Here is a 57671-nt window from a genome sequence, read left to right as displayed (position 1 = left end):
TCGTGGCGGCCTGAAGATGTCCATGAATGTCTTGTGTTACATTTTAGTTTTTCGGCTACTTTTAAAATTTCTAAAAATGTTGATGTATTCATATGAATTTCCCCCTGTCAAATTTCTTTATAATAGTATAACAAATAAAATTTGATATGACTATGACCATTAACTAGAAGAAGTTATTTATTTTTAAATTTATAAAAGTAAAAATAAATGTGGTTATTGTAACAAAGTTCTACATTATTTATAATAATTTTAGAATTAAATAATAAAGATATCTATTTGATATAAGATATTTATTAAATAAGAAGATAGCTAACATATTGAGTTAATATAGGATATTTATTTAATACAAGATAGCTAATATATTTATTCGATATAAGATACCAAAGATATCGATTTAATAAGAGACAGAATAAAATTTAAAAATGGACAGTATAAAAAGGAGGAAATTATGTCATATATCGAGATAATAGACGAGTATAAGAGGTACCAGGTGGGGGACAGTGTGGTTGCTGCTAACAATGGTGTTAGTTTTTCAATAGAAAAGGGGGAATTTGTTATAATTCTTGGACCGAGTGGAGCAGGAAAGACAACTGTGCTTAATATTCTTGGTGGGATGGACAATTGTGATGAGGGCCAAATTATAATTGATGGCGTTGATATTGCTAAGTTTAATAAAAAACAGCTTACGAATTATAGACGTTATGATGTGGGATTTGTTTTTCAATTTTATAATTTAGTTCAAAATTTGACGGCGAAGGAAAATGTGGAGCTTGCAACTCAGATTTCAAAAGATGCTCTTGATGTTGATGAAACGCTTGAGCTTGTTGGGCTTGGGCACAGAAAAAACAACTTCCCATCACAACTTTCTGGTGGTGAACAGCAGAGGGTTTCGATAGCGAGGGCAATTGCGAAAAATCCAAAGTTACTTTTATGTGATGAGCCGACGGGTGCGCTTGATTATAAAACTGGGAAACAGGTTTTAAAAACGTTACAAGACACGTGTAAAAGAACACAGACAACAGTAATTGTAATAACTCACAATTCGGCTCTTGCTCCAATGGCGGATAGGGTTATCCACATAAGGGATGCAAAGGTTAAGGAAATTAATATAAATGAAAATCCAGTATCAGTTGATGATATAGATTGGTAGGATGTGATATGGCAAAAAATAAGACTTATAATAAATCAATCAAAAGGGAAATTGCATCTTCAAAGGCGAGATTTATCTCAATAATGGCGATAATTTTTTTAGGAGTTGCTTTTTATGCAGGGATTAAATCGAGTGGGCCTGATCTTGAAAAAACAATAAATGATTATTTTAATGAGAGAGGGCTTATGGACAGTAAGATTGTTTCGAGTCTTGGTCTTAATGAAAATGATTTAAAATTGTTAGAAGATAACGATAAAATAAGCGACTATTATGCTACAAAAAGCGTGGATGTAAATATGACAAACACGAAAAATGTTGTCAAATTTATGGAGTACAAACAAAATTCGACTATGAATAAGTTAGAAGTTGTTGAAGGAAGAATGCCTAAAAATAGTGGTGAAATTGCACTTGATGAGCAGGCATTGAAAGACAACCCTAATTTAAAAATTGGCGATACTTATAAAGTAGAATCGGACGAAGATACGGAAGCATATTTTAAAAAGAAATCTTTTAAAATAGTAGGTTTTGTGCAAAGTCCAATGTATATAGACTACCTTTCGAGGGGTACAACGACTGTCGGAAAGGGAAGTATAGACTATTTCGCGGTGATAAATAGCAAAGACTTAGACCTAGACACATATACAGAAATCTATGTGAGATTTGCAAATACGGCCAAGTTAGGTGCGTATAGTGATGAGTATAAAGAGACAATGGAGAAAAATACAAAATACCTTGAGGATTTATATTCAAAAAGGCAAGTTGAGCGAATTGAAGAAGTGAAAGCTGATGCTAAAAAATCTATGGAAGATGAAATGCAAAAACAGATGGAGCAGATGATGAAATCATCTGGACAAGGAGTTTTAAATCAGCAAAGTGGTGAAGTAGCAAATCAGCCAAATAGCAAGATTATAAATCAGCAAAGTAGTGAAGTTGTAAATCAACAAAATAGTAATGTTAATCAAGGTGGTAGTCAGCTTTCAGGAGGAAATTTATCTTATCAAGGGGCAGGAATGGCGACTAATCAGTCGGCGATTATTGATGAGAAGATAAGTGAGTTGGATAAGCAGCTTGCGGGAAGTAAGTACTATTATTTTGATAGGGAAGACAACTCGGGTTATTCGACTTATAAGGGATCGATTGAGAGTTTGGACAAGATTGCGTCTGTGTTTCCTGTGTTCTTCTTCTTGGTTGCGGCGTTGATTTGTTTGACGACTATGACGAGAATGGTGGAGGAAAATCGTACGGAGATAGGTACGTTGAAGGCACTTGGGTATAGAGATTATGAGATAGCTAAAAAGTTTATCGTGTATGCAACGTCAGCAACCCTGGCGGGAAGTGCGCTTGGAATTGCTGTTGGGTGCGGGATACTTCCGCAGATAATAAGCCAAGCCTACGGCTCTGCGTTTATGCTACCAAAAGTCAAACTACAGCTATATCCATCATATATAATACAGTCGGTGTTATGCTCGCTAGTTTGTACAGTAGGAGCGTCGATATTTGTATTAAAACAAGAACTTCACGAACAACCATCAGCGTTGATGAGGGTTAAGGCTCCAAAAGTAGGGAAAAAAATCTTGCTTGAGAGAATAACTCCAATTTGGAAAAGATTAAACTTCAACCAAAAGGTAACTTGCAGAAATCTTTTCAGATATAAACAAAGAATGTTGATGACGATTATAGGAATAGCTGGGTGTACAGCTATATTAATAGCAGGGTTGGGACTTCAATATTCAAACGACAATGTAAGCGACATACAGTTTGGCAAGATAATAAAATACGATGCACTTGTAGTATTTGGTGAAGATTCGACACAAGAAGACGACAAGGAATACGAAGATAATTTAAAAAACTTGCCTGAATACAAAAGCAGCTTAAATGTATATCAAGACTCAGTTACGTTTAATAAAAAGACAATAAGCAAGCAAACGGCGACTATGTATGTACCAGAAAAACCGAAAGAATTATCTAAGTATATGGGATTATACAACAGGGAGACTGGTGAAAAGTATGAGTTAAGCGACGATGGGGCTATTATAAATGAAAAATTAGCGAAACTTTTAGATGCAAAAGTTGGCGACGAGATAGTTATGAGGGATTCTGAAAATAATCCATATAAAATAAAAGTCGATCATATTACGGAGAATTATTCAGGACACTATGTATATTTATCACCGACATATTACAACAAGGTATTCGGACAAAAAGCGAGCTATAACGCGCAACTTTTAAACTTTAAAGACAATGTAGATGACGAGGATAAAGTAGCCGAAAAAATAATGAACAACAACAAAGTCACAAATGTGACATTAGCATCTAAGATAAGAAGCATGAGTGAATCAGCGGATTTAGGGCTAGTTATGTTAGTTATTATAGGTGCATCGGGAAGTTTAGCATTTGTCGTTTTATACAATCTTATAAATATAAATATATCTGAGCGTATAAGAGAGATTTCGACAATAAAAGTGCTAGGTTTCTACGACAATGAAGTCGACATGTATATATTCAGAGAGAACATAATCCTAACTCTTTTAGGAATTCTTGCAGGCTCTGTATTAGGTCGATTCTTATATTTATTCCTAGTCAGCACGTCAGAACTCGACAATATGATGCTGATACCAGTAGTTCATATGGTGACTTATGTAATAGCGGGGATCATCACAATGATTTTCGCCGTATGTGTTATGTTTATGATGCATATAAGATTGAAAAACATAAATATGATAGATGCATTAAAATCAGTCGAATAGAAGAGAGCAGAATAAAAGTAAGCAAAAGTAGGTGTATATAAAAATACCCCTACTTTTTTTAATTATAAGGAAATTATATATTATCTGGTTTGTGGATAATGTATAATTTCCAACCTATTAACTAAAGCAACGGACACAGTCGTTAGCGCCATGAACGAAGTGAATTTTAAGCAACGGACGCAGTCGTTGGCGCAATGAGCGAAGTGAATTTTTTTATTTTACAGGTGGGCGCGATATAAGCAAAGCCAGGTTCAAAAAATTTTCAAATTTATTTGATTATTTTTCGAACAATTTTAATGTATAATTATAGTATGGGCAGTTTTAGTTCGAGCATAAATATAGTCTAATTTAATTAAAAAAGATAGATTATTTATAAAAAGGGGGAAGATAAAATGAATGTTATAGGTCAAGTTGTTGAGCACAAATCTCTTGGGGAGGGGAAAATTTGTGATCATAAAATCAGAGAGAGAGAGTCATATATTATCGTTGATTTCTCTGGTGACCAAAAAGAATTCCAATTCCCAGATATTTTTAAAAACATTATTAGAGCGAAGGACGAAAAATTCAAGGCTTATGTGGCTGATTTGGTACAAAAAAAGGAAGATATAGATAGAAAAGAGGCAATCATCAGACAAAGAGAGATTGAAAAAGAACAGAAAAATCTTATTAGGGATGAGCCGATAATTAGAAAGACAAAAGTAGGAAAGAGAGCGAAAAAGGAAGGTAAGAAAATAACTTCTACAAAGGAAAAGGGCAAGCATAACAAGAGTGATAAAGGGCATAATATAGCATTTAAGTGCAATTATTGTGATGGTGGTAAGTCCAGCGAACAAGTTGGATTTAGTGGGATATGTAGTAACAGAACGATTGCTCAAAATATCGATAGGGGCAGGGGCGAATGGTGCAAATTCCAAGACTGCGCATGTCGACATTATTACGACAATATGATTGATAGAGATAAGTTGGAGCAAATTTATGAAGATGAGGGTATTTGCTATGAAAGTGATTTGTTGAAAAATTGGACTGCATATGCAGGCGCTACCCTCGATGAAAAAAGGGAGTCAGTTCCAAGAAGAATAGTCGGAGCGAAGGAAAATCACCTTGCAATCTTAACAACTGTAAATCCAGACATGGCAGAAGACAAGCGATATATATTTGCGGTGTTTTTGATTGATGAGGTGTTTGCGGGCGACCCTGAAAATAACGAAGAAGGATACGTTATGTCGGCTCCAAAATCGAGATATAGAATAAAACTTTCAGAAGGTGAAGCGAAAAAAATGCTCTTTTGGAATTATTACAGCAACAGCGGAAAAAAGGAAAACACAAGATGGGGAACTGGCTTGTTTAGATATATGACAGACCAAATGGCAGTACAAGTTTTGAGAGATATTGCAGACATGAAAAAGGGTACAAAGTACGAAAAATCTGCAGATGACCTTCTAAAATATTTTTGCAGCATAAACAATATCGACTTAACAAGTATCGGCCCCGAAGTAGGCGCATTAAAACAAAGTGAGTAATAAAAAGTTAGTAATTAAGAAGCAAGTAATGAAATAGAAGTTAGTAATAAAAAGCGAGTAATCAAATCGAAGTCAGTAATATAAATTTGGCAGTATTATCATATAGTTTCCCTAAAAAATAAAGGACAATCTATGACATTTAAAAATAATCATTTAATATCATACACGACCTGCAATAGCAACGACTGTAACCGCATTTATAGGAGCTAATTCGATTATAAATAACAAATGATTTAAATTTTAGATATATAGTTTGATTAAGCAGTGCTTGTGCGCTGCTTAATTTAATTGTGATGAGGGGAAGTTTTTCTTGATGAGGGCGAATGAGTCGATAGAGCATATTTTTTCGGAATTATATTCAATAAAAGAAAACAGAAAACCTGGGTATTTAAAGATAAAAGTATTGGAATTACTACTTTTTTTGAGTGATTTAAAAGGAGAAGATGCGTTTAATGAGATGGAGTATTTAAATCGAAACAGGGTGTATAAGATGAGAAAAATCCACGATTTTATATACATATAAATATGTTGGATATGATGAAAACACAGGATTTTATCAATTTGAAACAGCTGACAAAGATGCAGGCGAATTCACTTACTTCTGCTTAGCACCCGACACACCACAATCAACTTATCATATTGAGTTTCGCTATGGCAGTGATTTAGACGAATTATGCAAATATGACCAAGGTAAATATGCTTATTGGATGGCATCAGGAATACCAGTGGATGCAGATGAACAAATGGCAAAAGATGCAATCAATCTATTCTGCACAGAAAATTTATCAAACTCTGAAAAATAATATTAATATTTAAATAATGTTTCGGTACTGGAATATTGTGGTATACTACAATTAAAGACCAAAATGGGAGGGGTATAACATGATAGAAATAATAAAACCAGAAGAAATATTAGCAGAGTTAGAAAGAATAACTCAAAAGGATCTAGAATGTATATATATCACAACAAATGCATTCGATATATATTTAAATGATGCGAGTTCGCTAAAGATGGACACAAACAAGGGGATAACTGGTATATATTTCAACACAAATGTGAACATGGAAAAATTCAAAGTAGATTCTATTGAAAAATTAGTACATGCAACAGAAGCATTTGACATGTTTACTGAGTATTATGATGAAGATGACGAATACGACTATTACAGAATTGACTTCAAAGACAGCGAAGTAAAAATATTCTTTAATAATGAACTATAAAACGAAAGGCTAGGTAGCAATACCTGGTCTTTTTATATTAAAAAACTATATGTTGGAATAAAATACAAATGAATATAAAAAACGTTATAATATAAATAGGCATAATTACGATATACTAAAAATAATTTTTATGGGGTTGTATAGAGTAGTTATTGATAAGAGATAAAATGGGAAAAGGGAATATTAAAGGAGAAATTTAGCATTATGGAACAATTAAACAACAATGTGATAGGGGAGTTTTTTGAAAAATTAGGAATACTAGAGGAAAATGATAGAGATGAATTTTTCAAGAAAATAGATGAAAAGCATAAGGTGAATTTAACACAAGATTTGGATTTGGCAGTAGCTCTTAGAAAAGATAAAGGAAACGGAAAAATATACACGGTAAAAAATAAAGATTTAGAAACAACTATGGATTTTGCCGGATATTACTATGATTTATATAGACAATTTTTTGCATGGTTTATAGATTTTAAAAATTCATATGATAAAAACCTAGATGGAAAGAAAATACTTGATTTAGGATGTGACAATGGTATAACTACTTGTTTTATTGCAAATCTTTATCCAAATTCAGAAATAATTGGTGTGGATAAGTGTAAAAAGGGAATTAAATGTGCAGAGGAAATAGCTCAAAAACTAGGGGTTGAGAATGTAAAGTTTGAAGCAGTTGATGCAAAAAAAGTGGACAAATTCTTTAAAGAAGAAAAATTTGATTTAGTTATATCTAATAGATCAATGCTTGAAATTACTAATTTACCTAAATTAAAAAGCTTTTGGAGCATAGATGAGGTTGAAAATTCAATAGTTGTTGCAAATAGTGTACTTAAATTCTTCAAAAGCGTAGAAAAGGTAATGACACATGATGCAAAACTTATAACATTCGAGAGATTAGATGGTCTTGAAGAGATATTAAACTTTATAAAATCTATGCATGCATCAGGATTATATGCAGATACAGATGCTATGTGTAAAATCCAATTTAACGAACTTAATGATGTTGAACAAATGCCACTTATAGTATTTGATAAAACTGAAAGAGATGAAATAGGATTTTATGATGCTATTGAAATATATAATAAACTTCCAATTTTAAATAAACAAAAAGACATAGAAGACGAATTTGCAATAGAACTACAATTTAAAGCACTTGGCGAAAAAGAATTAGTATATGGTACACAAATAGACTATAAAACTGGAGTAGGTAGTGAGAGAAGAGAAGTTTGGAAAGTTGGAGATAAATATGTAACTTACAAATACAGTAATGTTGGCCGTAGAGAATTAGTAACAGAAGGAATAGAAAAAGATAAAGCTATAAATGAAATCAGAGCAATGTCTAACTTTATCGGAAGAATTGGTCATAAGGTTACAGAATATCATAGTATAGAAGAGAGAGAAAAACTTGTAAAATAGATAAAAACTCCCATGTTGATTTAAATTTCGATGTGGGAGTTTTTAATATATTTGATTTATTTTAGATTTTAGATGATTGCAATATTATACGCATTTTGCGAAGTTAATATAAAGTCTATTACATAAGCCTGTGAAACTGTCAATATATAATTAAAATGGATTGAAAATAGATTCTGATAGCTAACTTAGTGATTAATAATATATAATATAATTAAGTTCGCAATTGTTATATATTACGAATGAAATGAAGGGGGGAATTAGTATGTTGAAAATTTCATTATTTATGTCATGTGCATTATTATTCGTATCATGTATGTTTTTTCTTCTTAAAGATAAAGCATCCATATTAATCACTGGATATTATTTCATATCAAAAAATGAAAGAGAATTATATGATGAATTTAAACTAAGTAAAGATTATGGAATAATAATGTTAAAATTAGCTTTAATACTTTTAGTAGGAGCAATTGGCTATGTTCTAATATCTAAATTAGTTTTATGGATATCGATTGTTATTTGGATTGTATACTTTGTGAAATTTACTGTTACTTTTAGATTTGATAAGTATAAAATTAATACTAATAATTAATTTTATTAGTATTAAACAATATTAATATATTGCGAATCACTTACAACAAATTAAACAAGCATGCCTTAGTATCTGTTGACATTACTAAGACATGCTTATTTTTTTTATTATCATACAGATTTTATTATAATTTTCTTATGCTTCTGCATCACATAATTCATGGTTAGGGGCATCATTTGTTTCTTCTTTTTTAAATAATGTTCTCGACAAGAAGAATAAATAAACACCACATATTACGATTTGAACAATTGTAGATGATGGAGTTGCAAGACCAACTCTAAATAAAGAAACTGGTTCAATTTTACTCATAACATAAGCAACAGGTATTCTCACGAAGAACGCACCGACTATACCTTGAATCATTACGATTGTTGTTTTTCCACATCCATTTAAGAAACCAATCATGCAGAATAAAAATGCAGTAAAGAAGCAGTCTATTGCATATGATTTTAGATAATCCCAAGCAGCAAGAATAACTTCATGATCAGTAGAGAATATCGAAGAAAGCATATCTCCTTTGAAAAATGCCAAGAAGAACATGCAAACACCACAGCATAATGAAGTTCCAATTGCATAAATAAGTGCTTTTTTTGCTCTGTCGTATTTTTGTGCTCCGTAGTTTTGTGCCACAAATGCCGAAACACCTTGTGAGAATGACGATGGAACAAGCATTATAAACGCCGCTAGTTTTTGGGCAACACCCATACCAGCTGATGGAACAACACCCATAGAATTACCAATCATTACGATTACTAAGAATGATATTTGAACAAGTAGTTCTTGTAGAGCTATCGGTGCACCGAATTTTATTATTTGTGAAGTTAGCCCTTTGTGGAATTTTATGCTTTTTAGCGAAAACTCAAAAGGCAATCCTCTTTTTGCGATTATTACTAGCGATAAAATAACGCTGACAGCTTGTGCAAGAACAGTTGCAAACGCAGCCCCAGTAGATGCCATATTAAAATAACCGACAAATACTAAATCGCCTACAATATTTACAATACATGCTATTAAAACAGTCATAAGTGGAGTTTTTGCATCTCCAAGCCCTCTAAAAATACCGCCGATTACGTTGTATGCAACTATAAAAATAGACCCAGCACAACAAATTCTGATATAAGTTGAAGTGCTATCAAATGCCTCTTTTGGTGCATTCATAAATGACGCAACGCCTGGCGCAAATGTAACGAAAACAATAGTTAAGATGATTGCTATTACTGCAAATATTGAGATACCGCTGCCGACAACATCACCAGCGTCCTTTTTCTTTCCTTGACCTAGTTTTTGACCTATTAATATAGTTATTCCCATTGCAAGCCCTGTAACTGTAAGAGTTATAACTTGCATAAATTGACTCCCAGTCGAAACAGCAGAAACATCCGCCGCATGACCAAATCTACCAACTACAAGTAAATCCACCGCACCATACATAGTCTGCAAAAATAATGCCGCTAATATAGGGATGATGAATGTTACTAGAGGTGAGAAAATTTTTCCCTGTGTAAAATCTTTAACCTTTGACATATATGTGCCTTCCTTTCCAAATTTTAATATAGTTATTTTCATTGATTTATATAAGGTTTATATCAATATAGATAGATTTATATCAATATAAATCAATTTATATATATAGACTTATATTGATAATCTTTAATTTAAAATAACAGTGCTATTCAATATTTGATCTAATTTTACCCAACATATTTAAAAGACTGTTTATCTCGTCTTGCTCCATATTTTCTAATAATTTACCTTCAACAGAATCTATAGCAGATGAGATTTTCCTTGATATTTCAACAGCCTTTTCTGTTAAAACAAGTTTTTTCAAACGGGCATCACCAGCTACTGGCACCCTCTTTATAAGATCGTGTTTTTCCATATTATTAAGCATAAGACTTACCGAAGAACGCTTTAAATCAAACTCAAGCTCCAAGTCCTTTTGGAATATGTCTTTGTCTTTATTGTCAGTTATAAAATCTATTACATATGCCTGAGATACTGTGATATTGTCATCAATCACGTTTAAAACAGCAGCGTCCACCTTTCTCGATATTATACGACTAAGCTTATTTATATGTAGTCCTATTGGAAATTGTGATTTCATATTTGCCTCCTAGAAAAAATGTTTTGTACAAAACTATTTATCTATAATTGTTTTGCACAAAACAATATTACAACGATAATTCAAAAATATCAATAAATAAGTATCTCAATAAATAAGTATCTCAATAAATAAGTATATTGATATAGATATTAATATACAACTTAAACCAAGAATATAAATCACCAAAAAATATTGGTAAAATAAATATATAGTGATAAACTTACAACAGAGAAAATAAATAATATTTGGAGGAAATTATGAACAAAAGGGAATTTAATTGGGCAATATTAGGAACAGGGGTAGTTGCAAATGAAATGGCAAATGCTTTGAAAAAAGCGGGCAAATCAATATATGCAGTCGGCAACAGAACGCATAGTAAGGCAGTTGATTTTGCAGAAAAATACGGAGTACAAAAGGTATACGACGATTTTCACGAGATGTTTTCTGATAAAAATGTGGACATAATCTATATAACAACACCACACAACACACATATAGACTTTATGATGGAGGCGATCTCTAACGGCAAACATATACTTTGCGAGAAATCAATAACATTAAATAGCGACGAGTTAAACAAAGCGATCGAACTTGCAGAGAAAAACAACGTCGTGTTAGCAGAGGCAATGACGATTTACCACATGCCTTTATATAAAAAGTTAAAAGAAATAGTAGAGCGTGGCGACTTAGGTGAAGTGCGAATGATTCAGATGAACTTCGGAAGTTATAAAGAGTACAATATGAAAAATAGATTCTTCAATATGAACCTAGCAGGTGGAGCACTTCTCGATATAGGAGTTTATGCTATTTCATTTGTGAGATGGTTTATGTCATCAAAACCAAACCAAGTGCTAAGCCAGGTGAAATACGCACCAACAGGAGTAGACGAACAAGCAGGAATCCTTCTTATGAACGATGAGCAAGAGATGGCGACAATATCACTTACACTTCATTCAAAACAACCAAAACGAGGGATGATATCTTGTGACAAAGGTTATATCGAAATTATGGAATACCCAAGAGCACAAAAAGCAGTCATAACTTATACAGAAACAGGCGCAAGAGAAGAAATCGAAGTCGGCAAACACGAAGATGCACTGTTTTACGAAATGCAAGACATGGAAAAAGCAGTAATGGGCGATAGAGAAGTCGCTCACCTTGACTATACGAAAGATGTTATGGAGATAATGACTGGGATAAGAAGAGAGTGGGGACTTGTTTATCCTGAGGAGAGAAGATAAATACATAGTACGTATATAATAATATAATGCTGAAATTTTATAAAAATCCACCAATACTCATATCAATTAGATATGAGTATTTTGCTATACAAAATAAAATTAAAAAATAATATTAGCAAGCATATGATAAAATAAATAATACAATACACTGCAGAAAACTATTTCAACTAGCCAAATAGGTTGACGAATTTATATAAGACAAGAAAGGTGGACAAAGATGTCAAATAATATAAAAATAAAAAATACTGACTTAGTATTAAGTAAAATAGGATTTGGAACAGTAAACGCTGGACTTGCATGGGATAATGAAGATGCGTTTGAAATATTAGAAAGATATATTAACCTAGGTGGAAATGTTATAGACTGTGCAAGAATTTACTCTGATTGGGTTGAACCAGAGATAGGTCGTGCAGAAAGAGTTATAGGTGATTGGATAAAGCATAGAGGTAGAAGAGATGATTTAGTTATAATGACTAAAGGTGGACATCCTAAAATGGATACTATGAATATAAGTAGAATGAGTAAAGAGGATATGGAGTATGACTTAAACTTAAGCTTAAAAGCATTAGGTATAGATTGTATAGACATATATTTTTATCATAGAGATGACTTAAGCCAACCTGTAAGTGACTTAATAGGGGTTATGGAATCTTTTGTTAAACAAGGTAAAATAAGATATTATGGATGTTCAAACTGGACAACTGAAAGGATGATAGAAGCAGATAATTATTGCAAGGAAAAGGGATATAGAGGATTTGTGGCTAATCAAATGTTATTTAATATTGCATCTGACAATATGAAACCATTCCCTGATGAAACTATGGTAACTATGGATAAAGAAATGATAAAGTATCATAAAAACTCTAATAATCTAGCTATGCCATACTTCGGATTATGCAGTGGGTTTTTCCAAAAGCTTGAAACTAAAGGAAAAGAGGCTGTTATAGATAGCCCTTACTTTACTGAAGGTAACCTTAAAAGAGGAGAAAAGATAAAAGCTTTAGAAGAAAAATATAACTGCACAACATCTCAAATTAGTAGAGTAGTTTTCCCGGAACCACTTGGCCCAAGAATAGCAACAAGTTCATTGTCACGAAGATTTAAGCTTACATAATTAAGAGCTGTTTGAACTAAATCTCCAGTTAGCCGTATTTCTTTTTATAGAAACTATGAGGATAAAGATAGTGTAATCAAAGAGTATATGCACTTAACAGTAAATGAATGGCATGAAAATCATTGTAAAATGATGAGCGATTATAGTGAGGATGATATTATTGGAGATATATTTGCCTATCTCACAGAATACAAGGATTTCTATTTACTATTAAAAGATAGGGGGATTTTGTATTTTCTTAAAGATATTATTATGGAGCTTTTAGGACCTAAGGAGGAGTATACAAATCTTGATGCCTATACGGTAGCTTTTATTGCTAATGGTATTTATGGGTGGATTGAAGAATGGTTTTTGAGAGGAATGCAGGAATCAGGGGAAGAAATGACAAAGTTACTAAAAAGTAGAAACCTGTAAAAAAGTAACATGAAAAAATTATCATTTGTAAAAAAGTATTTGGAAAAATATTGTTTTTGTTTTAACAATATGATAGTATACTAGCATAAATATATAAATAAAAAATTAATGATGGGGTGAAAAAATGTTATATCCAATAATGACAGAAACTAGACAAGTTATTGACTTAAATGGTATATGGAACTTTAAATTAGACAAAGGTACTGGATTTGAAGAAAAATGGAATGAATCTGGACTTAAAGATGCTATAAGAATGGCTGTTCCATCTTCTTACAATGATTTAGTAGAAAGTGCAGAATTTAGAGACCATGTAGGATGGGTATGGTATGAAAGAGAATTTATAATAAATAAGAATATGTTAGATGAAAGAGTAGTTCTTAGATTTGGATCAGCTACTCATCATGCTAAAGTATACGTTAATGGAAAATTATTAGTTGAGCATAAAGGTGGCTTTACACCATTTGAAGCTGAATTAAATGATGTTGTTGCTGTTGGGAAAAACAGAGTAACTGTTGCAGTAAACAATATATTAGATGAAAGTACATTACCAGTTGGTATGATACACGAAACTAAATTACCAGATGGTTCAACAAAAATCACAAATCCTGTTAACTTTGACTTCTTCAACTATGCAGGAATTCACAGACCAGTAAAAATATATACTACTCCTAAAACTTTTGTAAAAGACGTTACTGTAGTAACTGATTTTGAAAATACTTTAGGAAAAGTAAATTATGAAGTAGAAGTTAATGGAGATGCAAACGTTGTTGTAAGCATAATAGACGAAGATAACAACGTAGTAGCTAGAGGCGAAGGAGCAAAAGGTAATTTACAAATAGAAGATGTTAAGTTATGGGAGCCAATGAATGCTTACTTATATAACTTAAAAGTAGATTTAGTAAATAATGATGAAATAATAGATACATATGAACAACCTTTTGGGGTTAGAACTGTAAAAGTAGCAGATGGACAATTTTTAATAAACAATAAACCATTCTACTTCAAAGGATTTGGAAAACACGAAGACTCTCACATACACGGAAGAGGATTCGACGAAGCATTAAATGTTAAAGATTTCAACTTAATGAAATGGATAGGAGCAAACTCATTTAGAACAGCTCACTACCCTTATTCAGAAGAAATAATGAGACTAGCAGATAGAGAAGGTATAGTTGTTATAGACGAAACTCCTGCTGTTGGTGTACATTTAAACTTCATGGCTACAATGATGGCTGGTGGAGAAAAAAGAGATACATGGAAAGAAATCCAAACTTTTGAACATCACCAAGATATAATAAGAGAATTAGTAGCAAGAGATAAAAACCACCCTTGTGTAGTAATGTGGTCTGTTGCAAATGAGCCAGCATCAGATGAAAAAGGTGCAGATGGATATTTCAAACCACTTATAGAATTAACAAGAGAATTAGACCCACAAAAAAGACCTGTAACAGTAGTTACTTACTTAAAATCTACACCAGATAGATGTCAAATAGCAGAGTTAGTAGATGTACTTTGCTTAAACAGATACTACGGATGGTATGCTCAAGGTGGAGATTTAGAAGCTGCAAAAATGTACCTAAATGCAGAACTTGAAGGATGGAATAAAAGATGCCCAGGTAAACCAGTAATGTTTACTGAATATGGTGCAGATACAGTTTGTGGAATGCGCGACACTACTTCAGTTATGTTCACAGAAGAATACCAAGTAGAGTACTTAGAAGCTAACCATGAAGTAGTTGATAAATTCCCTAACTTCATAGGAGAACAAGTATGGAACTTTGCTGATTTTGCAACAAGCCAAGGTATAATACGTGTTCAAGGAAACAAAAAGGGAGTATTTACAAGAGATAGAAAACCTAAAATGGCAGCACACTATCTACGCAATAGATGGCATAACATACCTGACTTTGGGTACAAAACTAAATAGTAGATTTTGCTTTAAAAGTATTAATTGAATATAAAAAAGCACACATATAAGTAAACGGTAAATTTTAAATTTGCCGTTTATTTTTTATTATTAAAATTCTAAACAACAAATCAAAATATAGTGTAATATTAAATTATAGAAGTATTAGATAAATAGTGACATCAAGAGCAAAAACATTTAGAATATATATGGAATTAAAAAAGCAGAAATCGAATAATTATAATTTATAGGAAATACAAGGGGGATAGCAATGATAAGACAAATAGTAAAAGATGTATTATTTCTAGAACAAAAATCAGAGCCAGCAACAAAAGAAGATAAATCAATAGTAACTGATTTAATCGATACACTAAAAGCAAATCTTGACAGTTGTGTAGGGCTTGCGGCAAATATGATAGGGTTCAAAAAGACAATACTAGTTTTTGCTGTAGGAGGAAATATAATAGTCCCTATGGTAAACCCTGTTATACTAAAAAAAGAAAAACCTTACAAAGCAGAAGAAAGCTGTCTGTCTTTAGAAGGAGCAAGACCAACAACTAGATACGAAACAATAGAAGTAAAATATCTAGATGCAAATTTCAAAGAAAAAACACAAGTATTTAACGGATTCGTAGCCCAAATAATCCAACACGAAATGGACCACTTTGAGGGTATAATAATCTAACAAAAAGGAGTAGGTATAAAATATATCTACTCCTTTTTTAAAGCAACGGAATCTCCGATTCGTTGGCGATATGAGCATAGCGAATTTTAAGCAACATAATCTTTGATTCGTTGGCGACATGAACGAAGTGAATGCATAATAAACCCAAAATTGCAAAAACTCTAACTAGAGGTGAAAGCATGAGACATAATCGAAAAATAAAAGAACCGATAATAGCAATTACAAAAGGAATGACAGAGGGTCATTCGCTTGAAAAGGCGCTTGATATGTTGCCTGTGGATAAAATTATAAAAAAGGGCGACAAGGTAATAATCACACCAAATGGAGTGAAAGATAAAAAGCCGAAAGATGGGGTTGTATCAGGACCAAAGACGCTTAAAAAATTAATACAATATGTAAAACAAAGAGAGCCATCAGAAATATACATAGCATTTGGATCTGGAGGAACTGATAGCATGAAGGTCTTACAAACTGCGGGATTTGACAAAATAATAGAAGAAGAAAACGTAAAGTTTGTAGATATGAACTACGGTCCTTTCTTTGATATAGAGCTAGACGGACCGATTTTAAAATCGACACCTTTAAACAAAGTAATTGAAGATGCAGATGTTATAATTTCATTTACTCAACTTAAATACCACGAAGAGGCGACAATCACAGCGAGCATCAAAAACATCTGTCTTGGGTATCCTCCTGCTAGTGTGCATGGATTTCCGAAAAAGAACACAGGAATCCACGAAGACTTGCATGGATTTATACGCAGTTTTGCAAAACAAGTTCCAATTGATTTATCTATAATAAGTATGGACAAGGCTATGATAGGAACTGGGCCAATTTTCGGAAAGGCAGTAGACACACCAGGGCTTATAATCGCAGGCACAGACCCAGTTGCAGCAGACTGTATCGGTGCGAGATTGCTTGGATTTTTGCCACAAGCCGTAAATTATCTATACATGCTTTATAAAGATAATCTTGGAGAGGCCGAGCCACAAAAGATGACTATAAAGGGGCTTGATGTTAAAGAGGCAGAACAGCTATTCAGCAAATGTGCATATGGCGACAAAAAGAGCATCTTAGACCAAAAATATGTAAAAGACTTACACGACGAGAACAAAAAATAAGCTGAAAAATATAAAAAATCTTGTAACTTTTTGTAACTTGAGTAACTTATATTATTATGATAAATTGAAGATAATTTAAAATATAAGGAGAAGGCGCATGAAAAAATTTATAAGTATTTTTATGGCGACAATAATGCTACTTTCATTAGTAGGGTGTAGTTCAAATAAAACTAAATCAGATCCAGGTTTATCAGAGGACTTAACAAAAATCGTAGAAAAAATCTACGAAACGGCTAATTTCGACGACAAAGAGATGAATGATTATCTAAAAGGATATGAAAATATTACATTAGATAAATCAAATGCAGATATGTACTTAGGAGATAGCAACATAGACTTCAAAGAAGGTATATGTTCAGAGCCAAGCATGAATGCAATCGCTTATGAATTAGTATTACTTAGATTAGACGATAATGCAGATGTCGAAGCTGTGAAAAAACAAATAAAAGAAAATGCAAATCCAAGAAAATGGATATGTGTTGAAGCTGAAGAAGTAGTAGTAGAAAACGTAGGAAACGTAGTACTATTTTTAATGGCGGATAAAGAAGAAGCGACTCCAATAAAAGAAGCTTTCTTAAACTTAGCAAATTCAAAATAGAAAAAAGATAGCCTGAGAAGAAATTTTTCAGGCTATTATTATATAAATTTGGAGGTTAAAAGTGTTATTTTCGAGTGTAAGTTTTTTATATTATTTCTTGCCAATTACTTTGATTTTATATTTTGTATCTAAAGACAAATATAAAAATATTATCTTATTATTGGCGAGTTTATTTTTCTATTTTTATGGAGAGCCAAAATACACAGTGTTGATGTTGATATCGGCGTTTAGTGCGTATATTCACGGTATTTTAATAGAGAAATTTAGAGAAAAAGGATATTCAAAATTATTTTTAGTAAGCGGTTTAGTAGTGAGTTTGGGTATTTTAATTGTATTTAAATATATGGATTTTATAATAAAAAACATAAATTACATCTCAAATTCAAATATAAAACTATTGAGACTTGTGTTGCCGATTGGAATTAGTTTTTACACTTTCCAAGGGCTTAGTTATATTGTGGATGTGTATAAAAAAGATGCTAAAGTATGTAGAAGTTTTGTAGATTTTGCGACTTATGTATGTCTATTCCCACAACTTATCGCAGGGCCTATTGTGAGATATACTACGATAGAAGATGAGCTAAAAAACAGAACACATTCATTTGATAAATTTGCATACGGTGTAAATCGATTTGTGGTTGGTCTTGCTAAAAAGATTATCTTGGCAAACAACTTAGGAATGATAGTCGACATTATGACTAAGAGTAATGAAAAAAGCGTCCTGTCTTATTGGATGGTGGCGATTTTCTTTTCTCTACAGATTTACTACGATTTTTCGGGATATAGCGACATGGCAATCGGGCTTGGGAGGATGTTTGGGTTTGACTTTTTAGAAAACTTCAACTATCCATTTATATCAAAGAGCATAAAAGAATTTTGGAGAAGATGGCATATTTCGCTTTCTAGCTTTTTTAGAGATTATGTATATATTCCTCTAGGTGGAAACAGAGTGAGCAGGGGAAGATGGATTTTTAACTTACTTATAGTGTGGAGTTTGACAGGGCTTTGGCATGGAGATAGCTGGAACTTTATTTTGTGGGGGCTTTATTTTGCTCTACTTCTTATAATAGAAAATCTGTTTTTACAAAATATATTGAGCAAACTCCCAGCATTAATTCAACATATATATGCAAAATTCTTTATCATAATAAGTTTTGTTATTTTTAATAATGAAAATATAAAAGATTTGTGGTCAAGTCTTTACAATATGTTTAATTTTAGGGGGTTAGATTTATACAATGATTTTTCTACTTATTATCTAAAAAGCTACACAGTACTTTTGATAGTAAGTGTGATAGGTGCGACGCCTATTTTGAAAAATATTATTCAAAAGGTAAACAAAAATGTCACAGGGCAAAAAGTAGTCTCTACAATAAATCCAATATTAAACATAGTTTTATTAGTTGTTGTGACAGCATATTTAATAGACGGTTCGTTTAATCCGTTTTTATATTTTAGGTTCTAGGAGGGATTAAGATGAACACAAAAATAAAAAACATAGTTATAAGCTGTAGTTTTGGAATTTTCTTAGTTTTATTTATGATAGTAAATATTTTTGCAAAAGACAAAGAAATATCTTATGAAGAAAGACGTAAATTAGCACAACTTCCAGAATTTAAGATAGAAAAATTATTAAATGGAAACTATTTTGAAGAGATGGAAGAATACTTACTAGATCAATTTTATCTTAGGGAAAACTTCAGAAAGATAAAGACTTTTGTAAATACAAAGATATTTCACGAAAAAGACAACAACGATATCTATATAGTAGATGACGGGATTTATAAAATGGAGTATAAATTAAACGAAAACTCAATTTACAACAGTGCTAATTTATACAACAAAATAGCCCAGACTTATTTTAAAAATTCAAATATATACTACACAATAGTTCCTGACAAGAACTACTTTGTAGCACAGAAAAATGGTTATCTACACCTAGATTATGAAAAACTTATAAATATAATGAAAAACAACACTCATAATATGGATTATATAGATATTACAAATGATTTAAAAATTGGAGATTACTATAGGACTGACTTGCATTGGAAGCAAGAAAACCTAACACAAGTTGCAGACAAAATACTGAAATCCATGGATAATGATAAAAAAAGAAATGATGCTTATAGAAAAAAAGTATTTGAGAATTTCTACGGTTCATACTACGGTCAATCGGCGTCTAATATAAAACCAGACAAGTTGACATACTTAAATGACAAAACAATAGAAAATTGCAAGGTGTATGATTATGAAAAACAAAAATATGTAAAAGTATACGACGACAAAGACTTTAAAAACGTAGATTCATATGATGTGTTTTTAGGTGGGGCGAAATCTCTTTTAACTATCGAAAATCCATCAAACACAACAGGCAAAGAGCTCTATATATTTAGGGATTCGTTTGGGAGCAGTTTATCGCCACTTTTAATAAAAAATTATTCAAAAATACATCTTATAGATTTGAGATATATAAATTCAACGCAGTTTGAAAAATATATAAAAATAAAAGAAAATAGCGATGTTTTATTTATGTATAATACATCAATTTTGAATAATAGCAGTATAATTGCCAAGTTTTTTAGATAAAAATAAACAAACTGCAAGCATTTTACAAAAAATTATATAAAAACATATATAAGTTAGAAGTTTTACAAAAATCTACTTTAGAGATAAAATAAAAGATAGCAGATAATAAGTAATAAATAGGGGGAATATATGAAAAGAAAAATAACATCAAATTATGAAGCAGCATGCTTAAGATGGCAAGAAGTCTTTGTGAATATGGACAAAGACCGACTTAGAGTTCTTGTGCCAGAGCTTAAACTTGAGGGAGATTATCTTACAATATACCACTTTGGCAGAAAGTTCGGTATACATATTGAAACTGGGGAAATTATTTCAATGGAAGATGATCTTCCAATCTCTATCTCAGAAAAATTCAACATATATCTTTTGTTTTACTATGTGAAACCAGGGGCTAAAATAAAAGGCGAGTGGGTAACGTTTGAAAAACTAAAAAATACATCTCAATTTAAGCCCGCATTCGTAAGAACTGTCTTAAAACCTTTTGCAGAAACATTCGCAGGTCATATGGATAAATTACAATACGCATGCGAAAAAATAGGAGCAAAAAGGATAAAAGCATCTGACATGGGGTATGAAATAAATGCATTTGAATGTATGCCGATTCAGTTTTTATTTTGGGATGAAGACGAAGAATTTGAAGCTAGAGCAAGTATGCTATTTGATTTAGGTTCTACAGATTTCATCCACGAAGAAAGCATAGTCACAATTGCATCAGTCGGGGTTGAAAGACTGGTCCAAATAGCAGGGCTCGACAATAACTTAAATGGATTTGAGATGAAATAAATTTTCAAATTTATTACATTATATTACAAAACTGTAATAAATATGGAAAATGATGTCGACTTTATGGTATAGTGGAGCAGATAAAAGTAAAAAATTCAATAAATTAAGGGAAAAGATATATTTATTAATAAAGCATGATTATTTTTAAGGAGAAAAGATGGAGAATATAAACAAATTTCAGAGCTTAGTAATATTATTCATGGTAGCTTTAGGGTCAAATTAGGAAGATATATAGAAACAGATAATTATAAATTACAAAAAAATCATTCAAAAATTATTAAAAAGATTACAACTAAAAATATTCATTTAATGCATATCTTAAAATCTATTATTGAGGTATTAGGAACTTTCTTGTTTATTGAGAATATAAAAATAATTAGGGGGAAATAATTATGTGTGGATTTTCGGGTTTTATAGATAATATACCGAATAAGAAAAATGTTTTGGAGAGTATGATGGATGAAATAATCCATAGAGGTCCAGATGAAAGTGGAGAATATATAGATGAAAATGCCGCTTTAGGATTTAGAAGACTTAGTATAATCGGTGTAAGCAATGGGCTACAACCATTATACAACGAAGACGGAAGCTTAGCTTTAGTATTTAACGGAGAAATATACAACTACCAAGAATTAAGAGAAGACTTAATCAAAAAAGGACATATATTTAAAACAGAAACAGATAGTGAAGTATTAATACACTTATATGAAGATTGTAAAACTGAAATGGTTAAAAAACTAAGAGGGATGTTCGCTTTTGTAATTTGGGACAAAAACGAAAAAACTCTATTTGCCGCAAGAGACCATTTTGGTATAAAACCGTTCTACTATACTCAAGTTGAAAAAGACGGACAAAAAAGTTTAATATTTGGTTCAGAAATAAAGAGTTTATTGATGCATCCTAATTTTAAAAAGGAAGTAAATAAACACGCTTTAAAACCATACTTAACATTCCAATATTCAGTACTTGATGAAACTTTCTTTAAAGGAGTTTTCAAACTAAAACCAGGTCATTTTATGGTTTATAAAGACGGAAAAATAAAAATAGAACAGTATTGGGATGTAGAATTTAATCAAGAAAATATAGACTTACAAGAAAGTATAAATAGAATAAAAGATGCAGTTAGCGAATCAGTAGAAGTACACAGCCACAGTGAGGTGCCACTAGGTTCATTCTTATCAGGTGGAGTAGATTCAAGTTATATCGCAAAATGCCTTATGCCACAAAAGACTTTCTCAGTTGGTTTTGAGCAAGAAAACTTCGACGAATCAGACTTAGCAAAAGATCTATCTGACATATTAGGAATAGAAAATGTGAGAAAAATGATAACTGCTGATGAGTGTTTCGATATGTTGCCGACTATCCAATACCACATGGATGAGCCACAATCAAACCCATCTTCAGTACCGCTATATTTCTTAGCACAACTTGCCAGAGAGCATGTAACAGTTGTTTTATCTGGAGAAGGTGCTGACGAAATCTTTGGTGGATATGAGTGGTATGATGATGATGAAAAACTTAAAAAATATAAAAAACTACCATCATTTATAAGAAAACCAGTAGCAAAAGTTGCTGAAAAAATGCCTTACTTCAAAGGTAGAACAACTCTTATAAGAGGTGGATCTTCTGTTGAAGATTACTTCATAGGACAAGCACAGATATTTGAAGAAAGAGAAGCGGTGGATATATTACAAAGTCCATATACAAAATCTCCATCAATAAAAGAAATAACAAGACCTGTATATAACAATGTAAAAAATGAAGATGATGTAACTAAAAAACAATATCTTGATTTAAAACTTTGGTTAGCAGGTGATATACTTCTTAAAGCTGATAAGATGAGTATGGCTCACTCTATAGAGCTTAGAGTTCCTTTCTTAGATAAAGAAGTTATGAAAGTTGGAGAAAGCATACCAACTAAATATAAAGTTAATGACGAAAATACAAAGGTTGCACTTAGATATGCAGCAAAAGAAGTATTGCCAGAGGAGTGGGCGAAAAGACAAAAGAAAGGATTCCCAGTTCCAATAAGATTCTGGTTTAAAGAACAAAAATACTACGATATGGTTAAAGAAGCATTTACAAGTGATTATGCTAGTGAGTTTTTCGATACAGCAAAAATTGTTAAACTTCTAGATGACCACTTTAACGAAAGATGTAACAATGCCAGAAAAATTTACACTATATATGTATTCTTAGTGTGGTATAAGAGATTCTTTATCGCTTGCTAATTGTTTGTTGTATTTTTCTTTATTTTACATAAAAATTCAAAATAAGCGAAAATACTTATAAAATACTGAAAAATTTGTAAGATAAAAGAGGAAAATTGAAAGTAGTATAGAACATATAGTATTGTGAAGTTAATAAGACAACTAAAATGGTGTTTATTGGCAGAAAAATATATACTAATTAAATAAAAAAACAACATTAAATAATAGGATTTGACGTAACTAAATAATAAAAAATTAGGGGGAATCCATATTATGAATGAAAAACAATTAGAACAAATGAAATCTAAAAAAGGCTTTATAGCGGCATTAGACCAAAGTGGCGGAAGTACACCAAAAGCCCTTAGATTATATGGAATACCAGAGGATAAATACAACAACGACGACGAAATGTTTGATTTAATCCACGAAATGAGAACAAGAATAATAAAAAGTCCTTCATTTACTGGTGATAAAATAATCGGTGCGATTTTGTTTGAAAAAACAATCGAAAGAAAAATCGACGATAAATTTACAGCAGATTATCTATGGGAAGAAAAGGGCGTAGTTCCTTTCCTTAAAGTTGACAAAGGTCTTCAAGAAGAAGCAAACGGAGTTCAACTTATGAAAGACATTCCTACTTTGGACGAACTTCTTAAAAAAGGTATTGAAAAACACGTATTTGGAACAAAAATGCGTTCTGTGATAAAATCTGCAAATGAAGAAGGAATAAAAGCTATAGTAGCTCAACAGTTTGATATAGCTAAAAAGATATTGTCTTATGATTTAGTTCCTATAATCGAACCGGAAGTAGATATCCATAGTGCAGACAAAGAAAAATGCGAAGAAATACTTAAAAAAGAAATATTTGCAAATTTAGATAAACTAGATAAAGATCAAAAAGTTATGCTTAAACTTACTATCCCATCAAAAGAAGGGTTCTATTCTGACGTTATCGCACACGATAATGTACTTAGAGTAGTCGCTTTATCAGGTGGATATACAAGAGAAGATTCTAATGAAAAACTTGCGAAAAATCCTGGGCTTATTGCTAGTTTCTCAAGAGCTTTGACAGAAGGACTAAACGCAGGTCAAACTGAAAAAGAGTTTGATGATTTGTTAGAAGAGTCAATAGACAGCATTTATCAAGCATCTATAAAATAAGCATATTACAATATAAATTATATAAAAGGAGATATCAAAACAAAGATATCTCCTTTTTTTAAACAGGATTTTAAGAAGGAGGTTTATATTGTAAATAATAGGTATATTAATTATAATGTAGAGAGTGGAGAGGAGGTAGACAAATGAATATAATTGTTTGTTTAGAAGATAAAAATGGAATGATGTTTAACAAGAGAAGACTTAGCCAAGATAAAGTTATAAGAGAAGATATATATAACAATATGGACGGAAAAAGTCTTGTAATGAACAGTTATTCTTTTAAAATGTTTGAAAAAGATAATCCAACGATAGATATTATTGTGAGAGAAGATTTGCCTCTTTGTGATAAGGATAATCTTCAGTTTATTGAAGACAAACAATTGGGCAAGTTTGAATCAGAAATTGATAAAATAATCGTTTACTACTGGAACAGAAGATATCCAAGCGATTTGAAGTTTGATATTGATTTTTCAGATGGTAATTGGGAAGTAATATCTGAGGAAGAATTTTGCGGTAATTCACATGAGAAAATCACCAAAAAAATTATTTTAAAGAAATAGATATTTAAAATTATTAGTATTTATAATAAAACAAGAGATTGTTTATATAGGGGGAAATATGAAAATTTTAAAATTATTAATGGCTTTTATCTTGTGTATAACCTTAGTCGGATGTCAAACAACTACCAACCAAAATAGTGGCGAGAACACAAATATTTCACAAAACAGCAATATAGACGACAATAGAGATAAGGGAATAACATTAGATAATTTGCCAGAATATCCTGGGGAACCTTTTGTTGCATTATATAATAATGTACCTGATTTTGATAACGAAATAGACAAGGCTAAAAAGTCTTTTGAAACATATAGCGATTTGGACAGTTTGGGAAGATGCGGTGTTGCATATGCGAATATAGGAAAAGACTTGATGCCTACAGCCAAAAGAGGCAATATAAGCAGTGTAAAGCCAACTGGATGGATAAATAAAAAATACGATACTAGCTTAGTTGATGGCGGATATATCTACAACAGATGCCATCTTATAGGACATCAGCTTGCTGGTGAAGATGCCAACGAAAAGAACTTAATTACAGGAACTAGATATTTTAATGTTGAGGGAATGTTGCCATTTGAAAATATGGTTGCTGACTATGTAAAAGAAACAAACAACCACGTATTATACAGGGTTACTCCGATTTATGATGGAGATAATTTAGTCGCAAAAGGTGTTCAAATGGAGGCTCAGTCTGTAGAAGATGACGGCGAAGGGATAATGTTTAATGTCTTTGTTTATAATGTTCAACCTGGTATAAAAATAGATTACAAAACAGGAGATAGCGAGCTTAATCAAGACGACAACACTACTAGCCAAACACCACAAAATAGCAAAAATACAGAAACTAACTAAGAGAGAAAATTTACAATTAAATAACCAAACTAGTCATTTGATTTATGAATAATTTCTGTCTAATCATATGTTTAAAATAATGCAATCAATAAATTTTAATTTCAGAAATAATCGAAGTATAGATGAGGAAGGAAATAGACAAATGAAATTATTGAGATTTTTAATGGTATTCTTACTGAGTTTAATGTTAGTAGGATGTGAGGAGGATGACACATCTTTAAATAACAGCTTATTAGGAGCAGTAAAAGGCAGTACTACAACTACAGATTCTTCTGTAAATAATATACCAGAGTATAGCGGTGAAGATTTTGTAGCTTTAAACAACAACGTACCTAATTTTGACGAAAAAGATAAAACAACAACATCTTTTGAAACATATAGCCCGCTTGACAGCCTTGGCAGATGTGGTGAGGCATATGCAAATATAGGTAGAGATTTAATGCCTACTCAAAAAAGAGGCGATATAAGTAGTGTAAAACCAAGCGGATGGTTAAACAAAAAATACGACACTAGCTTAGTTGATGGTGGATATATCTATAACAGATGTCACCTTATAGGACATCAGCTTGCAGGAGAAGATGCCAACGAGAGAAACTTAATTACAGGAACTAGATACTTTAACGTTGATGGAATGTTGCCATTTGAAAATATGATTGCCGACTATGTAAAAGAAACAAATAACCACGTATTATTCAGAGTTACTCCAGTTTATGATGGTGACAACTTAGTTGCAAAAGGTGTTCAAATGGAAGCTTATTCTGTTGAAGATGACGGTGAAGGTGTAATGTTCAATGTATTTGTTTATAATGTTCAGCCTGGAATCGAAATTGACTATGCTACAGGTGAGAGCTGGTTAAGTGGAGAGGAAAGACCTGCACAAACTACAAATAATAAAAATAATTCAAATAGCAATAAATCTAATAATGTAGATAATAAACAATCAACTAATAGTAGTCAAAATAATAGTGTTAATAACAGTAATAATAGCACTAGCAACAATAAAAACACTAATGCTAGCACTAGCAATAAAAACAATAACATTAGCAACAATTCTAATTCAAACCAACAAGCATCAGGCGTGATAAGAGGAAACTCAAAATCAAAAATATATCACTGCCCAGGTCAAGCAAATTATGACGATATGAAAGATTCTGCTAATCTTGTTGTATTCAATAGTGAGCAAGATGCGATAAACGCTGGATATAGAAAAGCTAAGAGATAGATTATTAAAATACCCTATACACAAAGCACATGGGATGCTTTTGTATAGGGCTTTTTAATTTCCAACTTATTATCTAAGCAACGCACTAAGTCATTGGCGTTATGAATGTAGTAAATAACTTATATTTACAATTCACTTTTAAAATCTTCTACAAAATCTATAAATTTCTTTATTGAAAAATTATACTTAGTACTTTTGTGTTTTGCTAAAACAACGGACAATTTTATACTTGGATCTAGTGAAATTGTGTTTATATTTTTCTTGTGAAATACTTCAAAGTTGCTCTTTGGAAGCAAGCTAATACCTTCATTTATAGAGACAGAGCCGAGGATGGATTCTGTTCTAGCAGTCTTTATTATATTTGCGTTTATGTTATGATTTTTTAGCTCATTTATGCAAAGCTGATAAATCGATGTATAAGGGTTCATCAAGATAAAGTCCTCGTCAGCAATATCATAAAAAGTGAGTTTATTATATTGTGAAAATCTATGATTTGATGAAAGTGTGACAACAAGTTCATCTTGTGTAAGGAGGTAAGTTGTAAAATTTGCTTTATCAAACATAGCCTCTCTTGCAATTATCAAGTCGTATTTATTTTTTTCTATCCCCTCAATAAGTTTATCATCTTCAACCTCAGTAATTTTAAGGTCTATATTTGGGTTTTGTCTTTTAAAATTGTTAAATAACTCGTTTAAATTGTACTGAGTTTGGATTGGAAGAACTGCAATATGTAGTTTATTTTCGTGAGTAGTTTTGAAGTTTTCGACGTTTTTTAATGTATTTTGATAATGTTTTACTAATTGTTTTGCCTCATTATAAAAAAATTCCCCAGCTTGTGTTAAAGTTGCACTTCGAGATGACCTATCAAAAAGTTTTAAATCTAGCTCCTTTTCAAGTTTCATAATATGCTTAGACAGGCTAGACTGTGAAATATTCATTTTGTAAGCAGCATCAAAAAAAGTATCACTTTCTACAACAGCAATAAAATAATTTAGTTGTTCAAAAGTCATGATATCCCCCTAATTTAAATATATTTAAAGTTGATAAATTCATAATTATCATCTTTTATTTGAATGTTTCATTTTCTGAATGAATTATAACATAAGTCGAATTGATTTTCTATATTGCAGATTTTAAACTGATAATTAAGGTAGAAAATTAAATTAATTAAATGTAGAGAACTGAAAAATTAATATAGAAAATTGCAAAGAGAAGGAAATTTATAAGTATAAAAGTATATTTAATATAGGAGGAAAGATGAATAAAGTAAGGGATTTGAGAAGTGCATTAGAATTATTGCAAAAGGAAGAAAATCAATTAATAGAGACGGATGTTGAAGTTGATCCAATGGCAGAACTTTCTGGAGTATATCGACACATCGGGGCGGGCGGAACAGTACAAAGACCGACAAAAGAAGGACCAGCTATGATATTTAACAACGTAAAAGGTCATAAAGATGCGAGAGTTTTGATAGGGCTTTTGGCAAGTAGAAAAAGAGTGGCAATGCTTTTGGGCGAAAAACCTGAGAATTTGGGAAAACTTCTTTATAAAAGTGTCGATAATCCAATACCACCAGTGCTTACAGATAAGAAACCACTTTGCCAAGAAGTCGTTCATAAGTCAACTGATGAGGATTTTGATTTATATAAATTAGTTCCAGCACCGACAAACACGCCAGATGATGCCGGACCATACATAACACTTGGGATGTGTTATGCAACACATCCTGAAACAGGATGCAGTGATGTAACAATCCACCGTCTATGTATACAAAGTAAAGATGAATTATCAATATTCTTTACACCAGGGGCTAGACATATAGGTGCAATGGCAGAAAGAGCAGAGCAATTAGGACAAAGGTTACCAATTTCTATAAGCATAGGTGTTGACCCTGCAATCGAAATCGGCTCATGCTTTGAACCACCGACAACGCCAATGGGGTATGATGAGCTTGCAGTTGCAGGTGCACTTAGGGGAGAGGCTGTTGAGCTTTGCAAGTGCTTAACTGTCAACGAAAGAGCTATTGCAAATGCTGAGTATGTTATAGAAGGTGAAGTAATTCCAAATGTAAGAGTAAAAGAAGATCAAAACAGTAACACAGGGTATGCAATGCCAGAGTTTCCGGGGTATACAGGGCCGGCAAGCGACCAATGCTGGATGATTAAAGTAAGTGCAGTAACTCACAGAAAAAATCCAATTATGCAAACTTGCATAGGTCCTAGCGAAGAACACGTATCTATGGCGGGAATTCCAACAGAGGCGAGCATATATGGAATGGTCGAAAAAGCAATGCCGGGCAGATTACAAAATGTGTATTGTTCATCAGCAGGCGGTGGAAAATACATGGCAGTACTTCAATTTAAAAAATCTGTTGCAAGTGATGAAGGACGACAAAGACAAGCGGCATTGTTGGCGTTTTCAGCATTTAGCGAGTTGAAAAACATATTTATAGTTGATGAAGATGTCGACTGTTTTGATATGAATGATGTTTTGTGGGCAATGAACACTAGATTCCAGGGAGATGTCGATATTATCACAATTCCAGGAGTTAGATGCCATCCACTAGACCCATCAAACGACCCTAGTTTTTCACCAAGCATAAGGGACCATGGAATAGCTTGCAAAACTATTTTCGATTGTACTGTTCCATTTGACCAAAAAGATAGATTTAAAAGGGCTAGATTTATGGAAGTCGACCCTAATCGTTGGTTATAGGATAAGGATTTAGATTATATGAAAAGTTTAAATCACGAAATAGATAACTTGAAATAGATAACTTAAAATATATAACTTAAAATATATAAAATGAGAAAAAATATAACACTTGAATAATTAATAGTAAAATTTAGATTATTTAGGATTTAATAATAGAAATAAAAATACATTAAATAATTGAGGCAAACGGAAAAATAAATAATAATTAACGCTAATAAAAAATTATATTAAAGCGAGAAAAAAGCTAGTAAAAAGATAATAAAAATCTAGTGGAAATCTAATAAAAATCTAATAAAAAGCTAGTAAAAGGAGATTGTAAGATGGAGAAAAATATCATAGTGGCGGCGACTGGGGCGAGTGGACTACCGCTATTAGTTCAATGTTTAAAAATTATAAAAGAAAACGACGATTTTAAGTCGTATCTAATAATGAGTGACAGTGCAAAACTCACACTAAAACAAGAAACTAATTATTCATTAGAAGATGTGTATAGCTATGCAGATTTTGTACTAGATCAAAATGATATAGGAGCAGGACCGGCTAGTGGCTCATTCAAAACGCATGGGATGTTGATTGTACCATGTAGTATGAAGACAATAGCCGGAATTAACAGTGGTTATGGGGAAAACTTAATACTTAGAGCGGCCGATGTAACAATAAAAGAACAAAGAACTTTAGTCATAGCTGCGAGGGAAACTCCACTTAGCCCAATCCATCTTAGAAATATGTACGAACTTTCACAAATGCCAGGTGTGAGAATAATTCCACCTATGATGACATTTTACAATCTACCAAAAGATATAGACGAGATGATGTACCATATCAGTGCGAAACTATTAGAACCATTTGGGATTGAGGCAAAGGAGTATAGACGATGGACGGGACTTCATACGAAAGAAAGTTGTCATTTTCAACAATCAAGTTACACGTATTAAAACTTGGTGATGACTATAATATAACGATTTTTGGCGGGGACAAGCCCCACATAGGCACAAGCGTACTTTCTGTACCGAGGTTGTCTTTAAGTGGCGACAACACAATAAGTGCAACTTCCTCTGTAATAAATATGATAAGTCATAAAGACGAGCACATATGCAGATACGTTGCAGAAACAGTATGTAAAAAGAAAAATGCAGTTGTACTTTGCTCAGGTGGGTTTCATGTCGACAATATAACTAAAGATATGATAGATGAAGTATTAAAATCAGTTAGAGAATTGGCTGATATGATTTAGTTTATAATTTTTATATGCATTTTAGAAATGATTTAATTAAAAATTACAAACTATAAGCTAATAAATCATAAGTTAAAAAATCCCCTATAGATTAGGCGCTAAAAATGTCTATCTCTATAGGGGATTTTTATGTGATGATGTTTGTATGTATTCGTTATGGTATAATTATATAAAATAAGACGATAATAGAAAAATATATCTTTTAGAGAGGAGGAAATTGTATGGGGTTATATTTAAATAGTGATAGTATATTGAAAAAATACACTAGGTTATATAAGAATGAATATTTTGTAGACAAATCATTAATCATAAATCAAATAAATAAACTGATAGGCTCTTTTGATGTTTATTTATGTATAACAAGACCTAGAAGATTCGGAAAAACAAGTTTAATAAATATGCTTGGAGCATATTATTCAAAAGCAGCAGATGCAAGTAAAATTTTTGATAATCTTAAAATAAGTGAAGTTGATAGATATAGGAAACATTTAAATAAATACAACGTAATAAGCATTTCATTTAACGAAATACCAGATAATATGAAAACTTATGAACAATATATAAATAATATAACTAATCAAGTCAAAAAAGAAGTTATAAGTGAATTTGATTTAACTGATATTGATGAGTCGGACAGCTTAAAAAGAGTTCTTCAAAAGTCAAATCAACAGTTTATTTTTTTACTAGACGAATGGGATTATATATTTAACAACAATCTATTTGAAGAGAGCCAAGATGAATTTTTAGAGTTTCTTAGAAATCTATTAAAAGATGAATCATATGTTGAGCTTTGTTATATGACAGGAGTACTGCCAATTAAAAAATACTCGAGTGGTTCGGCACTAAATATGTTTGATGAATTTACATTCTTAAAAGATAGAAAATTTGGTGAGTATTTCGGATTTACAGAGGACGAGGTTTTAAATTTATGTGAACAAAATAAGTACATGGATTTTAAAAAGTTAGAAGAATGGTATAACGGATATACAACTGCCAGAGGAATTAAAATTTACAACCCACGCTCAGTAGTAAAGGCGCTAAAAAATGATTACTGTGAAAGTTATTGGACAAACACTGGTGCAATGGACGAAGTATCCCAATACCTTAAATACAATATACTTGAAATTCGAGATGACGTAATAAAAATGGTATCGGAACAAGAAATTGATATCACAATAGATGAAGAATTTAGAGCAGGGCAGGGAACACCAAAGACAAAAGAAGAAATATATTCAGCAATGATTGTGCTAGGATTTTTATCATATAATGATGGATATTTAAAAATACCGAATAAGGAACTTATGATTGAGTTTGAAAAAGTACTGAATTGATTGGAGATAAAGAAGAATACTGTTAATTAAGTTGTAAAGGGGGATATACATGGCAAATATTATAGCTGTTGTTTGGGATTTTGATAAAACATTAGTTGATGGATATATGCAAGATCCTATATTTGAATATTATAAACATGATGCAAATAAGTTCTGGATAGAAGTAAATAAACTTCCTGAAAAATATGAATCACAAGGAATAAAAGTAAATAAAGATACTATATATTTAAATCAATTTATTAAATATGCAAAAGAAGATAAATTTAAAGGTTTAAATAATGATAAATTAAGAAAATTTGGTGGAAAACTAAAATTTTATAATGGAATACCTGAAATATTTAAAAAGACAAAAGAAAAAATAAATAAAAATACAAAGTACAAATTATATGGAATAGAAGTTGAACATTATATCGTTAGTACAGGGATGAAACAAATAATAGAAGGATCTGATATTAGAAGACATATAAAGCAAGTTTGGGCATGCGAATTAATAGAGGATAAAAATCCAAACAGACCTGAAGAAACAATAATAAGTGAAATTGGTTATACTATTGATAACACATCAAAAACAAGAGCATTATTTGAAATAAATAAAGGAGTTGGCATATGGGAAGATATTGATGTAAATATGAAAATAGAGAAAGAATTTCGAAGAGTGCAATTTGAAAATATGATATATATTGCAGATGGACCGAGTGATATACCTGCTTTTTCTGTTGTTAAGAAAAATGGGGGATCAACTTTTGCTATTTATCCTAAAGGGAAAGAAAAAGAGTTCAAGCAGGTTGAACAAATGAGAAAAGATGGACGTATTGATATGTTTGCAGAGGCTGATTATTCAGAGGGAACAACAGCATATATGTGGATAATGAATAAAATAGAGGAATATGCTGATAGGATTTATAATAAAGAAAGAGATAAAATTTCATTAAATACTATACCTAAACATATTATAGATTAATAGCTAACTTTTTAAGATAATAAATACATGAAAGTAATAGGATTCTTAAACAAGTTGCACAATAAAAGTACATATTGTATAATAGGTTAGGAAATTATGTAGACTAAATTAATATTAAATATAAATTTAAATACTGTATAATTGGTAAAATTCAAAGGTTAGTTACTAAGTTAAAGTAATAACTTTTGAATTTTTATTATTTCAAGAAGAAATCGAGATAAATGAATAAATATATATATACACATAATATATTTAAAGTTGGAGACGAGGAGGTTAATGCAAATTATGGAATTAAATAATAAATATAAGGTAGCTAGCTTTTTTGGTGGTGTCGGAGGAATAGATTTAGGATTTGAACAAACTAAAAAATTTGAAACTATTTATATAAATGAATTTGATAAAAATGCTCAAGAGACAATATCTGTTAACTTTCCTCAAGTTAAATTAGATAGAAGAGACATACATGAAGTTGGTAACATAGAAGTACCTAAAACAGATATTATAGTGGGAGGATTTCCGTGTCAAGCATTTTCAATAGCGGGATATAGAAAAGGTTTTGAAGATGAAAGAGGAGATCTATTTTTTGAACTTTTAAGAATAATAAAATATCATACACCACAAGCAATTTTTATAGAAAATGTTAAAAATATGGTGACACATGATGAAGGGAATACATTTAAAGTAATAAGGGAAGCTTTAACGTTAAATGGATATTATATTAAATGGAAAGTTATAAATGCAAAAGATTATGGCAATATACCGCAGAATAGGGAACGTATATATATAGTGGGATTTAAAGATAAAGATGCTTTTGAGAGGTTTAATTTTCCTGAAAGTATAGAACTTACTAATAAATTAAATTCTGTAATAAATTTTGCAGAAGAGGTAGAAGAAAGATATTATTATACAGAAAAATCTTGCAGTTTCTTTGATAAACTTAAAGATGTAATTATATCACAGGATTCTGTATATCAATGGAGAAGACAGTATGTTAGAGAAAATAAGAGTGGAGTAGTACCAACATTGACAGCTAATATGGGAACAGGTGGTCATAATGTTCCACTTATATTATCTGATAGAGGAATAAGAAAATTAACTCCAAGAGAAACTTTTAATGTTCAGGGTTTTCCAAAAGATTTTAAGTTACCTGAAATAGCAAATGGTCAACTATATAAACAAGCTGGAAATAGTGTAGTAGTACCAGTTATAAAAAGGATAGCTCAAAATATAGCAGAGGCACTAGATAAAAGTGAAAACTTAAAAAGTAAAGAAATACATTTTGAAAGTATAGATAATAAAAAAAATGCTTGTATCTATGTTGATTTAAAAAATAGATATGAAGGTGAAAGTTATTTATATTCACTTATTTCAGAAGATAAACTGGATGACTTTATAAAAAATTCATTGTTACCAATTATAACAGACGAAGAGTATTCTAAACTAGTAAAGAAACATGTATCAAAGAAATTTTATTCTATAATATCAAAATAAAAAGACAAAAGAGGAATCTTTTGTCTTTTTATTTTGATATTATGTTCATTTACCTATAAAGTTGATATAATATAGATAAAAAATATATTATTTGGGGGACATATATGATTTTAGAACCATTAAGTTTAGATGAACTTGTTGATATTTTTGATGAAACTTCTGTTAGTGTATTAAAGTATTATATGAAGAAAGCTATATTGCTTCAACCAGAAACTTTATTAGGACAAGAACCATTACCAATTCAAATACCAAAAGAACATATGGAGCAATGGATATTGCAAGCAATAGGTGGAGAATCTGTTGGTGCGGGAAATTATCCAGTAGATCTTATTAAAGATGGTTCTGGATTTGATATAAAAATGCTTTCATGCAAGGTTGATAAAAATGGTGAATTAACAAATTCAGATTCAGGAGAAGCATCATTAGCACAAAAATTTACAGAATCAGGAACTAACTTAGATCAATTATTTATAGAAAAAAAATATAATCAGATTGTTGATTCCTGGATAGATATTTTACAAGATAAATTTAAGAAAGTAATACATAAGCACAATTTGAAAAATATTTACTATATATTTGTACTTAGGGCAAAGAATACTTTTTATTTATGTGGTACGAAGGTAAATATAGATCAAATACAGAATTTAAAAGTGAAAAAGGTTAGTGGTAAAAGTGTATTTGTAGATAACTTAATCGATGAAAAATATGGAAATGGTAAAATATATCAGTCTAAAAAAAGATTAGAATTAAGATTAAAACCAGCAGCTTGGGTTAATAGCGGTTATGTAATGATATTCCCAATGGGATTTAAAGTAAATAGTGCAAATATAAGAGAACTAATTGAAAAAGGCGAAATATCTGAATTAAAGAGTGAAATATGTAAAAAGTTAACGATGGCGGAATAAAATTTTTATAATAATATTAATTTTATAATATATGTTTAAAAAGATAAATATCAAAATACAAAACACAGGTTCAAAAAACCTGTGTTTTTTGTTTTACCATGAAAATTAAACTGCATAATGAAGTGCCAAGTAAAATTTATAGAGAATTTATTCAAAAGGTATAAAAACTAAGGTAACAAAAAAATAAAAAAATACCAAACATATGTAATATAAGCATAAAATCAAATAATTAGAAATAATCATAAAAAATCATAATATAAACTCATTAAAACAAGTTTTATAATATTTGTTTTAACAACTTAGTCATGGTTAGTCATGTTATGTACAATTTGACACAAAAATAAAATAAAACCATATGATATATAGAAAAGCCTATGTATTATACAAAAGTAAAATAAATCTACATTATATTAATCAAATGTAAAATAAAATACATATACACCCAAACACAATGCTTGAAATAAAAAAACCAAAAATGGTAACATGTGTAAAAGGGGAAAATATATTATTAAAGGGAGAAAAACCATGAACTTAAGTACAAGAAATAAATTAACTGGAAAAATAATCGATGTAAATAAAGGAGCAGTAAACGAGGTAGTAAAAGTTGAATTACCAAACGGGATGATAGTAACTTCAACAATAAGTTTAGCTGCTATAGAAGAATTGGAGTTAGAAGTAGGAAAAGAAGCAACTGCTGTAATAAAAGCAACTTCTGTTATGATGGGATAATCCTAAATAATTTATTTAAAGATTATATATAAAGTAAATAAAATAAATTAAAACAAAGTATATAGAAATTCCTCTCTAGCGGGCAAGCCACAAGGGAGGAATTTTTTTAAGCAACGGAATCTTTGATTCGTTGGCGCCATGAACGCAGTGAATTTTTAAGCAACGGACGAAGTCGTTGGCGCCATGAACGCAGTGAATTTTAAGCAACGGACGAAGTCGCCCACGCATAAACGCAGCGAACATATACTAGTCATAAATAATACCCAAATGACTATATATACTACTTATCTGTTTATATAATTGTGAGCCAAACGTCTCTCTAGTTGCACATATTTTATCAGCTAAGCATATAATCCACGCCTCTTTTGAAGCTGGGGGGATTGGGTTTAGCGGAAACATATGGTGCAGGATTATGTCTTTTTCTTTTTCGTTTAGATCGAATTCTTCGCTGGCATTTCTCAGAGCGATTTTCGGATGCCTAAATCCATGAAGTTTGATTGGTTTGTTTTTATCGTGCCAATCGTATAAAAAATAGTCGTGCAGAAGAGCACCCCTTATGAGCGACCTCTTGTCTACTTTAATATTTAATTTGTTTGCAATTTGACAACTCATATAAGCGACGAATATGCAGTGTTCGTACACGCTTATATCCCCATGTTGTATAAATTCTTTAGTAAGCGGGAATCTAGATTTATTATTTAGTTCGTTTATAACTTCTGAAAAATCTCTAATAAATTCTGGAATTCTATTCATTTTGACCATTCCTTTTTTATTTAAAATAGTATTATATACATAAATATAGTCTACAATCTTATTATAGACAAAAATCTAACTATTTACAATTTAAGTAACATTAAATTAAGTTAATCTTAACTTAATTGTAAGACTTAAAATTCATGAATAAAACTATACATAAGTGTGCATAATAATAGTTATTATTTGGATTATTCGAAAAAATGAATAAATTAATCCGTTAGAAATCTAAAAAAAATAATATTATGCATATTACTGTGCTATAATATATTTATATACAAAATACATAATCTATAGAGAAAAGAAGGGATCAAAATGCAAAACGCAGTATTTAACATTAGTGAAAGAACTGAGAAAGGCAAAAAAGTAAGAATGGAAGGTAGCATACCTGCTATAATGTATGGTCAATCATTGGGAGAACCAATTCCTTGTCAAATAACAAAAAGAGAATTAATAGACTTACTAGGATCAAAAAACTCTGTTTTATCATTAAAATTAAATGATAAAATCGAAAATTGTGTATTAAAAGAAGTACAAAGAGACGCATTCGGAAATATAGTACATCTAGATTTCCAATACGTTAAAAAAGGTGACACTATTAAATTAAGAGTTCCAATAAGATTTTCAGGAACTGAATCATTAGACGCAAGAAAATTATTATTAGACGATGTAATAACAGAAGTTCAATTACAAGGTAACCCTAGTGAAATGCCTGAACATATAGAAGTAGATGTTGCAGGATTAGAACATGGTGCTCAAATTCTTGCTAAAGACTTAGTAATACCTGAAACATTAAAATCTGACTTAGAACCTGATACTGTAGTCGCTAGAATAGGTTCATTAAAAACTTCATCTATAGAAGTTGAAGATGACAATAATGACGAAGAGACAGCTGAGTAATATAAATCAAAATGATACTAACTGGTACATACCAAATAAATATATTTTTTAATAAATATTCTAACAAAGATATTACTGGAGTAAATTCCAGTAATATTTTTTTGTGCAAAATTTTGGTGAGCATTAAATAGATTTATATTTTGTGATGTGGGTATATAAAAAGAGTATGGTAAAATAATCCCAAGATAATAGGCAAAATATGTATATTTACGAATTGAAATATAATAAAATTGATATAGTTATAATGTTTCAATTTTTAAAATATGGAGGAGAATTATGGACGAATCAAGATTTATTAAGATGATAAATATAAATCCTACTCTTATAGAAAATATAAAAAATCCAACAGATGAAATGAAGTTACTTGCAGTTAGAAAAAACGGGCTAGTAATTAAATATATAGAAAATCCAACAAAGGAAATGCAAGAAATCGCAATAAGCAAAAATGCAAAGGCGATAGAATATATAGAAAATCCAAGTGAGGACATAATGCTAAAAGCTGTTAAGAGCGGGTGGAGCAGTTTAGCATATATAAAAGAGCCGACAGAAAATGTAATAAAAGCTGCAATTGAACAAGCGGGATGGGCAATACAATACATAGATGAACCAAGTGAACAGTTGCAATTATCGGCGATTAGAAAAAATTACGATGCAATAAAATATATAAAAAATCCATCAGAAAAAGTTCAGTTAGAAGCGATAAAAGAGAATTATGATGCGATTAGATATATAAAAAATCCAAGTTATAAAATAGAATTAGAAGCAATAAAAGAAAACGAATCAGCTATAAACTTTATACAAGATTTAGATGAAGAAAAGATGGTATCATTTTTAAAACAAAATATCTTAGTTATAAAATATTTATACAAAAAACTAAGTATAGAAAAGATAGAAGAGGCTTTAAAAGAAGTGATGTCAAAAGAAGATGTAGAAGAAAAATATATAAGGGATTTTTTAAATTGCAGCGTTATAGATAGAAATAGTGATGCAATAAAATTAGATAAAGTAATATTTATATATAAATACGGAAGCAAAATGGCTAAGAAAATAGCTATGGACGAAAAATTAAAAATGATGTAATTATAAAATAGTTTAGGAGAAATAATATGAATTTTTTAGATACATTTAGAAGTATTGAGCTAATACTAGAAACGGGAGAAGTACCTCTAGTAGTTGGTGAGAGTGGAATCGGAAAGACAGCTTTAGCAAACAAAGTAGCAAAAGATAATGGATGGAAGGTCGTTGTAATAGACGGAAACTTATTAAAAGAAGGAGAAATCGGAGGACTTCCAACTGTTGAGTCTTATATAGTTAAAAGTGAAGAAGGATGTAAAATAGAAAAGAAAACAACTATTTATGCAGTCCACACAAAACTTAGAGAAATAGACAAAGAAATCGAAAATGGAAACGAAGTACTTTTATTTATAGATGAGTTAAACCGTTGTGAACACGCAGTCCAACAAGAACTTATGAACCTTATATTAAATAGAGAGATAAACGGATATAAGTTAGACAAAAATGTAAAAATACTAGCTGCAATGAATCCATCAAACGAATACGGAGCAGAGCTTGACTACCAAGTTGTAGATATGGACCCAGCACAAGAAAACAGATTTGTTTGGCTTAATATGGAGTCAGATGCGAGCGAATGGATAAACTGGGCTATGAACAACAATATCGAGCCAAAAGTAGTTGAGTTTATATCTACATTCCCAGAATATCTACACAAGGTAAACGAAGGCGATATAAATGCAACACCTAGAAGTTTTGAGAGAATTTCTAAAACTTACTCAGTTTATAAACAAAAGAAAGACTCAATCCCTAAAGAGGTATTTTTAAACGTAATTAAAGGTAATGTGGGAAGAGTTATAGCACAAGAATTTATGAGTTTTATAAATTCTGATGCAAAACCAATAATAAGTTATAATGATGTGTTTAATGGAGAAGAACTTGACGAAAGAGTTGTAGAACAAGTTAAAAATGAAAACCATACAAGACTATACATCAGTGCTATGAATATATTAAAATCACTAGAATCAGACATACAAAACAACAAATTAAATTCAGGTGGATTTGATTATATACAAAGATTAGTAGAATTTTCAAGATTATATCCAGTTGATTTAATGGTTGGAATTATGAAAGATATAAAAAATAATTATGGCGAATTATACAAAATAGCTAGTGAAAATGAAGAATTTATAGATTTATATTTTCAATCTTACAGCTTAATAAGGGGATAAGGTATGGAAACTTATTTTAATAAAAAGAAAGAAGAACTCTACGCTCAAGCTGTTGAATTTGTTGAAAGAGCAAGTTACGATGAATCGATTGATTGGGATAAAGACATTGAGATAGAAGTGTCTGATGAATTTAGGAGGGAGTTTTTCTCTCTTGTAGATAAGGTGAATTTTAACTTAATGGAAGACAAAGATAACTTCTATGGGTATTTTTTATTCCAAATGAACAGAGATTTGAAGTTTGATATGAGTAGCCCGAGTGGAGTGAATTTTAAAGGAGCTAAATACGTAATATATTTTAATCCACTTATATTTTTAAAATTAAATATGAGTCAGATGGAGACGACGATTAAACACGAAATTTTACATGTTATATCTCTACACTTAGTAAGGGCAAAGGAGCTAAAAGAAAACGGACGATATAGCACTTTGGCGATAAACTTGGCGATGGATGTAGTTGTAAACCAGTATTTAGATGCACTCCCACCATATTCAACAACTTTAGAATGGGTAAATTTAAATTATAATCTCAAGCTTGAAGCATTTCAGACTTTTGAATATTATTTACAAAAAATCCAGATAGAATTAGATTTACAAGAAGAAAACGAAGACGGAGAAGAACACGATACAAATACTGATGATGAGTTAGAAAATGATGAATCTCAAAATATGGAGTTTAAAAATGAATATGATCCAGCAAAGACTCACGATATATGGGATGATTCAGATGATATAGATGAGAAGACAATGTCTGAGTTTACTCAAAAGTTTGTCAGCCTTTCGCAAAAAGGAAAGACTCCAGAATACCTAGATTCAATAATATCTAAGTTAAAAAGCAAAAACGGAGAACTACCATGGAATCTATACCTTAAAAAGATAATGGGGACAATAGAAGCGAACAAAAAAAAGACAATAACAAGAAGAAGTAGAAGACAACCAAATAGGCTCGATTTGAGAGGAGAGCTTAGAAATCACAAAGCCGAAATTGCAGTCGCAATCGACATAAGCGGAAGTATAAGTGACGAAGAGTTCAAACAAGCTATAAAAGAAGTTTTAGCAATCGTCAAAAATCACAACCACGAAATAACTATAATAGAGTGTGACAACGAAATAAAAAAAGTATATAAAGTAAAAAAATTAAAAGATGTTCAAGATAGAGTTACAGCAGGTGGAGGAACTAAGTTTGGCCCAGTGTTTGAGTATTTAAATAACAGCACAAAAAAATACAACATGCTTATCTACTTTACAGATGGAAAAGGTGAAGACTGCTTAAAAGTGCATCCAAGGGGATATAAGGTGCTTTGGGTTATTTCAGGAAAAGGAGATAAACTATCTCTTAAAGAACCATATGGTGCAGTTAAAAAACTTAGCAAAGTAAAAGAAAACAACAAAAGCAACAATATAGACTTAAAAGATGTTATGTACGATGGTTATTCAATGAATAATCAGCAGCCAATTTTATAAAAATCTAACTCTATATATAAATCAAAATTTAAAAAGACACAAAAAGCCTTCTATATTATATAGAAGGCTTTTAACTTATCTAACATTATAGTGGATATTGCTTTTTATACAAGTAGCAAGCATTTCAATCTTATTTCTATTCAAATTATTAAAAACAAAAACTATGTGATAATTTCACATAGTTTTTTATTTTGCACAAATACTAATTATAACTAAAAATTTGAGGTATGGAGATAAAATGAACAATTCAGAACTTATAATAACACTTACATTAATAAAAGGATTGGGTCGAAAAACTATAAATAAAATAATAAGACAAGGTGAATTAAATCATTTAAATAGCAGTGAAATTATAGACTATTTAAATAATATAAACTTAAAAATAAAACGAATTATAACTAAAGAAGAACTAAAATATGCAAATGAGATTGCAAAAAGGGCAATACACATTTGTGATATAGAGAATATCAAAATCTCAACCTTGCTAGATAAAGACTTTCCTCAAAAACTAAAAAATATAGATGATAACCCAGTAGCTATATACTATAAAGGAAATTACGATTGTTTAAATGATAAATCTATAGCAATTATAGGTAGTAGAAATCCGAGTTTGCATGGTGTAAATGTTTCTTACAAAATATCTTCAATATTATCACAAAAAGGATATACAATAGTCAGTGGCCTTGCTAATGGATGTGATACTTTTGCACATATGGGAAGTCTAAGTAATTTTGGAAGGACAATAGCAGTCATGCCATGTGGATTAGATATTGTTTATCCTAAGCAAAATACAAATCTATTTAAAAATATAATAGACAATGACGGTTGTGTTATAAGTGAATATCCACCAGGACAAAATGTTTCAAAATATCAACTAATCGAAAGAGACAGACTACAAAGTGCACTTAGCGAAGGGATAATAGTAATTGAAAGTACAATAAATGGAGGCAGTTTTCATACTGTAAATTACGGTTTTAATCAAAATAAAATCGTAGCTTGTTATAAACATAATCAACATTATTTAAATATAAAAACAGCAAAGGGAAATATAAAATTATTGCAAAATGAAGAAGTTTTACCTATTTATGATAAAGAATCATTAGATGAATTTCTAAAAAGAGTAGATAGTTTTTATAAATATAAAAATCCACAAATATATAAAGAAAAAACAGAACAAATTCAATTTAAATTTCTCAATTAAATATAAAAAATAAAAATATCTATAGTAGTATTATTTCTTGAGAAAGGCACTTAAAAATCATACCATAATTTGGTCTATATATAAGTTTGTTATTTGTACATACTATAATCAGGATACTTTATTCTAAATAACTGTAGCTTATTTACACTACATCTTCTAAATAACTACAGTAGGTCAAAAGGAGAGCTATTATGCAAGATAAATGTACAAAACCATGCGTAGGATGTCAATGTCATAAAGGAAAAGACCCAAAAGTTAAAAAACATCAAGAACACGTAGATTTCGAGAAAAAATCTGAAGTAAACAATAGTTGGGTTTCTGCAATGCATCAAGATCCATCTACAGATGAACAATCTCATGTACAAGTCAATTACAGACAATATAAGTAAAATAGCTAACTTTGCACCAGATTTACTATAATAATCAATTAAGTTTTAGTCAGGAGAAATGCCAAATTCATTTATTTGGCATTTCTTTTGTTTATAACAATATGTTAAAAATTTTCTATACTATGTTAAAAAAATGTAAAATTAGGAGAAGAAAAAGGAATATCTGCTAATATACATAGTAAGATATATTGATATAAAAATATATCTAAGTAAAAAAATGAAAGGGGAATAGTAAATGGAAGCAAAAAGTCACTCGCATAGGAATAATTCAATAGGAGAAGAACCTCCTTCGTGTCAGAGTATAGAGACACACTCGAAAAATATCCACCTAAATGATTCAAACTGGTACAAAGTAAGCACAACAGAGACATTACACAGACTTAATTCAGACAAGAATGTGGGGTTAAGCGAAGAAGATGTATCTTTTAGAAGGAGTAAATACGGAAAAAACAACTTAACAGAGAGCAAAAAAGAAAGTAAATTGGTGAGATTTTTAAAACAATTTAACAATAGCGTGATTTATATACTGTTAGTTGCAGGTGTATTGACTTTATTTATGGGACACATCTCAGACACAGTCGTAATAGGGATAGTAGTACTTGTAAATGCCTTAATAGGTTATATTCAAGAAAACAAAGCAGAAAGTGCAATTTCAAAAATAAAACAGATGTTAGTCGTAAATGCCACCGTTATTAGAAATAGTCAAAGATTAGATATAGACGCAGGGGATTTGGTACCAGGGGACATTGTCTATCTAGAAGCTGGAGATAATGTACCTGCTGACATAAGAATTTTGGAAGCTAATAATTTAAAAATCCAAGAATCTGTTTTAACAGGTGAATCAGACTCAGTTCAAAAAGATAAACAAACTCTAATCGGAACACTTACAGTAGCAGACCAGACAAATATGGCATTTGCATCTACAAGCATAACAAATGGAGATATGACAGGAGTTGTAGTTGCGACTGGCGATTATACTCAAATAGGTAAAATAAATAAAAGTATCAACGATGTGAAACAAGAAAAAACACCTCTAATAATTTCAATAAATAATCTAGGAAAATATATATCTTATGCAATAGTATTAGTTGCAGTTTTACTTTTTGGGTTTGGCGTATTATTTGACATCTACGAGATTCCAACACTTTTATTGTCGATAGTGACGATGGTAGTTGGCTCTATTCCAGAAGGATTACCTGCTATAACATCAGTAATTCTTGCGATAGGTGTTCAAAATATGGCACGAAAAAACTCGATAGTAAAAAATCTACCTTCAGTTGAAACACTCGGTTCAGTAAATATTATAGCAACAGACAAAACAGGTACATTGACTAAAAATGAAATGACAATAAAAGATATAGTAACAAAACACCACAATTATATTGTTACGGGAGATGGATATTCTCCAGAAGGGGAAATATTCGAGAGTAAGGGGAAACAAGATTTATTAATTAATAAGTCTAGTGAAAAAATAAGTAGTAAATTAAAGATAGAAGGTGACTTGAAAAAGTTAATATTAATAGGTGCACTTGCAAATGATGCCAAACTAAATCAAGAAAATGACAAATGGGTTATAAATGGAGAACCTACAGACGGATGCTTTTTAACACTTTGTAAAAAGGCAAATTTAGACACATCAAATTTTATTGAAATAGACAAAATACCATTTGATTCTGACTTTAAATACATGGCTAAAATAGTTGATTTAGAAAATAGTAGGTATTTAGTTGTAAAAGGTGCCCCAGATAAATTAATCGACGTAATTAAAAAATCAAATAATAAATTTGATGATATATATTGGCAAAATGAAGTTAGCAAATTAGCTAAAAAGGGAAAACGTGTTGTAGCAGTAGCATATAAAAATCTATCTAAAGATATAACAAAGATACAACACGAATTATTGGATAATGATTTAAACTTAGTTGGTTTAGTGGGAATATTAGACCCGCCAAAAGAATCTGTTATTGATGCAATATTGCAAGCTAGAAATGCAGGCGTAAAAGTAAAGATTATAACAGGGGACCATCCAGAAACAGCCGTACAAATAGCTAGACAAATCAAATTGTCTGACGAAAATAGAGTTATAACAGGTAGTCAGCTCGATAAACTTACAGATAGTGAGCTAAACTCAGTTATAAAAGATTACGACATATTTGCTAGGGCAACGCCTGAAAACAAACTTAGAATAGTTAAAGCATATCAATCAAATAACTTAATAACAGCGATGACAGGCGACGGTGTAAATGATGCACCAGCATTAAAACAAGCCGACATTGGGATATCTATGGGAATCAAAGGTACAGACGTAGCCAAAGAATCTTCAGATATGGTTTTAGCAGATGACAATTTCTCAACAATAGTAGATGCTATAAAAGAAGGTAGACGAGTTTATGACAATATCAAAAAAACTATAAAGTTCTTATTGCCAACTAGCATAGCAGAAGGGTTGATAGTTTTAATAAGTATAATATTAAACAATCCACTTCCACTTGAGCCAGTTCAACTTTTATGGATAAACATGGTATCGGCCATAACTATATCATTTGCGTTTGTGTTTGAACCAGCGGAAAATGATGTTATGAATAAAAATCCTCGTAAAAAAAGCGATAGTATAATAAAATCACAAGATACAATAAGAATATTATACGTTGCTACTATGATTGCAGGATTAGGATTGATAATAAGCCAACACCTAACATCACTAGGAATATCACAAAACATAGTGAGTACAGTAACTCTTAATATAGTAGTTTTTTGTAAAATATTTTATCTTTTCAATATAAGAACAGACCACAGTGCAATATCAAAAAACTTATTTACAAATAAAGTTGCGTTCTTAGTCGTAGGTATACTTATATCATTGCAGATGGCGATTACCTATATGCCACAAATGCATATTATATTTAGAACTGCATCACTTCAAATTACAGATTGGTTATATCCTTTTTATTGCGGTTTGATATTGTTCTCAATAGTGGAGATTGAGAAGTTTTTGAGTAATACATTAAAAAAAGTTAGATAAACTTTAAATAAAGATAATATTGGTGGAAATTACAATTTAACTATGTAAAATACTATCACGAAAAGTCTGTAATATTTTTTACAGGCTTTTTTAAATTCTAAGGAAATTATATAAGTATATATTTAACTAAATAGAAATTTATATTATAATTTAGAAGGAAAACGATAATTATAAGGGTGATTGTAATGAAGAGAGGAGAAAACAGTAAAGCAATTAAGATGATATTATGCTGGCTAATACCTACAATTATAATTATATTAATGGTTATATGTACGCCTATTTCGCGTGATGAATTAGCACAGTATAAGGAAAAATAAGATGAATATTATGAACAACAAATGGAATATGAAAAGTTTGTTTCTATGAATGAAAACTACGATACAGACTATTATGAGTTGTATGAAAACTACAATCAGCTTAAACAAGAGTTTGATTCATTTAAGGCAAGTTATAATGAAAATACAGACTTGAATAAAACACTAGAAGATCTTGAATATAAAAAACAGAAGTATCTAAATTTAATTAAAGAGTACTCAACAAAGCTAGAAAATTTATAGAGGAGAATATAATAGGGAATGAAACAAAAACATAAATATTTTTTAAATATTACAATATGTATAGCTGTATTGATACTATTTATATTTAGTAGAAATAATACTTTAATTTTAAATGAAAAGTTATATCAATATAGAAATCTAGATTCTAATATAGCTGAATTAAAATCAGACACTGATCAATACTATAGTGAAAATAGCGATAGAATATCAAAATATTTAGAGTTAGAATCAAAATATGAAGAACTTGAAGAAGAATTTATTAAATACAAAGAAAACTATCCAAGTGATTTAGTAACTGAAATAGAAGATAAAAAAGATGAAGTAAATGAATCTTATAAAGAAGCAATAGAATTAGAACATAAGTTAAACAGTGCTAAGCAAAATAAAGAATCATCACAATCATCTAATTCATATTCAAGTGGAAATAGTAATAATTATAGTTCTAGTAATAATTATAGCCATAATCATACAGAGTCTAATAAACATATAGGAAAAAGAGTCTATGTAGCTAATGGAAATAATTATTACCATGCTATTTCAAATTGTAGTTATTTAGAAGGTGCCCCTACTTATATTGTCACATTGACATCTGATATGAGAAAGTACGAATGTAATTGTTGGACAAATCCAAGAGTTTATAAAAAGCCAGCACAAAATTACAATAGTGGAAGTGCAAATTCAGGAGGACAATTAGTATATATAGCTAGTGGGAATAGATATTACCATAAAAATGCTAACTGTAAACACTTAGGGGGAGCAAGTGTTCAAGCTGTTAGTATTAATAATGTTGGTGGAAAATATCCATGTAACTGTGTAAAATATTAATTTGAAGAAGTTTATGAAACTTATGTAGTAAAAATTACCTTGATAATTACCAAGGTGATTTTAATATTTACTACTATAATATATAGTATAATAAAGTAGGAACCAATATAGTTTATTTTTTACTTTATTATATAAAATAAGAAAGAGGTGAAAGTTTGCAAGCAGTGTTTAAAATGACAGACGAAAATAAGGTGTTTTACAAAACTTTAGTTGTATTATGTATTCCAATTATAATTCAAAACTTAATATCGACATTGGTAAATATGGTCGATACTGTGATGGTTGGAAGTTTGGGAGAAGTATCGGTGGCAGCGATAGGGATAGCTAACCAGTATTTCTTTTTATTTAATATGGCATTATCAGGTATTATAGGTGGGGCAGGAATTTTTATGGCCCAATTTTATGGAAAGGGAGACAAAGACAGTATAAAGAAAATAACAGGACTTAGTGTTATTGCAGCGCTAGTTTTAGGAATAGTATTCTTTATATTGGCAGTATTTTTCCCTAATTTAATAATAAACTTTTTCTCTCACGACCCACTAGTTGTCAAACAGGCGAGAGAGTATTTTTTAGTTATAGGATTTTGTTATCCAATTATGGCAGTTAGCTATATTTTTAGTATGGGATCTAGAAGTGTTAGAAATCCTCGTTTAGGAATGGTATGTAGCTCTATATCTCTTGTTATAAATATAGTTTTAAATTATGTATTTATATTTGGATATTTTGGAGCTCCAGCTTTAGGCGTAAAAGGAGCTGCTGTTGCGACAGTTTCTGCAAGAATTGTTGAATTTATTTTATTAATATTATATGTATATTTTATAAAAGAAGATTATGAACTTAAATTCGGAATCGAAGATATAAAAGGAATAACAAAAGAACTTGCGACAAATGTAATTAAAAAGACTACACCAGTATTTTTAAACGATACATTCTGGGCATTTGGTAGCGTACTTTATTCAGTAGCATATGCAACTGCAGGTACGTCAGCTATGGCAGCTAGCCAAATCGCAAGTACAACAGGAAACTTCTTTATAATGACTGCTGTCTGTATAGCTATCGGTTCGTCAATAATGATGGGTAACGAACTAGGGGCAAACAACATAGATACAGCAATAAAATACTCTAAAAAATTCTCTGTATTAGTTACTATTGCGGGAATTTTATTCGGTGCATTATTAATAGCAGCTACTCCAATATTATTAAAATTATTCAGTGTTTCAGATAGCTTAGCTCCAGATATCATAAAGATATTTAAAGTTATGGGAGTACTAATGGCGCTTAGAACATTTAATACATTTATAGTAATAGGTGTGCTTAGAAGTGGTGGAGATACTAAATACTCATTATTCTTAGAAATGGGATGTATGTGGTTAGTTTCACTTCCAATAACATTCTTTGCTGCATACAAAGGAGTGCCAATTTATATTTTAGTTGCACTTACTTATACTGAAGAAGTTGCAAAATTCATATTCGGAGTGCCGAGAGCAATTTCTAAGAAGTGGGCGAGAAATATAGTAGATAATATTTAAATAAGTGTTGAAAATAATATAAATAATTTGATATATAATAAAAAGCAACTATAGATATATAAGTTATATCTAATAAGTTGCTTTTTTAATTCTAAGGAAATTTAATTCAAAAGATTAATTCCATCTAAAATCATTTTACTTGTAAGTTGTGCGATTTCTTCTGGTGACTCTTTTAGCCCATTCAGTAACCAAGAATCGATTATGCCGATACATCCATATAGTATAAAGTTATAAGAATATGTAAAATGTTCTTCTTTATTAAAATCAAATATATTGATGCATTTTTTAAAGACAATATCTAGTACAAGTTTTTTTAGTTTATTGATAAAAGTGATTTCGCCTGTATCACCTAAAAGCATTGTACAAAAATCAGCATTATCTTTTATAAGTTGAAGTATATCTCTAAGTAGAGGTTCTTGCGAATTTGTAAGATTATTTTCATAGTCAAGGGAGTGTTTGTCTAGTACGTCTTGAAGAGATATAAACAGTGAACTCTCTAATTGCTCAGATAAATCATAAATATCTTTATAATGTAGATAAAAAGTCCCTCTATTTAAATCTGTCAATTCGCAAAGTTCTTTAACAGTTATATCTTTAAGATCCTTTCTCTTTCTAAGTTGTATAAAATCATCTTGAAGTTGTTGTTTTGTTTTTCCTACCCTTCTATCAATTTTTTTCTACATAACAAATCTCCTTTTATACCCAATTTTATATAATATGTTTATTTTAAGACAATAAGGTTTGTATATGTTGATATTTAAACATGTACGAGACTTATTGATTATTGAAATATAACTATGATGAAATTATAATTTATTTTGAAAAATAAATCAACACGATGTTAATTAAAAGGGGGGCAAATATATGAGGAAGTTTTATGAGGTGATTGTCAATCATAGAAAGATAGTAATCGTTGTGTTTTTCATCAGTGTGGTTATTTGTGCTCTTTGCGGGACTATGGTAAATGTAAATTACGATATGAATGACTACTTGCCAGATGGGACGGCATCAACAGTTGCGCTTGATACTATGAATAAAGAGTATGATATGAGTATACCAAATGCCAGAGTTAGATAACAATGCGTTGTTTACAGTAACAGTAGATGAACAAACAAGACTAGAGACAGTAAATGCAATTAGAAAATTAATTGGAGATGAAAACTCAATGTCTGGTTCAGCAGTCAACACAGCAGTAGCGACACAGGCGACAAATAGCGAGATAAAGAAAATTATTCTTTTAGTATTGCCTAGTTGTCTAGCAATTTTATGTATAACTTCACACTCATGGATAGAGCCGATATTGTTATTGGGGACAATTGGGGTAGTGATAATATTAAATAAAGGAACAAATTTAATGTTTGGAACTATTTCATTTGTTATAAATGCAGCAGGTGGAGTATTACAACTAGCTGTATCTATGGACTATTCAATATTTTTATTACACCGATTTGAAGAAATGAGAGCACAAGGCCAAGAGCCAAAAGAAGCTATGATAAATGCCTTATGTAAATCGACAAGTTCGATTTTATCGAGTGGTCTTACAACAATAATTGGATTTGCAGCTCTTATACTTATGAGGTTTAAAATAGGTCCAGATATGGGGATTGCAAAAAGATTGACAGCATATTTGGAAAATCAAATAATTTAGTTTTGATGGTGCCAAAGGGAGATTTACAAAAGGAAACAGAGCTAAGCGATAAGTTGCATGAAATACCTCAAGTATCTAGCATTATTTTATATGTAGATAGTGCAGGTGCTGAAATTCCTATGGATTATGTAGAAAGTGACGTTTTAAATAAATTGATTTCTAAAAATTACAGCAGAATGGTTTTAACAGTAGATGCAGTATTTTTAGTTTTACTTATAACTATGAAATCTATATCTATCCCTATAATCTTAGTATTGGCGATAGAAACTGCGATTTGGATAAACTTATCAATACCTTATTTTTCAGGTAACTTCTTATTTTATATATCATACTTGATAATAAGTTCTGTCCAATTGGGAGCAACTGTAGACTATGCAATACTTTTTACAACTAGATATCTTGAAAATAGAAAAGTTTTACCTAAGAGGGAATCTATCGTAGATACTATAAAAACTACTACAGTATCAATTATGACATCAGCATCAATACTTACTCTTGCGGGAGTATTGTTGTGGAAAATCTCAACTCATGGTGTTCTTAGCCAATTGGGACACTTATTAGGTAGGGGAACAGTTTTATCTACTATTATTGTATTATTTGTAATCCCAGGTATGTTGTATATTTTTGATACATTAATAAGAGAGACTACAGTGGGAGCAAATTTTTATGAGGGAAAACAAGAAAAAAAGAAGAGTGAAAAAAGAGAAATAAAAGAAGTAAAAGAAAGCTATTAAAAAAACATTCCCTATATAATAAAAAGACATCTTATTATATAGGGAAGTATATAAGGTTATAAAAATATGATTTATGTATATAATAAAAATTTATGTACGCAAGTTTTAAATTAATGTAATACTGTAACACCATTGAGCATGACTTTGCTCGCTAATTGGGCCATCTCTTGTGGTGATTCTTTAAGACCGCTATTTAGCCATGACTCGATTATACCTATACATCCATAAAGCATAAAGTTAAAGAAATAATCAAAAGTCTCTACCTTTTTAGGTTTACTAAATAGTTCTGTCCAATATTGAAAACATCCATCGCGGATTATGGTTTTTAATTTATTAAAAAATGTCATCTCACCAGTATTACTTAAAAGGCAAGTACAAAAATCGGCGTTTTCTTTTATGATTTCGAATGCTTTACACATAATGGTTTGTGGTGAAGTTTCGCCATCAACTGAATATGAATTTAAAGCCTCTTCAAATTTAAGAATAATTTCATTTTCCATTTGCTCTGATAAATCATATATATCTTTATAATGTAGATAAAAAGTACCTCTGTTTAGATCTGTCAATTCGCAAAGTTCTTTGACAGTGATATCTTTAATACTCTTACTTTTTCTAAGGTGGATAAAACCTTCTTGTAATTGTTGTTTTGTTTTTCTAATTCTTCTGTCAGTTTTTTTCTCCATAATATCCTCCTAAAAAATCAACATATTTAAAAAAAGTGTTGATTTGTATACAAAATAAAATAGTACTGTCTAAATTTAAACAAAATTAAAATCATTGATTATTGAAATTCAACTATTATGAAATTATAATGGATTTTATCATTTAAATCAACACGACGTTAATTAAGGAGGATAATTTATGAGAAAGCTTTATGAGAGTATAGTCAATCATAAAAAAACAGTAATAGTTGCATTTGTTATGGCTATGATTGTTTCTGCAGTTTGCAGTACTATGGTAAATGTCAATTACGACATAAATGATTATTTACCAGATGGGACAGCATCAACAGTGGCTCTTGATACTATGAATGAAGAATACGACATGAGTATCCCTAATGCAAGAGTTATGGTTTCCAATTTGACCGTTGCACAGGCACTTGAGATGAAACAAAAGTTATCAGAAATTGAAGGTGTAGAAGATGTAACTTGGTTAGATGATGTTGTAGATACGGATATACCATTAGAAACATCTGATAAAGATACTGTAGAAAATTATTATAAAGATAATAAGGCATTATTTACAGTAACAATTAATGAACATACAAGAATTGAGACAGTAAACGCGATTAGAGATTTAATCGGTGACGACAATTCTATGGCAGGGGCAGCAATAAATACAGCTATTGCAGCACAAGCAACAAATAAAGAAGTAAAAAATATAATATTCTTAGTAATACCAATATGTTTAGCAGTTTTATTCTTAACTTCAAGTTCATGGATAGAACCTATATTATTACTAGGGTCAATAGGGGTAGCAATATTACTTAATAAAGGTAGTAACTTAATGTTTGGTACGATTTCATTCGTAACAAATGCAGCCGGTGGTGTACTTCAGTTGGCGGTATCGATGGACTACTCGATATTCTTATTACACCGTTTCCAAGAAATGAGAGAAGAAGGTCAAGCTCCAAAAGAGGCTATGATCAATGCTCTTTGTAAATCGACAGGTTCGATTTTATCAAGTGGACTTACAACAGTAATCGGGTTCGCAGCACTTATACTTATGAGATTTAAAATAGGTCCAGATATGGGTCTTGCAATGGCTAAAGCTATATTCTTAAGTTTAATAACAGTCTTTGTATTATTCCCAGTAGTATTACTATACTGTTATCCACTAATAGATAAAACAAAACATAAATCATTCTTACCTGACTTTGGTAAATTTGGACAATTTGTTACTAAACTTATGGTCCCAGCAGTATTAGTATTTGTATTATTCATAATACCTTGTAACTTAGGTCAAAAAGAGAACTTCTTCTCTTATGGATCATCACAAATATTCAGTACTGATACACAAATAGGTAGAGATACTAAAATAATAGAAGATACTTTTGGAAAATCAAACAACTTAGTTTTAATGGTTCCAAAAGGTGATTTAGAAAAAGAAACTGAATTAAGTAAAAAATTACACGATATGCCAGAGGTTACAAGCATACTTTCTTATGTAGATAATGCTGGGGCTGAGGTACCTATGGATTATGTAGATAATGAAACATTATCTAAATTAATATCAGATAACTACAGTAGATTAGTTCTTACAGTAGATGCTGATTTTGAAGGTGAAAAAACTTTCAACCTTATAGAAGAAATTCGTTCACTAGCTAAATCTTATTATGGAGATAAATATCTTTTAGCAGGTGAAAGTGCAAGTACTTACGACTTAATGGATACTATCACAAAAGACAACGATAGAGTAAATCTTATAGCAATAGGTGCAGTATTTGTAGTATTACTTCTTAGTATGAAATCAATAACTATACCAGTTATATTAGTATTAGCAATAGAAACTGCAATATGGATAAACTTATCAGTGCCATATTTCACAAATGACTTTGTGTTCTATATAGCATACTTAATAATAAGTTCTGTTCAATTGGGGGCGACAGTTGACTACGCGATACTTCTTACAAGTAGATATATGGAAGTTAGAGAGACAGCATCTAAAAAGAAAACTATAGTAGAAACTTTAAGATCTACAACAGTATCAATTATGACATCAGCATCAATACTTACTATTGCTGGTCTTCTACTATGGAAAATATCAACACACGGAATACTTAGCCAATTAGGACATTTATTAGCAAGAGGTACGGCATTATCAACATTAATTGTTCTATTTGTAATTCCGGGAATGTTATATATATTTGATGGATTAATCCAAAAAACAACAGTTGGAGTTAAATTCTTCAATAAGAAAGAAAAAGAATCATACGAAAAAGATGGTTATAAAGGTTTAGAGTTAGACTAAGGTTTTTACCTTAGTTTAACCTAAGATTAAAACGATAAATTTAGTTAATAAAAATAGATTTAAACTTGATAAAATAGGAGAGTGCGTTATATGAAAAATTACAATAAAATCGTTGCAGTTGCGATGGCTGGGGCAATATGTGGTTCTAGTGCATTTACATCAGTTTCATTAGCAGCTACAAAATCAAGTGAAAAGGAAGAAGTAATTTATGCAAATTTAAGTACTTCTGGTGAGATAGAAAAAATATATGCAGTAAACATATTTAAAGATAAAGATATAGTTGACTATGGAAATTACGACGAAGTAAAAAACATGACTTCAAGTGATGAAATAAAATATTCAAATGGAAAAATAACAATAGATAATTCTGGGGACGAATTATACTACCAAGGTATTATGAAATCAAATACTGAAATGCCATGGAATATAAAAGTAAAATATAAATTAGACGGAAAAGAATACAAAGCACAAGATCTTGCTGGTAAAAGCGGTAAATTAGAAATAACAATTTCTATAAAGAAAAACGAAAACTGCAAAAAGAACTTCTTTGAAAACTATGCATTACAAACAGTTCTTCAATTAGATACAAACTTATGTAAAAACATAGAAAGTGAAAGTGCTACTATGGCTAATGTAGGTGGTTTAAAACAACTTACTTATACAATATTACCAGGAAATGAAAAAGAAATAAAAATATCAACAGATGTAACCGATTTTGAAATGAGTGGAATCCAAGTAAACGGAATAAACTTAAACTTAGGATTAGATACTGATTCTATAGATACATCAGCTTTAACTGATCAACTTACAACATTACAAGATGCAGTTTCTGAATTAGATAATGGTGCTAACGAATTAAACGACGGTGCTAATCAGTTAAACACTGGAGCAGTTTCTTTAGCAGATGGTATAAAAACTATACAAGATGGATTAAACCAATTAAACTCAAAATCATCAAGCTTAAATAGTGGTTCTAGTGAAGTATTAAGTGCATTAAAAACAATACAATCATCACTTAACAATGTATCAACTTCAGCAGATGATTTAAAACAATTATCAGCAGCATCTACTAGTATAAAAGGTGGAATAGACAGCTTAGTAGGAGGATTACAAACTGTAAACTCTAGTATAAACCAATACAACAGCAGTTTAGCAAATGCTGGATTAAGCAGTGGTGCAGAACTTGCACAAAAAAATCAAGCAGCTTTACAATCTTTAGGAATTACTAGCACTCAAAGAGCATTATACAGTGCTTATACTTCAGGTGGAAACCAAGCTGTAATAAGCAAATTAGCTCAATTATCTCAATCAGGTAATCAAGAAGCTGCAGCATTATATGCACAAGTAACAGCTGGTAATACAGCAGCAGTTACACAATATGTTCAAACAGCAGGTAAATTAATATCTGTAGAAACTTTATTAAAAGCAGATGCAACATATATATCAGGAAGTTCTCAACTTATAAGCGGAATAAGCGCACAAATGAGTACATCTTCTGGTCAAACAACTTTAATGAGTGGTGCATTATCATTACAAAGTAACTACAAAAAATTTGATGAAAGTATACAAGGTTTAGTTTCTTCATTAAATAACTTAATGGCAAACATGACTCAATTAAAAAGCGGAATAAACAAATTAACTGATAACTATGCAGTTTTAGATAGCGGAATAAAAGAATACACAGGAGCAGTAAGCAAAATAACTGATGGATATGGAAAAGTTTATCAAGGGGCTCTTGATTTAGTAAGCGGAACTAACAGCTTATACAAAGGAACAACTGAACTTACTGAAGGAACTGGTGAATTCAAAAAAGAAACATCAGATCTTGATAAAAAAGTAGATGATGAAGTAGATTCTATGATAGAAAGTTTTGCAGGTGGCGATTTTGAAGTAGAATCATTCGTATCTGACAAAAACACAGATGTAGATTCAGTACAATTCGTAATAAAAACTGAAGATATTAAAAAACAAGAAGTTAAAGCAGTAGAAGAAAAAACTGAAGAACTTAACTTCTGGCAAAAATTATTAAACTTATTCCGTAAATAGGTTTAATAACAAGATAAAAATTTAATAACTTTAATAATAAATTAAATAAACCTAATAAAAAAGCTCTTATAAGTAATGATACTTGTAAGAGCTTTTCTTATATAGGAAATTATATTATAAAGCAATTAAAATATTTGTATAACTTTAATGAGTTATAATTTTAATAAATGGTCTAAATTACTTTAATCTAGATTATTTTAGTCTAAATTATTTTATAGTTAAATAGTCACCATAAACATATCCTACTTTGTCAGTATTTCCGTCTTTATCTTTATATTGTACTTTGTACCAACCATCAGTAGCTTTACCTAATACAGTAATTGTATCGTTTGTATATAATACACCAACTTCTTTAGATTTAGTGTTAGCAGATTCTCTTATAAATACTGCATGAACAGCTACACCAGTTGCTGGATATTTAACTTCAGGAGTAGTAGGTGTATCAGTAGTAGATTTTACAGTAACATATTGAGCAGCTACATAGCCATAACCTTTATTATATTTTATTTTATACCAAGCGTTGTTAGTAGTTTTAGCAACTATTTCAACTTTAGCGCCTTTTTTAACGCTACCTATTTGTTTAGAAGAAGTAGAAGCAGCAGCTCTTACTTTAAGGTTGTAGTTAGGAGTACCAGTTGCAGTATAAGCAGTTTCACCAGTAGTAGGAGTAGTTGGTGTGCTAGAACCTACAGTAACATATTGAGCAGCTATATAGCCATAACCGTTATTGTATTTTATTTTATACCAAGCATTGTTAGTAGTTTTAGCAACTATTTCAACTTTAGCGCCTTTTTTAACGCTACCTATTTGTTTAGAAGAAGTAGAAGCA

General features: G+C 30.6%; 53 protein-coding genes and 2 pseudogenes (1 of these 55 running past the window's edge). 46 read left to right on the top strand and 9 right to left on the bottom strand.

Annotated features, from left to right (window positions below):
- Positions 1-92: the beginning of an HD domain-containing protein gene (locus ABCM86_RS00885; protein WP_195930799.1), read on the bottom strand. 478 nt of this gene lie to the left of the window's left edge; only the first 92 of its 570 coding nucleotides appear in the window; its start codon is at positions 90-92; the stop codon falls past the left edge of the window.
- Positions 93-448: 356 nt separating this feature from the next.
- Between ABCM86_RS00885 and ABCM86_RS00880 the strand changes: the two genes are divergently transcribed.
- From ABCM86_RS00880 to ABCM86_RS00850, 7 genes are all read left to right on the top strand, one after another.
- On the top strand, positions 449-1150 hold the full coding sequence (locus ABCM86_RS00880) for an ABC transporter ATP-binding protein (RefSeq protein ID WP_195930800.1): 702 nt from the start codon (positions 449-451) through the stop codon (positions 1148-1150).
- Positions 1151-1158: 8 nt separating this feature from the next.
- Entirely contained in the window at positions 1159-3897 is a 2739-nt protein-coding gene (locus tag ABCM86_RS00875) for an FtsX-like permease family protein (RefSeq protein ID WP_343003258.1), read from the top strand.
- Between the two features lie 392 nt (positions 3898-4289).
- Entirely contained in the window at positions 4290-5417 is a 1128-nt protein-coding gene (locus ABCM86_RS00870; RefSeq protein WP_343003257.1) for a hypothetical protein, read from the top strand.
- Positions 5418-5730: 313 nt separating this feature from the next.
- Positions 5731-5940: a hypothetical protein gene (locus tag ABCM86_RS00865; RefSeq protein ID WP_295677719.1), complete on the top strand. Its 210-nt coding sequence runs from the start codon at positions 5731-5733 to the stop codon at positions 5938-5940.
- 359 nt (positions 5941-6299) lie between these two features.
- On the top strand, positions 6300-6638 hold the full coding sequence (locus tag ABCM86_RS00860) for a hypothetical protein (protein ID WP_195930804.1): 339 nt from the start codon (positions 6300-6302) through the stop codon (positions 6636-6638).
- A 204-nt stretch (positions 6639-6842) separates the two neighbouring features.
- Positions 6843-8051, top strand: coding sequence for a class I SAM-dependent methyltransferase (locus ABCM86_RS00855; RefSeq protein ID WP_195930805.1), 1209 nt, complete (start codon positions 6843-6845; stop codon positions 8049-8051).
- A 262-nt stretch (positions 8052-8313) separates the two neighbouring features.
- Positions 8314-8640 carry a DUF3784 domain-containing protein gene (locus ABCM86_RS00850; protein ID WP_022071309.1) on the top strand — a complete coding sequence of 109 codons (327 nt, stop codon included), beginning with the start codon at positions 8314-8316 and terminating at the stop codon, positions 8638-8640.
- A 135-nt stretch (positions 8641-8775) separates the two neighbouring features.
- On the opposite strand, the gene ABCM86_RS00845 is transcribed toward ABCM86_RS00850, so the two are convergent.
- Both ABCM86_RS00845 and ABCM86_RS00840 read right to left on the bottom strand, forming a co-directional pair.
- Entirely contained in the window at positions 8776-10164 is a 1389-nt protein-coding gene (locus ABCM86_RS00845; RefSeq protein WP_195930806.1) for an MATE family efflux transporter, read from the bottom strand.
- A 145-nt stretch (positions 10165-10309) separates the two neighbouring features.
- Entirely contained in the window at positions 10310-10744 is a 435-nt protein-coding gene (locus ABCM86_RS00840; RefSeq protein WP_195930807.1) for a MarR family winged helix-turn-helix transcriptional regulator, read from the bottom strand.
- Positions 10745-11001: 257 nt separating this feature from the next.
- Between ABCM86_RS00840 and ABCM86_RS00835 the strand changes: the two genes are divergently transcribed.
- Positions 11002-11985, top strand: coding sequence for a Gfo/Idh/MocA family oxidoreductase (locus ABCM86_RS00835; protein ID WP_343003256.1), 984 nt, complete (start codon positions 11002-11004; stop codon positions 11983-11985).
- A 217-nt stretch (positions 11986-12202) separates the two neighbouring features.
- Positions 12203-12961, top strand: a pseudogene (locus ABCM86_RS00830) (aldo/keto reductase); the annotation flags it as partial.
- A 53-nt stretch (positions 12962-13014) separates the two neighbouring features.
- Here the strand turns inward: ABCM86_RS00830 and ABCM86_RS00825 are convergent.
- On the bottom strand, positions 13015-13137 hold the full coding sequence (locus ABCM86_RS00825; RefSeq protein ID WP_343003324.1) for an ATP-binding cassette domain-containing protein: 123 nt from the start codon (positions 13135-13137) through the stop codon (positions 13015-13017).
- 49 nt (positions 13138-13186) lie between these two features.
- Here ABCM86_RS00825 and ABCM86_RS00820 point away from each other — a divergent pair, with 49 nt between their 5' ends.
- The 13 genes from ABCM86_RS00820 (at position 13187) to ABCM86_RS00760 (ending at position 27198) form a co-directional block, all read left to right on the top strand.
- Entirely contained in the window at positions 13187-13513 is a 327-nt protein-coding gene (locus ABCM86_RS00820; protein WP_343003255.1) for a TetR-like C-terminal domain-containing protein, read from the top strand.
- A 124-nt stretch (positions 13514-13637) separates the two neighbouring features.
- Positions 13638-15440, top strand: a complete 1803-nt coding sequence (gene uidA / locus ABCM86_RS00815; RefSeq protein WP_343003254.1) for a beta-glucuronidase — start codon at positions 13638-13640, stop codon at positions 15438-15440.
- Positions 15441-15690: 250 nt separating this feature from the next.
- Positions 15691-16104, top strand: coding sequence for a peptide deformylase (locus tag ABCM86_RS00810; RefSeq protein WP_343003253.1), 414 nt, complete (start codon positions 15691-15693; stop codon positions 16102-16104).
- Between the two features lie 179 nt (positions 16105-16283).
- Positions 16284-17225, top strand: a complete 942-nt coding sequence (locus tag ABCM86_RS00805) for a DUF362 domain-containing protein (protein ID WP_195929718.1) — start codon at positions 16284-16286, stop codon at positions 17223-17225.
- Between the two features lie 97 nt (positions 17226-17322).
- Entirely contained in the window at positions 17323-17823 is a 501-nt protein-coding gene (locus ABCM86_RS00800; protein ID WP_295676793.1) for a hypothetical protein, read from the top strand.
- A 61-nt stretch (positions 17824-17884) separates the two neighbouring features.
- Positions 17885-19288: an MBOAT family O-acyltransferase gene (locus ABCM86_RS00795; protein ID WP_343003252.1), complete on the top strand. Its 1404-nt coding sequence runs from the start codon at positions 17885-17887 to the stop codon at positions 19286-19288.
- An 11-nt stretch (positions 19289-19299) separates the two neighbouring features.
- Positions 19300-20412, top strand: a complete 1113-nt coding sequence (locus ABCM86_RS00790) for a DHHW family protein (protein WP_343003251.1) — start codon at positions 19300-19302, stop codon at positions 20410-20412.
- A 129-nt stretch (positions 20413-20541) separates the two neighbouring features.
- On the top strand, positions 20542-21195 hold the full coding sequence (locus ABCM86_RS00785; protein WP_343003250.1) for a DUF3786 domain-containing protein: 654 nt from the start codon (positions 20542-20544) through the stop codon (positions 21193-21195).
- A gap of 392 nt (positions 21196-21587) precedes the next feature.
- On the top strand, positions 21588-23426 hold the full coding sequence (gene asnB / locus ABCM86_RS00780) for an asparagine synthase (glutamine-hydrolyzing) (RefSeq protein ID WP_195929724.1): 1839 nt from the start codon (positions 21588-21590) through the stop codon (positions 23424-23426).
- Positions 23427-23678: 252 nt separating this feature from the next.
- A complete protein-coding gene (locus ABCM86_RS00775) occupies positions 23679-24566 on the top strand; it encodes a fructose bisphosphate aldolase (RefSeq protein WP_295676801.1) in 888 nt (295 codons plus the stop codon).
- Positions 24567-24709: 143 nt separating this feature from the next.
- Complete coding sequence (locus ABCM86_RS00770; RefSeq protein WP_295571696.1) at positions 24710-25126, top strand: ribonuclease Z; 417 nt, start codon at positions 24710-24712, stop codon at positions 25124-25126.
- Between the two features lie 58 nt (positions 25127-25184).
- Positions 25185-25976 carry a DNA/RNA non-specific endonuclease gene (locus ABCM86_RS00765; RefSeq protein ID WP_343003249.1) on the top strand — a complete coding sequence of 264 codons (792 nt, stop codon included), beginning with the start codon at positions 25185-25187 and terminating at the stop codon, positions 25974-25976.
- A gap of 142 nt (positions 25977-26118) precedes the next feature.
- Complete coding sequence (locus ABCM86_RS00760) at positions 26119-27198, top strand: DNA/RNA non-specific endonuclease (protein ID WP_337814703.1); 1080 nt, start codon at positions 26119-26121, stop codon at positions 27196-27198.
- A 125-nt stretch (positions 27199-27323) separates the two neighbouring features.
- Here the strand turns inward: ABCM86_RS00760 and ABCM86_RS00755 are convergent, their stop codons facing one another.
- The gene (locus ABCM86_RS00755; RefSeq protein WP_343003248.1) at positions 27324-28208 is read right to left on the bottom strand and encodes a LysR family transcriptional regulator; all 885 of its coding nucleotides are present in this window, start codon (positions 28206-28208) and stop codon (positions 27324-27326) included.
- A gap of 247 nt (positions 28209-28455) precedes the next feature.
- Between ABCM86_RS00755 and ABCM86_RS00750 the strand changes: the two genes are divergently transcribed.
- The 8 genes and pseudogenes from ABCM86_RS00750 to ABCM86_RS00715 all read left to right on the top strand — a co-directional run bounded on the left by ABCM86_RS00750 (position 28456) and on the right by ABCM86_RS00715 (position 36564).
- Positions 28456-29913: a UbiD family decarboxylase gene (locus ABCM86_RS00750; protein ID WP_343003247.1), complete on the top strand. Its 1458-nt coding sequence runs from the start codon at positions 28456-28458 to the stop codon at positions 29911-29913.
- A 320-nt stretch (positions 29914-30233) separates the two neighbouring features.
- On the top strand, positions 30234-30848 hold the full coding sequence (locus ABCM86_RS00745) for a UbiX family flavin prenyltransferase (RefSeq protein WP_343003246.1): 615 nt from the start codon (positions 30234-30236) through the stop codon (positions 30846-30848).
- Positions 30788-31147, top strand: coding sequence for a hypothetical protein (locus tag ABCM86_RS00740; protein WP_295734892.1), 360 nt, complete (start codon positions 30788-30790; stop codon positions 31145-31147). The genes ABCM86_RS00745 and ABCM86_RS00740 overlap by 61 nt, the downstream gene beginning before the upstream one ends.
- A 221-nt stretch (positions 31148-31368) precedes the next feature.
- Positions 31369-32466, top strand: a pseudogene (locus ABCM86_RS00735) (AAA family ATPase); the annotation flags it as partial.
- Positions 32467-32527: 61 nt separating this feature from the next.
- Complete coding sequence (locus tag ABCM86_RS00730; RefSeq protein ID WP_343003245.1) at positions 32528-33439, top strand: haloacid dehalogenase-like hydrolase; 912 nt, start codon at positions 32528-32530, stop codon at positions 33437-33439.
- 285 nt (positions 33440-33724) lie between these two features.
- Positions 33725-34930 (top strand): DNA cytosine methyltransferase, encoded by a 1206-nt coding sequence (locus tag ABCM86_RS00725; protein WP_343003244.1) that lies wholly within the window; start codon positions 33725-33727, stop codon positions 34928-34930.
- A 104-nt stretch (positions 34931-35034) separates the two neighbouring features.
- Entirely contained in the window at positions 35035-35835 is an 801-nt protein-coding gene (locus tag ABCM86_RS00720; protein WP_343003243.1) for a hypothetical protein, read from the top strand.
- 525 nt (positions 35836-36360) lie between these two features.
- Positions 36361-36564 carry a TOBE domain-containing protein gene (locus ABCM86_RS00715; protein ID WP_343003242.1) on the top strand — a complete coding sequence of 68 codons (204 nt, stop codon included), beginning with the start codon at positions 36361-36363 and terminating at the stop codon, positions 36562-36564.
- Between the two features lie 246 nt (positions 36565-36810).
- Here ABCM86_RS00715 and ABCM86_RS00710 read toward each other — a convergent pair whose 3' ends face one another.
- Complete coding sequence (locus ABCM86_RS00710) at positions 36811-37317, bottom strand: HD domain-containing protein (RefSeq protein ID WP_307994294.1); 507 nt, start codon at positions 37315-37317, stop codon at positions 36811-36813.
- Between the two features lie 315 nt (positions 37318-37632).
- Here ABCM86_RS00710 and ABCM86_RS00705 point away from each other — a divergent pair, with 315 nt between their 5' ends.
- From ABCM86_RS00705 to ABCM86_RS00655, 11 genes are all read left to right on the top strand, one after another.
- Positions 37633-38217, top strand: a complete 585-nt coding sequence (locus tag ABCM86_RS00705; protein WP_195929734.1) for a 50S ribosomal protein L25 — start codon at positions 37633-37635, stop codon at positions 38215-38217.
- A 276-nt stretch (positions 38218-38493) separates the two neighbouring features.
- Positions 38494-39297: a hypothetical protein gene (locus ABCM86_RS00700; RefSeq protein WP_295734764.1), complete on the top strand. Its 804-nt coding sequence runs from the start codon at positions 38494-38496 to the stop codon at positions 39295-39297.
- Positions 39298-39323: 26 nt separating this feature from the next.
- Positions 39324-40460 (top strand): ATP-binding protein, encoded by a 1137-nt coding sequence (locus tag ABCM86_RS00695; RefSeq protein ID WP_343003241.1) that lies wholly within the window; start codon positions 39324-39326, stop codon positions 40458-40460.
- 3 nt (positions 40461-40463) lie between these two features.
- The gene (locus ABCM86_RS00690) at positions 40464-41921 is read left to right on the top strand and encodes a VWA-like domain-containing protein (protein WP_343003240.1); all 1458 of its coding nucleotides are present in this window, start codon (positions 40464-40466) and stop codon (positions 41919-41921) included.
- A gap of 238 nt (positions 41922-42159) precedes the next feature.
- Entirely contained in the window at positions 42160-43122 is a 963-nt protein-coding gene (locus tag ABCM86_RS00685; RefSeq protein ID WP_343003239.1) for a DNA-processing protein DprA, read from the top strand.
- 191 nt (positions 43123-43313) lie between these two features.
- Positions 43314-43511 carry a hypothetical protein gene (locus ABCM86_RS00680; protein WP_295610759.1) on the top strand — a complete coding sequence of 66 codons (198 nt, stop codon included), beginning with the start codon at positions 43314-43316 and terminating at the stop codon, positions 43509-43511.
- A 235-nt stretch (positions 43512-43746) separates the two neighbouring features.
- Positions 43747-46533 carry an HAD-IC family P-type ATPase gene (locus ABCM86_RS00675; protein WP_343003238.1) on the top strand — a complete coding sequence of 929 codons (2787 nt, stop codon included), beginning with the start codon at positions 43747-43749 and terminating at the stop codon, positions 46531-46533.
- 185 nt (positions 46534-46718) lie between these two features.
- Positions 46719-46850, top strand: coding sequence for a hypothetical protein (locus ABCM86_RS00670; protein WP_343003237.1), 132 nt, complete (start codon positions 46719-46721; stop codon positions 46848-46850).
- 21 nt (positions 46851-46871) lie between these two features.
- On the top strand, positions 46872-47090 hold the full coding sequence (locus tag ABCM86_RS00665) for a hypothetical protein (protein ID WP_343003236.1): 219 nt from the start codon (positions 46872-46874) through the stop codon (positions 47088-47090).
- An 18-nt stretch (positions 47091-47108) separates the two neighbouring features.
- Positions 47109-47915 carry a hypothetical protein gene (locus tag ABCM86_RS00660; protein WP_343003235.1) on the top strand — a complete coding sequence of 269 codons (807 nt, stop codon included), beginning with the start codon at positions 47109-47111 and terminating at the stop codon, positions 47913-47915.
- Positions 47916-48079: 164 nt separating this feature from the next.
- Positions 48080-49444 (top strand): MATE family efflux transporter, encoded by a 1365-nt coding sequence (locus ABCM86_RS00655; protein ID WP_343003323.1) that lies wholly within the window; start codon positions 48080-48082, stop codon positions 49442-49444.
- Between the two features lie 101 nt (positions 49445-49545).
- Here ABCM86_RS00655 and ABCM86_RS00650 read toward each other — a convergent pair whose 3' ends face one another.
- Positions 49546-50010, bottom strand: a complete 465-nt coding sequence (locus tag ABCM86_RS00650; RefSeq protein WP_295677576.1) for a TetR-like C-terminal domain-containing protein — start codon at positions 50008-50010, stop codon at positions 49546-49548.
- 298 nt (positions 50011-50308) lie between these two features.
- On the opposite strand from ABCM86_RS00650, the gene ABCM86_RS00645 reads away from it, so the two are divergent.
- From ABCM86_RS00645 to ABCM86_RS00635, 3 genes are read left to right on the top strand one after another with little or no spacing between them, the layout of a single operon-like run.
- Positions 50309-50521 carry a hypothetical protein gene (locus ABCM86_RS00645; RefSeq protein WP_343003234.1) on the top strand — a complete coding sequence of 71 codons (213 nt, stop codon included), beginning with the start codon at positions 50309-50311 and terminating at the stop codon, positions 50519-50521.
- Positions 50505-51092, top strand: coding sequence for an MMPL family transporter (locus ABCM86_RS00640; RefSeq protein ID WP_343003233.1), 588 nt, complete (start codon positions 50505-50507; stop codon positions 51090-51092). Before ABCM86_RS00645 ends, ABCM86_RS00640 begins: the two co-directional genes overlap by 17 nt.
- A 5-nt stretch (positions 51093-51097) precedes the next feature.
- Positions 51098-51826, top strand: coding sequence for an MMPL family transporter (locus ABCM86_RS00635; RefSeq protein WP_343003322.1), 729 nt, complete (start codon positions 51098-51100; stop codon positions 51824-51826).
- Between the two features lie 110 nt (positions 51827-51936).
- On the opposite strand, the gene ABCM86_RS00630 is transcribed toward ABCM86_RS00635, so the two are convergent.
- On the bottom strand, positions 51937-52509 hold the full coding sequence (locus ABCM86_RS00630) for a TetR/AcrR family transcriptional regulator (protein ID WP_295677582.1): 573 nt from the start codon (positions 52507-52509) through the stop codon (positions 51937-51939).
- Between the two features lie 178 nt (positions 52510-52687).
- Here ABCM86_RS00630 and ABCM86_RS00625 point away from each other — a divergent pair, with 178 nt between their 5' ends.
- Both ABCM86_RS00625 and ABCM86_RS00620 read left to right on the top strand, forming a co-directional pair.
- Positions 52688-54796 (top strand): MMPL family transporter, encoded by a 2109-nt coding sequence (locus ABCM86_RS00625; protein WP_343003232.1) that lies wholly within the window; start codon positions 52688-52690, stop codon positions 54794-54796.
- Positions 54797-54886: 90 nt separating this feature from the next.
- The gene (locus ABCM86_RS00620; protein ID WP_343003231.1) at positions 54887-56842 is read left to right on the top strand and encodes a hypothetical protein; all 1956 of its coding nucleotides are present in this window, start codon (positions 54887-54889) and stop codon (positions 56840-56842) included.
- Between the two features lie 207 nt (positions 56843-57049).
- Here the strand turns inward: ABCM86_RS00620 and ABCM86_RS00615 are convergent.
- The coding region (locus tag ABCM86_RS00615) for an SH3 domain-containing protein (RefSeq protein WP_343003230.1) at positions 57050-57671 on the bottom strand (622 nt) is incomplete at its 5' end.

This window comes from Clostridium sp. 2218st1_F5_2218SCRN_220325 (assembly GCF_039062665.1).
GTDB lineage: Bacteria > Bacillota > Clostridia > Peptostreptococcales > Peptostreptococcaceae > Intestinibacter.
The sequence above is the reverse complement of the archived record's forward strand: the minus strand, read 5'-3'. Positions and strand labels throughout refer to the sequence as shown.

Excerpts from the sequence above, each read along its gene's own strand:
- ABCM86_RS00810 (WP_343003253.1), top strand. The coding sequence starts at position 15,691 with ATGATAAGACAAATAGTAAAAGATGTATTATTTCTAGAACAAAAATCA.
- ABCM86_RS00875 (WP_343003258.1), top strand. The coding sequence starts at position 1,159 with ATGGCAAAAAATAAGACTTATAATAAATCAATCAAAAGGGAAATTGCA.
- ABCM86_RS00705 (WP_195929734.1), top strand. The coding sequence starts at position 37,633 with ATGCAAAACGCAGTATTTAACATTAGTGAAAGAACTGAGAAAGGCAAA.
- ABCM86_RS00765 (WP_343003249.1), top strand. The coding sequence starts at position 25,185 with ATGAAAATTTTAAAATTATTAATGGCTTTTATCTTGTGTATAACCTTA.
- ABCM86_RS00845 (WP_195930806.1), bottom strand. The coding sequence starts at position 10,164 with ATGTCAAAGGTTAAAGATTTTACACAGGGAAAAATTTTCTCACCTCTA.
- ABCM86_RS00670 (WP_343003237.1), top strand. The coding sequence starts at position 46,719 with ATGAAGAGAGGAGAAAACAGTAAAGCAATTAAGATGATATTATGCTGG.
- ABCM86_RS00690 (WP_343003240.1), top strand. The coding sequence starts at position 40,464 with ATGGAAACTTATTTTAATAAAAAGAAAGAAGAACTCTACGCTCAAGCT.
- uidA (WP_343003254.1), top strand. The coding sequence starts at position 13,638 with ATGTTATATCCAATAATGACAGAAACTAGACAAGTTATTGACTTAAAT.
- ABCM86_RS00740 (WP_295734892.1), top strand. The coding sequence starts at position 30,788 with ATGGACGGGACTTCATACGAAAGAAAGTTGTCATTTTCAACAATCAAG.
- ABCM86_RS00730 (WP_343003245.1), top strand. The coding sequence starts at position 32,528 with ATGGCAAATATTATAGCTGTTGTTTGGGATTTTGATAAAACATTAGTT.
- ABCM86_RS00855 (WP_195930805.1), top strand. The coding sequence starts at position 6,843 with ATGGAACAATTAAACAACAATGTGATAGGGGAGTTTTTTGAAAAATTA.
- ABCM86_RS00880 (WP_195930800.1), top strand. The coding sequence starts at position 449 with ATGTCATATATCGAGATAATAGACGAGTATAAGAGGTACCAGGTGGGG.
- ABCM86_RS00725 (WP_343003244.1), top strand. The coding sequence starts at position 33,725 with ATGGAATTAAATAATAAATATAAGGTAGCTAGCTTTTTTGGTGGTGTC.
- ABCM86_RS00755 (WP_343003248.1), bottom strand. The coding sequence starts at position 28,208 with ATGACTTTTGAACAACTAAATTATTTTATTGCTGTTGTAGAAAGTGAT.
- ABCM86_RS00665 (WP_343003236.1), top strand. The coding sequence starts at position 46,872 with ATGGAATATGAAAAGTTTGTTTCTATGAATGAAAACTACGATACAGAC.
- ABCM86_RS00760 (WP_337814703.1), top strand. The coding sequence starts at position 26,119 with ATGAAATTATTGAGATTTTTAATGGTATTCTTACTGAGTTTAATGTTA.
- ABCM86_RS00640 (WP_343003233.1), top strand. The coding sequence starts at position 50,505 with ATGCCAGAGTTAGATAACAATGCGTTGTTTACAGTAACAGTAGATGAA.
- ABCM86_RS00645 (WP_343003234.1), top strand. The coding sequence starts at position 50,309 with ATGAGGAAGTTTTATGAGGTGATTGTCAATCATAGAAAGATAGTAATC.
- ABCM86_RS00625 (WP_343003232.1), top strand. The coding sequence starts at position 52,688 with ATGAGAAAGCTTTATGAGAGTATAGTCAATCATAAAAAAACAGTAATA.
- ABCM86_RS00840 (WP_195930807.1), bottom strand. The coding sequence starts at position 10,744 with ATGAAATCACAATTTCCAATAGGACTACATATAAATAAGCTTAGTCGT.
- ABCM86_RS00685 (WP_343003239.1), top strand. The coding sequence starts at position 42,160 with ATGAACAATTCAGAACTTATAATAACACTTACATTAATAAAAGGATTG.
- ABCM86_RS00835 (WP_343003256.1), top strand. The coding sequence starts at position 11,002 with ATGAACAAAAGGGAATTTAATTGGGCAATATTAGGAACAGGGGTAGTT.
- ABCM86_RS00785 (WP_343003250.1), top strand. The coding sequence starts at position 20,542 with ATGAAAAGAAAAATAACATCAAATTATGAAGCAGCATGCTTAAGATGG.
- ABCM86_RS00680 (WP_295610759.1), top strand. The coding sequence starts at position 43,314 with ATGCAAGATAAATGTACAAAACCATGCGTAGGATGTCAATGTCATAAA.
- ABCM86_RS00695 (WP_343003241.1), top strand. The coding sequence starts at position 39,324 with ATGAATTTTTTAGATACATTTAGAAGTATTGAGCTAATACTAGAAACG.
- ABCM86_RS00630 (WP_295677582.1), bottom strand. The coding sequence starts at position 52,509 with ATGGAGAAAAAAACTGACAGAAGAATTAGAAAAACAAAACAACAATTA.
- ABCM86_RS00870 (WP_343003257.1), top strand. The coding sequence starts at position 4,290 with ATGAATGTTATAGGTCAAGTTGTTGAGCACAAATCTCTTGGGGAGGGG.
- ABCM86_RS00775 (WP_295676801.1), top strand. The coding sequence starts at position 23,679 with ATGAATGAAAAACAATTAGAACAAATGAAATCTAAAAAAGGCTTTATA.
- ABCM86_RS00805 (WP_195929718.1), top strand. The coding sequence starts at position 16,284 with ATGAGACATAATCGAAAAATAAAAGAACCGATAATAGCAATTACAAAA.
- ABCM86_RS00800 (WP_295676793.1), top strand. The coding sequence starts at position 17,323 with ATGAAAAAATTTATAAGTATTTTTATGGCGACAATAATGCTACTTTCA.
- ABCM86_RS00660 (WP_343003235.1), top strand. The coding sequence starts at position 47,109 with ATGAAACAAAAACATAAATATTTTTTAAATATTACAATATGTATAGCT.
- ABCM86_RS00635 (WP_343003322.1), top strand. The coding sequence starts at position 51,098 with ATGGTGCCAAAGGGAGATTTACAAAAGGAAACAGAGCTAAGCGATAAG.
- ABCM86_RS00820 (WP_343003255.1), top strand. The coding sequence starts at position 13,187 with ATGCACTTAACAGTAAATGAATGGCATGAAAATCATTGTAAAATGATG.
- ABCM86_RS00790 (WP_343003251.1), top strand. The coding sequence starts at position 19,300 with ATGAACACAAAAATAAAAAACATAGTTATAAGCTGTAGTTTTGGAATT.
- ABCM86_RS00750 (WP_343003247.1), top strand. The coding sequence starts at position 28,456 with ATGAATAAAGTAAGGGATTTGAGAAGTGCATTAGAATTATTGCAAAAG.
- ABCM86_RS00710 (WP_307994294.1), bottom strand. The coding sequence starts at position 37,317 with ATGAATAGAATTCCAGAATTTATTAGAGATTTTTCAGAAGTTATAAAC.
- ABCM86_RS00745 (WP_343003246.1), top strand. The coding sequence starts at position 30,234 with ATGGAGAAAAATATCATAGTGGCGGCGACTGGGGCGAGTGGACTACCG.
- ABCM86_RS00715 (WP_343003242.1), top strand. The coding sequence starts at position 36,361 with ATGAACTTAAGTACAAGAAATAAATTAACTGGAAAAATAATCGATGTA.
- ABCM86_RS00865 (WP_295677719.1), top strand. The coding sequence starts at position 5,731 with ATGAGGGCGAATGAGTCGATAGAGCATATTTTTTCGGAATTATATTCA.
- ABCM86_RS00675 (WP_343003238.1), top strand. The coding sequence starts at position 43,747 with ATGGAAGCAAAAAGTCACTCGCATAGGAATAATTCAATAGGAGAAGAA.
- ABCM86_RS00720 (WP_343003243.1), top strand. The coding sequence starts at position 35,035 with ATGATTTTAGAACCATTAAGTTTAGATGAACTTGTTGATATTTTTGAT.
- ABCM86_RS00860 (WP_195930804.1), top strand. The coding sequence starts at position 6,300 with ATGATAGAAATAATAAAACCAGAAGAAATATTAGCAGAGTTAGAAAGA.
- asnB (WP_195929724.1), top strand. The coding sequence starts at position 21,588 with ATGTGTGGATTTTCGGGTTTTATAGATAATATACCGAATAAGAAAAAT.
- ABCM86_RS00620 (WP_343003231.1), top strand. The coding sequence starts at position 54,887 with ATGAAAAATTACAATAAAATCGTTGCAGTTGCGATGGCTGGGGCAATA.
- ABCM86_RS00850 (WP_022071309.1), top strand. The coding sequence starts at position 8,314 with ATGTTGAAAATTTCATTATTTATGTCATGTGCATTATTATTCGTATCA.
- ABCM86_RS00770 (WP_295571696.1), top strand. The coding sequence starts at position 24,710 with ATGAATATAATTGTTTGTTTAGAAGATAAAAATGGAATGATGTTTAAC.
- ABCM86_RS00700 (WP_295734764.1), top strand. The coding sequence starts at position 38,494 with ATGGACGAATCAAGATTTATTAAGATGATAAATATAAATCCTACTCTT.